The organism is Stenotrophomonas maltophilia group sp. Smal13 (assembly GCF_030236855.1).
GTDB classification, from domain to species: Bacteria; Pseudomonadota; Gammaproteobacteria; order Xanthomonadales; family Xanthomonadaceae; genus Stenotrophomonas; species Stenotrophomonas maltophilia_A.
Genome location: NZ_JASJSQ010000001.1, coordinates 99,324 through 155,354 on the forward strand (window position 1 = coordinate 99,324; position 56,031 = coordinate 155,354).

The following is a 56,031-nucleotide window of genomic DNA, read 5'->3' on the forward strand; positions in this document are numbered from 1 at the left end:
ATATAACCCAAGGCAACTTGCGGTTATATGGTCAAGCGAATAAGCGCACACGGTGGATGCCTTGGCGGTCAGAGGCGATGAAGGACGTGGCAGCCTGCGAAAAGTATCGGGGAGCTGGCAACAAGCTTTGATCCGGTAATGTCCGAATGGGGAAACCCACCCGCTTGCGGGTATCCTGCAGTGAATACATAGCTGCTGGAAGCGAACCTGGTGAACTGAAATATCTAAGTAACCAGAGGAAAAGAAATCAACCGAGATTCCGTAAGTAGCGACGAGCGAACGCGGACTAGCCCTTAAGCTGATTTGGTTCTAGGAAAATGCTCTGGAAAGAGCAGCCATAGAAGGTGATAGCCCTGTATCTGAAAGGGCCATTTCAGTGAAGACGAGTAGGGCGGGGCACGTGAAACCCTGTCTGAACATGGGGGGACCATCCTCCAAGGCTAAATACTACTGACCGACCGATAGTGAACCAGTACCGTGAGGGAAAGGCGAAAAGAACCCCGGAGAGGGGAGTGAAATAGAACCTGAAACCGTGTGCGTACAAGCAGTAGGAGCTCCGCAAGGAGTGACTGCGTACCTTTTGTATAATGGGTCAGCGACTTACTGTTCGTGGCAAGCTTAACCGTATAGGGGAGGCGAAGGGAAACCGAGTCTGATAAGGGCGCATAGTCGCGGGCAGTAGACCCGAAACCGGGTGATCTAGTCATGCCCAGGGTGAAGGTGCGGTAACACGCACTGGAGGCCCGAACCCACTCCCGTTGCAAAGGTAGGGGATGAGGTGTGATTAGGAGTGAAAAGCTAATCGAACCCGGAGATAGCTGGTTCTCCTCGAAAGCTATTTAGGTAGCGCCTCATATGTATCCTCTCGGGGGTAGAGCACTGTTATGGCTAGGGGGTCATCGCGACTTACCAAACCATTGCAAACTCCGAATACCGAGACGGACTGTATGGGAGACACACGGCGGGTGCTAACGTCCGTCGTGAAAAGGGAAACAACCCAGACCCACAGCTAAGGTCCCAAATTCACTGCTAAGTGGAAAACCATGTGGAAAGGCACAGACAGCCAGGAGGTTGGCTTAGAAGCAGCCACCCTTTAAAGAAAGCGTAATAGCTCACTGGTCGAGTCGGTCTGCGGGGAAGATTTAACGGGGCTAAGCAGTGAACCGAAGCTTGGGGTGCATAACTTTGTTATGCGCGGTAGAGGAGCGTTCCGTAAGCCGTTGAAGGTGGATTGAGAAGTCTGCTGGAGGTATCGGAAGTGCGAATGCTGACATGAGTAACGATAATGCGGGTGAAAAACCCGCACGCCGAAAGCCCAAGGTTTCCTTGCGCAACGTTAATCGGCGCAGGGTGAGTCGGCCCCTAAGGCGAGGACGAAAGTCGTAGTCGATGGGAAGCAGGTTAATATTCCTGCACCTCGCGTAAGTGCGATGGAGGGACGGAGAAGGTTAGGTGTACCAGGCGTTGGTTGTCCTGGGGAAAGGCGGTAGGTTTGGATCTTTGGCAAATCCGGGATCCTTTAAGACCGAGCACCGAGACGAGCCTTTATGGCGAAGTCACTGATACCACGCTTCCAGGAAAAGCTCCTAAGCTTCAGCTTACGCAGACCGTACCGTAAACCGACACAGGTGGGTAGGATGAGAATTCTCAGGCGCTTGAGAGAACTCGGGTGAAGGAACTAGGCAACATGGCACCGTAACTTCGGGAGAAGGTGCACCCTTTTTGGTGGCTCGTGCGAGCTATAGCTGAAGAGGGTCGCAGTAACCAGGCCGCTGCGACTGTTTATCAAAAACACAGCACTCTGCAAACACGAAAGTGGACGTATAGGGTGTGACGCCTGCCCGGTGCTGGAAGGTTAATTGATGGGGTCAGCCGCAAGGCGAAGCTCTTGATCGAAGCCCCAGTAAACGGCGGCCGTAACTATAACGGTCCTAAGGTAGCGAAATTCCTTGTCGGGTAAGTTCCGACCTGCACGAATGGCGTAACGACAGCGGCGCTGTCTCCACCCGAGACTCAGTGAAATTGAAATCGCTGTGAAGATGCAGCGTTCCCGTGGCAAGACGGAAAGACCCCGTGAACCTTTACTATAGCTTTACACTGAACGTTGAGTTCGTCTGTGTAGGATAGGTGGGAGGCTATGAAACTGTGGCGCTAGCTGCAGTGGAGCCATCCTTGAAATACCACCCTGTCGTGCTTGACGTTCTAACCTGGGCCCATTATCTGGGTCGGGGACCGTGTATGGTGGGTAGTTTGACTGGGGCGGTCTCCTCCTAAAGAGTAACGGAGGAGCTCGAAGGTACGCTCAGCGCGGTCGGACATCGCGCACTGTGTGCAAAGGCATAAGCGTGCTTGACTGCAAGATCGACGGATCAAGCAGGTAGGAAACTAGGACTTAGTGATCCGGTGGTTCTGTATGGAAGGGCCATCGCTCAACGGATAAAAGGTACTCCGGGGATAACAGGCTGATACCGCCCAAGAGTTCATATCGACGGCGGTGTTTGGCACCTCGATGTCGGCTCATCACATCCTGGGGCTGTAGTCGGTCCCAAGGGTATGGCTGTTCGCCATTTAAAGTGGTACGCGAGCTGGGTTCAGAACGTCGTGAGACAGTTCGGTCCCTATCTGCCATGGGCGTTGGAGATTTGAGAGGGGCTGCTCCTAGTACGAGAGGACCGGAGTGGACGAACCTCTGGTGTTCCGGTTGTCACGCCAGTGGCATTGCCGGGTAGCTATGTTCGGAAGCGATAACCGCTGAAAGCATCTAAGCGGGAAGCGCGCCTCAAGATGAGATCTCCCGGGGCACAAGCCCCCTGAAGGAACCATGTAGACTACGTGGTTGATAGGTCAGGTGTGTAAGTACAGCAATGTATTGAGCTAACTGATACTAATGATCCGAGAGGCTTGACCATATAACCTCAAGTTGCCTTGGCTTTACGACAGCGTCGTAAGAGCATCCAAGTGCACGCTACGTCACAAGAACTACGAGAGGCAGGCGCCTTATCCAGTTGTATCGGATGGCGACGCTCCAACCGCCTCCCTGGTGAAATTAGCGCTGTGGAACCACCCGATCCCATCCCGAACTCGGAAGTGAAACGCAGCTGCGCCGATGGTAGTGTGGCTCAAGCCATGCGAGAGTAGGTCATCGCCAGGGTTTACACCCAAAACCCCGCTGCTTACGCAGCGGGGTTTTTCTTTTTGCGCGCGAAATGCGGGTAGTGCCGGCCGCTGGCCGGCAACCCGATGGCGTTACATCGCCCGTTAGATCCAGGCCATACGCGGATATTCTCCGCGGGTAGCCACAGCGCCAACCAAGGTTGGCGTCTACCGAGGGCATGCGGACCCACAGTAGATCCGCGCCGTGCGTGGATGGGCTGTCCCTGCAAAGATCGGGCCAACCCCGGCAGCAGGCCCAGACAGTGCGCGTGGCTGTGATTGCCGGCCAGCGGCCGGCACTACCAGTAGATCCACGCCATGCGTGGATGCCCTCCGTGAGGAACCACGGCGCCAACCAAGGTTGGCAGCTACTGGCAGCAAGGCCTACGCAACAAAAAGACGGCGCCCTGCGGGCGCCGTCTTGATCAGGATCGAACTGAAGGCCCGGATCAGGCGGCCTGCGAGACCTCGTGCGGTTCCTGCTGGCGGAACACCGACACCGCCTCGGTAAGCGTACCCGCCTGCGATTGCAGCTCGCGTGCGGCCGCGGTGGCTTCCTCCACCAGCGCCGCATTCTGCTGCGTGGCCTGATCCATCTGCACTACGGTCTGGTTGATCTGCTCAATGCCGATCGACTGCTCCTGCGACGCCGCGGAAATCTCGCGCATCAGGTGGCTGACATCCTCCACGCCGCCAACAATGCCCTGCATGCGTTGGCCGGCATCAGCTACCAGCTGGGCACCCTCACCCACCTGGCGGCCGGCTTCGTCGATCAGCTTCTTGATCTCCTGGGCCGCCGCCGCAGAGCGCTGCGCCAGTACCCGCACCTCGCTGGCCACGACCGCGAAGCCTCGGCCCTGTTCGCCGGCGCGTGCCGCCTCCACGGCTGCGTTCAAGGCCAGGATATTGGTCTGGAAGGCAATGCCGTCGATGACGCCGGTGATGTCGCCGATCCGCTTCGAGGCACCTTCGATGGCCTGCATGGTATTCACCACCCGCTGCATGGCCGTGTTGCCGTCACTGGCAGCGCTCTGCGTGGAAGCTGCCAACGCACTGGCCTCACGCGCATGGGCGGCGTTCTGGCGCACGGTGGCGGTGAGTTCCTCCATCGATGCTGCGGTCTCCTGCAGGTGCGCGGCCTGGCGCTCGCTGCGCTCGGACAACGCGCCGTTGCCGGCGGCAATCTCGCTGGCGGCGGTACTGATCGACGCCGCACATTCCTGGATGCGACCGACCATGCGTGCCAACTGACCGGCCGTGGCATTCGCATCGCGCTGGATGGCAGCGAAAGCGCCGTGATACTCGCCGTGCATGCGCCGGTCCAGATCGCCATTGGCCAGTGCCGAGAGCATCTGCCGCACTTCGTTGACGGTGCTGCCGAGCGTATCGAGCAGCTGGTTGATGCCACCGGTCAGCCCATCGAGGAAACTGGCACCTTCAGTGGCCTGCAGGCGCTGGTCGAGATCACCGGCCGCAGCCGCCGCGACGATGCCGGCCACGGAGTTTTCCAGCGCGAGTTCATGGGTGCGGTCATGCCATTCCACAGCGAAGCCCAGGCGCACGCCCTGCGCATCGAACACCGGGGTGACCACCTGCGCGAAGTGCACCGGGCCGATCTGGACCTTGCCGTTGTGCGTGACCTGCAGGCCATTGAGGATCGCGCGGATGCGGTCCGGGTTGGCGTGGAAGCGGTGGATGCTGCTGCCGACCAGGCGCTCGGCATCGAAGTCGGGGAAGGCCTGGCGCAGTGTTGCCTGCTGGTTGCGCAGCAGGGCCACCACCGAGCGGTTCACGTAACGGATCACGTGGTCGTTGTCGGCAATCATCATCGCGGTGCGCGAGGCATCGAGCGCCTGGCGGATCTGCGCATTCTCGGCATGCGCTTCAGCCTCGCGCCCACGCTGCGCCTGTACGTGGCGGGCGGTATCGGCCAGCGCATGGGCCAGCGAACCTGGTGCATAGGCCGCAGTATCTGCATGTGCGCTCAGATCGGTGCCCGTCGCGATATCGCGCGCCAGTGCCGCCAGGCGGCGCGGGCCGTGGCCAAGCGCCTCGGTCTGCTGGCGCAGGCGCAGCGCGACCTGGCCGAGGAACACGGTCAGGCTGGCGAACAGGCCCGCCTGCAGCAACGTCGGTCCCACGGCTGCGCCGTGCAGCAGCGGTACCAGCAGGGCGAGGGTGCCAACACCACCGGCCAGCCATACCGGCAGGCGATCGCGGTGGCTGAGCAGCACGCCCAGCAACAGCGCAATCGGCAATGCTGGTGACAGGCTGACGATCGCGCACAACAAGGCCAGCTGCAGCGACAACAGCAATGCCAGGCCCTTGCGGGCGACGGCCCGGCCCGCCTGTGGACCGGCCAGCCAGAGGGCGGGCAGTACGGCGGCCGCGGCCAACGCAGCGCCCGGTACGTGGGGCCCACGCAGGGCCAGCACGAGGCCAGCCACAGCCAACGCCGCGCTACCGATCAGCAGTCGACGGTCAGCGCGGTGCGCGAGCTGCTGCAGATGCGGCATGCGGGCGGTATCGGGGGGACGGGTGGATGCAACGGACATCGGCGACTCCTGGATCAGCAAACGACAACAGCCACGCCGCGGCACACGCAGGAGTGCGTGAGCAGGGCGCGAGCCGGGAATTCGGGGAACGCGGCGCGATCAGCGACGCGGAGACGGGACACCGTGGCCACATCCTGTGGGTGACGGTGCAGCAGAGCGGGCATGCGGACTTCCTTGCAGAACCAGACACACGCCGCAGGCCCGACCGGACCTGCGTGCTGCGGACGCAGGGGCCCGCAACTGATGTATCGGCCGCAAACGCGCGGAGTGAAGCGCGCGGATACGTTTGCTCAGCCGGCGTTGCCGTTGCTGAAGAAGTGCAGGATCACGCCCGCGATCTGTTCCGGGTCTTCCATGTGCAGGTGATGGTTGCCGGCAAACACCGCCAGACGGCCATCGCGCAGGTGCTGCAGGCGATCGCTGCGCATCGGCTCGGGATAGTACGACTGCGCCGGTGTGGCGTAGATCACCTGCGTCGGGCAGGCGATGGCCTGCAGCAGGTTGTCGATCTGGCCTTCGCTGAGGCGGATCGCAGTGGGCAGCATCAGGCGCGGGTCGCTGCACCAGCGGTAACCACCTTCGACCGGCTCCACGCCGCGCTCGACCAGCAGCCGTGCACAGCGCTCGCTGAGCTGGTTGGTCATCATCCGCGCGCGGATCGGCGCGGCGAGGTCGGGGAACACGCGCAGCTGCTTGCGTGCCAGTGCGCGTGTGGCATTCACATGCTCGCGCAGGCGGTTGGCGGTTTCTTCCTCAGGACCACGCAGGCCGCCGAGTGCTTCGATCGCCACCAGCCGTTCGACACGGTCGCTGACCGAGGCGGTGAGGCTGGCGATGCCGGCGCCCATCGAATGGCCGAGCAGGCTGAAACGGTCCCAGCCCAGCGCGTCGGCGACGTCGAGTACGTGACAGATGGCGGCGGCCGTGGTGTAGCTGGCACCGGCCGGCAGATGCGCGCTGTGGCCGTGGCCGGGCAGGTCGATGGCCACCAGCTGCAACGACGACAGGTGCGGCGCCAGCGGCACGAAGCTGGCCGCGTTGTCGAGCCAGCCATGCAGGGCCAGCACGCGCGGGCCATCACCGTAGTTGCGCAGGCCGGCGACGCGCGCGCCACCGACCTCGAGTTCAAACGGCTGCAGGCTCATGCCAGTGAGGCCACGGCCAGCCGCGCAAGCGCACGCGCGTGCTCCGGTTCGGCGTTGAGGCAGGGGATGTAGCGCATCGTCGCGCCGCGCTCGGCCAGTGTTTCGGTGAAGCCCAGTGCCACTTCTTCCAGCGTCTCCAGACAGTCGGTGGCGAAGCCCGGACACACCACGTCGATCTGCTTCACGCCGGATTCGGCCAGCGCCCACAGGCTCGGCTCGGCATACGGCTGCAGCCAGCGCTCGCGGCCGAAGCGCGACTGATAGCCCATCTGCCAGTCGTCCCTGCCCAGGCCCAGCGCGTTGGCGATGGCCTGCGCACTGGCCTCGCAGCGCTGCGGATACGGATCGCCGGCGTCGGCCAGGCGCTGCGGAATGCCGTGGAAGGAGAACATCAGTTTCTGGCCACGACCGTGCTGTTCCCAGTAGCGGCGGATCGAGCCGGCAACGGCGTCGACCCAGCCCGGATCGACCGAATAGTCGCGCACCAGGCTGACGGTCACGCCCGGATTGCGGCGCTGCCAGGCATCGACGCGGTCTTCGACCGAGGCGGTGGTGGTGGTGGAGTACTGCGGGTACAGCGGCAGCACCACGATGCGGCGCGCACCGTCGGCCGCCAGCCGGTCGAGTTCGCTGGCCAGCGCCGGTTCGCCATAGCGCATTGCATGGCGCACCGTCAGGGTCGGCAACAGCGCTTGCATGGCCTGCGCCAGCTGGCGCGTATGCACCATCAGCGGAGAGCCCTCCGGCAGCCAGACCTGGGCGTACTTGGCCGCTGAACGGCTGCTGCGCAGCGGCAGGATCAGTCCGCGCAGCAACGGCTGCCACAGCAGTGCCGGGATCGAGACCACGCGGGGGTCGGACAGGAATTCGGCCAGGTAACGGCGTACGGCGGGGGCCGTCGGCGTCTCGGGCGTGCCTAGGTTGACCGCCAGCACGGCGGTATCGGGTGCGTCGAGCATGAGCGGTATTGTCGCCGATCCGGTGCCGCGCCGGGATGCAGGGTTCGGATTGCAGGCATAGCGCGCATCAATGTGAGCAGGGAACGCTCATTGGGGATTCATGACAACACTACTAATTTCAGTCACTTGCTATATCTTCCTATGGACTGACTTCTGGAGCCTGCCATGCGTCGCCCGATCCAAGCCCTGCTGATCGCCGCCAGCCTGCTGTCCAGCCAGGCCATGGCCGGACCGCAGGAAGACCAGCGTGCCCGCAATGCCGTGCGCGTGCTGGCTGAAATCCAGGAAATCCCTGAACAGGGCATTCCGGACAAATTGCTCGACGAAGGCCGCGCGGTCATCGTCATTCCCGACACGATCAAGGCCGGTCTGGTCATTGGCGGTCGTCGTGGCCACGGCCTGATGTCCGTGCGCATGCCCAACGGTGCCTGGTCCAACCCGGTGTTCGTGAAGCTCACCGGCGGCAGTATCGGCTTCCAGGCCGGCGTGCAGTCCTCCGATGTGGTGCTGGTGTTCCGCAACGACCGGAGCCTGGACAACCTGGTCAACGGCAAGTTCACGCTGGGCGCCGATGCGGGTGTCGCCGCCGGCCCGGTCGGCCGCAATGCCGCCGCCGCCACCGACGGTCAGCTGAAGGCCGAGATCTGGTCCTGGTCGCGCGCCCGCGGCCTGTTCGCCGGTGTCGCCCTGGATGGTGCGGTGCTGCAGATCGACGATGCCGCCAATCTGGACGCCTACGGCAGCAACACCACGCCGCGCATGATCTTCGAAGGCCGTGCGGCCGGTTCGCCGTCGATGGATGTGGTCACGTTCCGCGACCGCCTGGAAGAGGCCACCTACGCCGCGCGTAACAACCGCAGCGGCAACGGCGGTAACGCGCCGCGTCCGGCAGCGGCCCCGGCGGTTGCTCCGGCGCCTGTTCAGGCAGCGCCGGCCGCCCCGGCCGAAGCCACCACCGCACCGCTGCAGAACGTGCCGCAGAACCCGCCGCCGCAGCAGCAGGGCTTCCAGCCGGTCAACGACGGCGAAATCCGCACGGAAACGCTGGGCGGAAACTGACTTTCGTCACGCGCGCCGGCTAACACCCGGTGCGCTATGCTCGACAGCCTGATCACTAACGTAACGAGCGTCTTTATGGGCAGTTTCAGCATCTGGCATTGGTTGGTCGTGCTGGCCATCGTCCTGCTGGTGTTCGGCACCAAGCGCCTGACCAGCGGCGCCAAGGATCTCGGTTCGGCGGTCAAGGAATTCAAGAAGGGCATGCGCGACGAGGACAAGCCGAACGCGCAGCTGGGCGATGAATCGCGCAGCCAGGACGCCTCGCGCGCCGCGCAGGACGAGCACGACCGTAACGCTCGCTGATCCGGAGCGGTCGCGGTGTTTGATATCGGCTTCAGCGAGCTGCTGGTGATTGCAGTGGTCGCCCTGGTGGTGCTCGGTCCCGAGCGCCTGCCCAAGGCGGCCCGCTTCGCCGGCCTGTGGGTGCGACGTGCCCGTAATCAGTGGGATTCGGTGAAACAGGAACTGGAGCGCGAACTGCAGGCCGAGGACATCAAGCGGCAGATGCAGGACGTGCGCCAGGGCATGCAGGACACCGAGAACCAGCTGCGCGCCAGCGGTGAAGCGATCCGTCGCGAAGCGCAGGAGGCCCAGCAGCAGGGCGATACGTTGGCGCAGGAAGTACGCGCGCCGGCGCCCGCAGATCTTCCGCCGCACATGAGCGCCGTGCCCGACACCGATGCGCCGGCACAGGAGAGCGTTGCTCCCGAGCCGACGCCGGCGACACCCCCTGAAGCCGGTGCGCCGCCGCCGCAGAGCAGCCCGGAGCGCCAGCCATGAGTGAACAGGATTTCGGCGAAAGCTCGCTGGTCGAACATCTGGTGGAACTGCGCGGCCGCCTGGTGCGCGCATTGCTGGGCCTGGGCGTGGTGCTGCTGGCGCTGCTGCCGTTCACCCAGAAGCTGTACAACGCGCTGGCCGAACCGCTGGTCTCGCAGCTGCCGAACGGGCAGACGATGATCGCCACCAACCCCGCCGGCGCCTTCTTCGCCCCGCTGAAGCTGACCTTCTTCGTCGCCCTGTTCGTGGCGGTGCCGTGGCTGCTGTACCAGCTGTGGGCGTTCGTCGCCCCGGGCCTGTATGCGCGCGAGAAGCGCCTGGCGGTGCCGTTGCTGGTGTCGTCGGTGCTGCTGTTCTACGCCGGCTGTGCCTTCGCCTACTTCCTGGTGCTGCCGGCGGTATTCCACTTCCTCACCACCTTCAGCCCGGACGTGATCGCGATCACTCCGGATGCGAACGCCTACCTGGACTTCGTGCTGGCGATCTTCTTCGCTTTCGGCGGCAGTTTCGAACTGCCGGTGGCGATGGTGATCCTGGTGCTGCTGGGCTGGGTGACGCCGCAGCAGTTCAAGGAAGGCCGCGGTTACGCGATCGTCGGCATCTTCGTGGTGGCCGCAGTGCTGACCCCGCCGGACGTGGTCTCGCAGCTGATGTTGGCGATTCCGATGTGCCTGCTCTACGAACTGGGCATCCACGCCGCACGCTGGCTGGTGCCGTCGTCGGTAGTGAAGAAACCCGCCGCCTGAAAGAAAAAAAGGGGACGGAGGGGATTAAGTCGTTAGCTGCACACACTGGGCATAAACGACTTAATCCCCTCCGTCCCCTTTTTCCGTCAGGCGTGGAACACGTCGCTTGAGGTCGGCGTGGTCGGGATCGGTGGGGCCGCGCGGCTGCCGCGATGCACGAACATCTGCTTCCACGCGGCGTAGACCGCGCCGACATACAGCGGCATCAGCACCGTGGTCAGCACCAGCTGGGCGATGAAGGCCGCAGCCAGCGGGCCACCGATCAGCATCGCGATCTGGATCACGATCACGAACAGGATGTACATGCAGAACGCGGCGATCAGGCCGAGCGCGGCGAACACGAACATCGCGCCGATGTTCTCGATGCAGCCCTGCAGGCTCAGGCGCAGCGCGTGCATGCCGCTCTGCTTGTCGAACACCACCAGCGCCGGCTGGGTGAACATCGCCAGCGACAGCGCCACCGCGCTCAGGAACACCAGCAGCATCCACAGCGCGATGCGCTTGGCCGGCAGGTTGGCGACCAGCGCGGCCGCATCATCCGGCTTGATCTGCTGGCCACTGCGGCTGATCTCTTCCATCTTGGTCATGACCTCGCTGAAGGCGGTGAAGCCCTCGCGGCCGATCATCATGAACAACAGCGCGCCCAGCAGCAGGACCGCCAGCACCTGGATCGCCAGCGGCACCAGCAGGTGGCTGACGCGGTGGTCGCGGATCGGCTGCAGCAGGTGCGAGGCCAGGCCCGGGCGGCCTTTGTCGATCTCGCCCACGGCATACAGCATGCCGCCGAACATGATCGGCGAAATGGCCAGGGTCATGAGCTGTACTGCCATGCCGGCGGCGCCGGGAATCAAGGTCGACAGCAGGGTCACCACCCAGCTCACCAGCAGCCAGGTCAGGCCGATCCGGGCCAGCTGCAGCGGCGCACGCCGGTACAGGGAGAACGTATCCAGCAACCACTGGGCGCCCGCCGAGGCCGGCAGCTTGCGAATCTCTTTCATGGACATCCGGGAAGGACAGGAGGGGGCCGGGCGGCTGCCCGTGCCGCCGATTATCCCTGTTTTGCCACCGGCTGGGCTGAAGACAGCCGCGCCTGGCGGACGAAGCGGCGCAACAGCTGGCGGGCCAGCGGTGCGGCGCTGACCGCGCGCTCGATGCTGCGGGCGCAGCCGCCGTGGCGGCCGATGCAGTCGGCGCGGGCGCGCACGTAGCCGCGCATGTGGTGGGTGGCGAATTCCGGATGGAACTGCACGCCCCACGCCTGGCGGCCCCAGCGGAAGGCGTGGCAGCCGTCCAGCGGCGAGCGTGCCAGCACTTCGGCACCTTCCGGCGCGCGCAGCACCGTCTGCAGGTGGGTGGCGTGGGCGGCGAAATGCTGCGGCAGGCCCTGGAACAGCGGGTCCTGCGCGGCCTGCGGCTGCAGTTCCAGCTCGATCGTGCCGGACTCGCGCCCGGCCGGGTTGTAGGCCACCTCGCCACCCAGCGCGTGCGCCAGCAGCTGGTGGCCATAGCAGATGCCGAATACCGGCAGGTCGTCGTGGGCGGTCTGGCGCAGCCATGCGGCGCTGCGCTCGCTCCACTCGGCGTGGTCGGTGACGAAGGCGGCCGAGCCGGTCACCAGCACGCCGGCGAAGGCATGTGGGTCGGGCAGGGCGCCACCGTGTTCGACATCGACCACCACCGTCTCGTGCTCTTCCAGCCCGGCGGCGACGCGGATCCAGTGCGGAAAGCGCCCGTAGCGGCGCAGCGACGGTACCGGGCGGCCGGTTTCAAGGATCAGGAACGGGGCTGGGTTCATCCGGGGGCGGCAGGACTGACAGGACTTCCTCGATTGTAGTCAGCCCCTGCGCCACCTTTTCAAGCCCGGCCTGGCGCAGGGTTCGCAGCCCTTCAGCCCGTGCGGCACGGCTGAAACCGGCCAGATCCATGTCGGCACGGATCTGCCCGCGCAGCCGCGAACCCAATGGCAGCAACTCATACAGGCCGATGCGGCCGAGGAATCCGGTGCGCCGGCACTCCAGGCAACCGACCGGCCGACAGGGCGTGGCGGCATCTGGATATGCGGCATGGCTATCAGCCAGCACCGCCCAGTCGGCGGCGCCGAGGCTGTGCGGCTGCTTGCAGTGCGGGCACAGCGTGCGCACCAGGCGCTGGGCGAGGATGCCGTTGAGGGTGCTGGCCAGCAGGTAGTGCGGCACGCCCAGGTCGAGCAGGCGGGTGACCGCCGAGGGCGCGTCGTTGGTATGCAGGGTGGACAGCACCAGATGGCCGGTCAGCGAGGCCTGCACCGCCATCTGCGCGGTTTCCAGGTCGCGGATCTCGCCGATCATGATGATGTCCGGGTCCTGCCGCAGCAGCGTGCGCACGCCGCTGGCGAAATCCAGGTCGATGTTGGTCTGCACCTGCATCTGGTTGAACTCGGGCGCGATCATCTCGATCGGGTCCTCCACCGTGCACACGTTCACGTCCGGCGTGGCCAGGCGCTTCAGCGTGGAATACAGGGTGGTGGTCTTGCCCGAGCCGGTCGGGCCGGTGACCAGCACGATGCCGTGCGGGCGTTCGACCAGTGCATTCCAGCCCGCCGCCTCCTGCGGGCTGAAACCGAGCTGGTCGATGCTCTTGAAGGCGGCATCCGGGTCGAAGATGCGCATCACGCACTTCTCGCCGAAGGCGGTGGGCATGGTCGACAGACGCATCTCGACCTCGCGGCTGCCCGGCGAACGGGTCTTGATGCGGCCATCCTGCGGGCGCCGGCGTTCGGCCAGGTCCATGCGGCCGAGCACCTTGATGCGGCTGACCACCGCGGTCATCACCGCCGGCGGTACCTCGAACACCTTGTGCAGCACGCCGTCGATGCGGAAGCGCATGCGCCCCATTTCGCGGCGCGGCTCCAGGTGAATGTCCGAGGCGCGCTGCTCGTAGGCGTACTGCAGCAGCCAGTCCACGATATGCACGATGTGCTGGTCGTCGGCATTGACGTCGCCGGTGCGGCCCAGCTCCACCAGCTGTTCGAAGCTGGGCAGGGTGGTGCTGGCCTCGCCGCGCACGTCGCCACGGGCGCCGCGCACCGAGCGGGTCACCCCGTAGAACTCCATGGTGTAGCGGTGCAGGTCCAGCGGGTTGACCACCGCCAGCTCGATGCGGCGGCGGGTCAGGTGCTGCAGGTCACGGCGCCACTCCTGCACCAGCGGCTCGCTGGTGGCCACCAGCACGCGCTCGGCATCCACCGCCAGCGGCAGGAAGCGGTGGCGGCGGGCGTAGGCGTGGGAGACCAGCGCGGTGACGGCGGCAACGTCGACCCGGGTCGGGTCGATGCGCAGGTAGCGGCTGCCGGTGCGCTGCGCCAGCCACTCGGTGAGGCGCTCCAGGGTCAGTTCGCCACCGCCGTTGGCGGCCAGCTTGAGGTTGGACAGCAGCACCAGCGGGTGCACTTCACTGGCGTTGCGTGCGCCCTGCGCGGAAAAGCGCATGCGCTCGCGGTCCTGCTCGGCCACCAGGCCATCGGCGATCAGGGCCGCGGCAATCTGCTCGAACTGCAGGCGACCCCACGGCAGCGGTACGCGGCCAGCCTCGCCGGGCGTGCCCACCGGCAGCCGATGTTCCATCTGCCTGCTCCTCCCGGGTACGGAATGCCCCGCAGGTCGGCCGTTATACTAGCGCACCCCCTTGCCGGCCAAGACTCGTACGCATGTCCGCGACCCCGACCGTTCCGATCACCTTCCAGGGCCTCATCCAGACCCTGAACCAGTTCTGGGCCCAGCAGGGCTGCGTGCTCATCCAGCCGCTCGACCTGGAGGTGGGCGCCGGTACCTTCCACCCGGCCACCTTCCTGCGTGCGATCGGTCCGGAGAGCTGGAACGCGGCCTACGTGCAGCCCTCGCGCCGCCCGACCGACGGCCGCTACGGCGAGAACCCGAACCGTCTGCAGCGCTACTACCAGTACCAGGTGGCGATGAAGCCGGCGCCGGACAACATCCAGCAGCTGTACCTGGATTCGCTGAAGGCACTGGGCATCGATCCGCTGGTGCACGACCTGCGTTTCGTCGAGGACAACTGGGAATCGCCGACGCTGGGCGCCTGGGGCCTGGGCTGGGAAGTCTGGCTCAACGGCATGGAGGTGACCCAGTTCACCTACTTCCAGCAGGCCGGTGGCCTGGAGTGCCGCCCGGTGCTGGGCGAGATCACCTATGGTCTCGAACGCCTGTGCATGTACCTGCAGAACTGCGACAACGTCTACGACCTGGTCTGGACCTACGGCCCGGACGGCCAGCCGGTGACCTACGGCGACGTCTACCACCAGAACGAGGTGGAGCAGAGCACCTACAACTTCGAATACGCCGACGTGGAAGAGATGTTCCACCGTTTCGATGCCTGCGAACGCGAAGCGCAGAAGCTGGTGGAAGTGAACCTGCCGTTGCCGGCCTACGAGCAGGTGATGAAGGCCAGCCACACCTTCAACCTGCTGGATGCGCGCCGCGCGATCAGCGTGACCGAGCGCCAGCGCTACATCCTGCGCGTGCGCGCGCTGGCCCAGGCGGTGGCCAAGGCGTACTACGAGCAGCGCGAGAAGCTGGGCTTCCCGGGTGCGAAGAAGGCCTGACCGCCTTCCTGCACCGACCCGCTTTTCACCCACTACCCGGGGCGCCGGACGCGTTGCGCGCTGCGCCCCCACCACAGGATCGAACCGATGAGCCAACTGTCCCCCCTGCTGATCGAACTGGGCACCGAGGAGCTGCCGGTCAAGGCGCTGCCGGGCCTGGCCCAGGCGTTCTTCGACGGTGTCGTCGAAGGCCTGCGCAAGCGCGGCGTCGCGCTGGAACTGGGCGATGCGCGCCCGCTGTCGACCCCGCGCCGCCTGGCCGTGCTGCTGCCGGGCGTCGGCCTGGAGCAGCCGGAACAGCACAGCGAAGTGCTGGGCCCGTACCTGAACATCGCGCTGGACGCCGAAGGCCAGCCGACCAAGGCCCTGCAGGGCTTCGCCGCCAAGGCCGGGATCGACTGGACCGCGCTGGAGAAGACCACCGACAACAAGGGTGAGCGTTTCGTGCACCGCGCGGTGACCCCGGGTGCGAGCACTGCCAGCCTGCTGCCGGAGATCCTGCGCGAGGCGATCGCGGCGATGCCGATTCCCAAGCCGATGCGCTGGGGTGACCACGCCTGGGGCTTCGCGCGCCCGGCCCACTGGCTGGTGCTGCTGCACGGTGCCAACGTGGTTGAAGCCGAGCTGTTCGGCCTGCAGGCCGGTCGCGTCAGCCGTGGCCATCGTTTCCACCACGACCAGGCGGTGTCGCTGGCCCAGCCGCAGGATTATGTTGAAGCCCTGCGTGCCGCGTTCGTGCTGGTCGACCCGAGCGAACGCCGTGCGCGCATCGTTGCCGAGGTCGAGGCCGCTGCGGCCAAGGCCGGTGGCAGCGCCCGCATCACCGACGACAACCTGGAGCAGGTGGTGAACCTGGTCGAATGGCCGTCGGCAGTGCTGTGCAGCTTCGAACGCGCGTTCCTGGCGGTGCCGCAGGAAGCGCTGATCGAGACGATGGAGATCAACCAGAAGTTCTTCCCGGTGCTGGATGCCGCTGGCACCCTGACCGAGAAGTTCATCGGCATCGCCAACATCGAATCGAAGGACGTGGCCGAAGTGGCCAAGGGCTACGAGCGCGTGATCCGCCCGCGCTTCGCTGATGCCAAGTTCTTCTTCGACGAGGACCTGAAGCAGGGCCTGGTGTCGATGGGCGACGGCCTGAAAACGGTGACCTACCAGGCCAAGCTGGGCAGCGTGGCCGACAAGGTGGCGCGCGTGGCCGCTCTGGCCGAAGTGATCGCCCCCCAGGTCGGCGCCGACGCCGCGCAGGCCAAGCGGGCCGCGCAGTTGGCCAAGAACGACCTGCAGTCGCGCATGGTCAACGAATTCCCGGAACTGCAGGGCATCGCCGGCCGCCACTACGCCGTGGCCGGTGGTGAATCGCAGGAGGTGGCGCTGGCCATCGACGAGGCCTACCAGCCGCGCTTCGGTGGTGACGACATCGCGCTGTCGCCGCTGGGCAAGGTGCTGGCGATTGCTGAACGTGTCGACACGCTGGCCGGTGGCTTCGCCGCTGGCCTGAAGCCGACCGGCAACAAGGACCCGTTCGCCCTGCGCCGCAACGCGCTGGGCCTGGCCCGCACGATCATCGAAAGCGGCTTCGAGCTGGACCTGCGCGCGCTGCTGGCCAGCGCCAACGCCGGCCTGGCCGCACGCAACGTGCAGGCCGATGTCGGCGAGCTGTACGACTTCATCCTCGACCGCCTGAAGGGCTACTACGCCGACAAGGGCGTGCCGGCCACGCACTTCAACGCCGTCGCCGAGCTGAAGCCGGCCTCGCTGTACGACTTCGACCGCCGCCTGGATGCGATCGGCACCTTCGCCGCGCTGCCGGAAGCCGAGGCGCTGGCTGCGGCCAACAAGCGCATCCGCAACATCCTCCGCAAGGCCGAAGGCGACATTCCGGCCCAGATCGACCCGGCGCTGCTGCAGGAAGACGCCGAGCGCGCGCTGGCTGAAGCGGTCACCGCGGCCATCGACGACACCGGCGCCAGCCTGCAGCACAAGGACTATGTGGCTGTGCTGGCACGCCTGGCCCGCCTGCGCCCGCAGGTCGACGCGTTCTTCGATGGCGTGATGGTCAATGCCGAGGATCCGGCGCTGCGTGGCAACCGCCTGGCGCTGCTGACGATGCTGGGCGAGCGCCTGGGCAAGGTGGCAGCGATCGAGCATCTGTCGAGCTGACGCCCGTATCGGTAGTGCCGGCCGCTGGCCGGCGTTGCCACCGCGCATCGGATCGATCTGCGGGTTGCCGGCCAGCGGCCGGCACTACCGGATCACCGCTGGCGGATGTCCATCGGGGTCATTGCCGGCATCGCGCACGATGCCGGCATCCTCGGCTGCGATCACGACGATCGCCACAAAGGCGCGTATTTTGACCGCCACTTAACAACCGATCCCCAATGACGTGATGCATTTCGCATCGTCACCTTCGGTCGGTATGCTGTGCCGTATGCAGCCAAAGAAATACGCCCTGCCGCTGATGGTCCTGTCGCTGGCCGCCACCTCCGTGGCCCACGCGCGCGGCACCATCGACAAGGTGGACATCAAGGGATTGGACAAGGGCGACGACGCCGCAATCATCGAGAACATCCAGGAATCGCTGTCGCTGTACGACACGATCGGCAAGGAACAGGGCGAATCGCGCCTGGAGTACCTGCTGTCACAGGCCGAGCGGCAGACCCGCCAGGCACTGGAACCGTTCGGGTACTACAACCCGGTGATCAAGGTCGAGGCGCCGCGCGAGGACGAGCATGTGCGCGTGCTGATCCATGTCGACAAGGGCACCCCGGTGACCGTCCGCCGCGAGCACATCGACATCACCGGGCCGGCGATGTACGACCAGTACCTGCAGGACGATCTGGCCGCGTTCAAGCCGCGCAAGGGCCAGCGTTTCGAACATACGCAGTACGAAGCCAGCAAGATCACCGTCACCCGTCGCCTGGCCGAACGTGGCTATTTCGATGCCGACTACACCCAGCGTCAGGTGCAGATCACCCGTGCCGACAACGCCGCCGACATCGACCTGACCTGGGACAGCGGCCGTCGCTACAACATGGGACCGGTGCGTTTCGAGCAGGACTACTTCGTCGACAAGCTGTTCGATCCGCTGGTGTACTGGGAACAGGGCAGCTACTTCCACGAGGGCAAGCTGGACCGGCTGCGCGAGTCGCTGACCAAGCTGGACTACTTCAGCGTGATCGACATCCAGCCGCGGCCCGACCAGGCCGATGCGAACGGCGAAGTGCCGGTGGATGTGAAGCTGACCCGTGCCAAGCGCACCATCTACACCGCGGGTCTGAGCTACGGCAGCGAAAGTGGCCCGGGTGTGCGCGGTGGCATCGAACGGCGGTGGCTGAACAACCGCGGCCACAAGATGAACACGCAGCTGGACTATGCGCAGAAGCGCAAGAGCCTGGTCACCAGCTACCGCATTCCGGCCCTCAACTGGCTTGATGGCTGGTACACCTTCGCTGCCAGCGCCTACGACGAGCAGACCGACTACATCGACCTGCGCAACTTCAAGCTGATCGCCAGCCGCAGCGGCGAGATCAACGAACACTGGACCGCGATCGCCTCCATCAACGCGCTGCGCGAGCGCTGGCGCTATGCCTCCGGCACCGAATTCACCGACGCGGTCTACAACACGTCGACGCTGGTGTACCCGCAGATGGTCGCCGACTACGTCAACGTCGATGACGAACTGTTCCCGCGCAAGGGCATCAGCGGTACTGCGACGATGCGTGCCGGCGTTGAAGGTGCCGGTTCGGACACCAGCTTCGTGCAGGCCAATGCCGTGCTGCGCTGGTACATCCCGGTAGGCGAAAGCAACCGCCTGATCCTGCGCGGCGAAGGTGGCACCACCTGGACCAGTGATCTGGTGGCGATGCCGCCCAGCCTGCGCTACTTCGCCGGTGGTGACCGCAGCATCCGCGGCTATGCCTATCGCGAGGTGGGCCCGCGGACCCCGGCACCGGACAAGTACGCGCTGGGCGCCAAGAACCTGGTGATCGGCTCGGCCGAGTACGAGCACTATTTCAATGGTGGCCCCTGGGGTGCGGCGGTGTTCGTCGATACCGGCAGCGCCTTCGACAACACCATCGATCTGCATACCGGCGTCGGCTTCGGCGTGCGCTGGAAATCGCCGGTGGGCCCGGTGCGCGTGGATATCGCGCATGGCTTGAACAACCCGGATTCGCAGTTCCAGCTGTACCTCAACATCGGAGCGGACCTGTGAGTACGCCCGCACCCACTCCGAACCCGACCACGCCGCCGCGCGTGCGCTTCTACCGCCGCCGCCGCTTCTGGGCCTGGTCCGGTGTGGGCGTGCTGGGCCTGGTGCTGCTGGCCCTGCTGGCGGTGTACTGGTTGCTGCAGACCGTGGCCGGGCGTGACGTGCTGCTGGCGCAGGTGGTGGCACGGCTGCCGGTGGGCGCCAGCTTCACCTGGGACAAGGTGGACGGCCCGGTGGCCGGTCCGCTGACCCTGTACAACGTCGACTTCCGCTACGACGACATCCATTTCCACGCCGAGCGCGCCCATCTGGAGCCGGACCTGCGCCCGCTGCTGGGCCGCAAGCTGCTGCTGGACAAGCTGGAGCTGACCAACGCAACGTTGAACCTGGCCAAGAGTGACGAGCCGTTCAAGCTGCCGTCGTGGCCCGATTCGCTGCCGCAGATCGAAATGCCGTTGGCGATCCAGGCCGATGCCATCGCCATCGACGGCTTCCGCATCAGCCAGGCCAACGAGCCGGTGATCGACATCAGTCGCGTGCGCGGCGGCATCGAGATCGCCAATGGCGAGTTCCAGGCACACAAACTGGTGGTGGACAGCGACATGGGCAATTTCACCGCCCAGGGTCGTTACATCCCGGCCAAGGACTACGACACCGATGTGACCGTCACCGCGGTGCTGCCGGCGCCGCGTGGCCGCACGGCCGCCACCGTCGGCCTGGTCGCCCGCGGTGACCTGTCGCACATGGAAGTGGCCGTAGCCGGGCGCGCGCCGAAGCCGCTGCACGCGATGCTGGTGTTCGATGGCCGCACCGATCCGAGCTGGAGCGCCAGCATCCGCAGTGACGAGCTGGATCTGGCGCTGCTGTCGCCGGCACTGGCCAGCTCGGCGATCGCGCCGCTGGCACTGGATTTCACCGCCGCCGGCAAGGGCGGCAACGCCAACCTGCGTGGCAAGGTGAAACAGGGCGATCAGGAACTGGAACTGGCACCGTCGGTGGTGTCGCTGCAGGACCAGGTGCTGAAAGTCTCACCGCTGCTGGTGAAGGGTCTTGGCGGTGAGGCGCGGCTGGAAGGCACCGCCGATTTCAGCCAGGAAGACCAGCAGAAGCTCAACTTCTCGGTGGTCGCACATGACCTGACCTACGTGCCAGCGGCGGACCCGAACACCGCCGGCAGCGCCCCGGTGCCGGTCACCTTGAAGGAAGCGCGCTTCGGCCTGGCCGGTACCCTGAAGGCCTGGGCGGCGATCGGCCGCGCCGAGGTCGAGCGCGACGCGCAGAAGGCACAGCTGCACTTCGATGTGCGCGGCAACGATCAGGCCGCGTCGATCCACCAGCTGCAGGCGCAGACCCCGGGTGGCCAGCTGCAGGTGGAAGGCCAGGTGGCGTGGGCACCGCAGCTGGACTGGGATGCCAAGGCCACACTGAAGGACTTCGACCCCGGCTATTTCGTGCCGGGCTGGAATGGCCGCCTGTCCGGCAACCTGGCCTCCAAGGGCCGCCAGCTGCCGCCGCCGGCAAACGCACCGCCGGGTACCGCCGGCACGTTGGAAGCCACGGTCGATCTGCCGTCGCTGAAGGGCGTGCTGCGTCAGCGCAACCTGGACGCCCAGGGCAAGTTCGCGCTGCAGGGCGCGCAGGGCCAGGGTGACCTGAAGCTGTCGCTGGGCAGCAGCCGGGTGACCGCTTCGGGCAAGGTCGGTGACCGCCTCGACATCGATGCGCGTTTCGAACCGCTGCAGCTGAGTGACCTGCTGCCGGGCGCCGATGGCGGCCTGCGTGGCCAGGTACAGGTGAAGGGCCCGCGCGATGCGCCGGACATCACCGCCGACCTGGTCGGCAACAACCTCAACTGGGACGGCTACGGCGCCGAGAGCGTGAGCATCAAGGGCCACCTGCCGTGGCGCGGCGACAGCGGCACGCTGGCGATCCAGGGCCAGCAGGTCAATGCCGGCATGCTGCTGGAACGCTTGAACGTGGATGCGCAGGGCAGTGTCTCCAACCTGCGCCTGGCCGCGCAGACCCGCAACGAGATGGGCGCGATCGAGCTGCAGGGCAGCGTGCGCCAGCAGGGCGCGCAGTGGCGCGGCGAGCTGGCCGCGCTGCGCATCGCACCGGTGAAGGGCGATGCCTGGTCGCTGCGTGCACCGGCGGCGTTCGCGATCAACGGCAGCAACTACACGCTGGGCGAAGCCTGCCTGGCCGCTGCCAGCAGCGGCACACTGTGCGCACAGGCCAACTGGCCGCGCGAGGGCCTGGTGGTGCGCAGTGATGCGCTGCCACTGGCGCTGGTGCAGCCGTGGTTGCCGCCGCAGTCCGGCCGTCGCATCTACCTGCGTGGCGATGTCAGCCTGGATGCGCAGATCCGCCCGCGCGGCAACGCCTGGGAAGGCCATGTGGAAGTGCGCTCGAAGGAAGGCGGCGTGCGCCTGGGTGAGAACCGCAATGCCGTGGGGGACACCACCCGTGGCGAGCTGGTGCGCTACGACCAGTTCTCGCTCAAGCTCGACATGACCCCGGCCAGCATCAAGGGCTACCTGGGCATGGGCTTCCAGGGCAACGGCTTCGTCGATGCCAGGATGCAGACCGGTTGGGAAGCCAGCGCGCCGTTGAACGGCGAGCTCTATCTCAACATGTCGCGGCTGTACTGGCTGGAGCTGTTCTCGCCGGACATCGTGCGACCGACCGGCCTGATCGAAGGTCACGTCAGCCTGCGCGGTACGCGTGGCCAGCCCTCGCTGGGCGGTGACGCGCAGCTGAGCAACTTCAAGGGTGAATTCCCGGCGCTGGGCCTGACCTTCGACCAGGGCAAGGGCAGCTTCGTGGCCCAGCCCGATGGTTCAGCCAAGATCACCGCGCAGGCCAACTCCGGCCAGGGCACGCTGTACGTGGATGGTGGCCTGTCGTGGTTCGGCGATGCACAGCCGCTGCAGTTGAAGATCCACGGCGACAACGTGCTGCTGTCCAACACCAGCGAGCTGCGCATCGTCGCCAATCCCAACCTCGACTTCACCTTGGCCAAGGCCGCGATGGAGCTGCGTGGCACCGTGCACGTGCCCGAGGCCGACATCGATCTGGAGCGCCTGGACCGCGGCACCTCGGTGTCCGAAGACGTGGTGGTGCTCGACCCGGCCGATCCGGAAGAGTCGCGTACCTCGCCGCTGGACATGGAGCTGACCGTCAGCCTCGGTGACAAGGTGAAGATGACCGGCTTCGGCCTGAAGGGCGCGCTGACCGGCAAGATGCAGGTCTGGGCCAAGCCTGGCCGCGAAATGACCGCCAATGGTGGGCTGGAAGTGAGTGGCCGCTACAAGGCGTACGGGCAGGACCTGACCATCACCCGCGGCAACCTCACCTGGAACTACAACGCGGTGTCCGACCCGCGCATCAACATCCGTGCCGAGCGCCGGATCGGTGATGTCACTGCTGGTATCGACGTGACCGGGCGTGCGCAGCAGCCGCGTGCGGACGTGTGGTCCGATCCGGCGATGTCGCAGTCCGAAGCCCTGGCTTATCTGGTGCTGGGACGCAGCCTGACCGGCGCCAGCAGCGACCAGACGCAGCAGGTCAATGCGGCCTCGGCGGCATTGTCGGCCGGCAGCGGCCTGCTGGCCTCGCAGCTGGGTGCCAAGCTGGGCCTGGACGATGCCGGCGTGAGCCAGTCGCGCGCGCTGGGTGGCTCGGTGATCGGCGTCGGCAAGTACATCTCGCCCAAGCTGTACGTCGGTTACGGCGTGTCGCTGGTCGGTGCCGGTTCGGTGATCACGCTGAAGTACCTGCTGCGCCGCGGCTTCGACGTGGAAGTGGAATCGAGCACGGTGGAAAACCGTGGGTCGATCAACTGGCGGCGGGAGAAGTAACGATGCGGTAGTGCCGGCCGCTGGCCGGCAACTGCACCGTATCTCCCGAGTTGCGTGGGTTGCCGGCCAGCGGCCGGCACTACCGTGCACGACGCCCCCAACCATCGGCCGTTGCCCCTTCCGGCCCCAGCGGCTATGGTCCCGGGCTGTTCTGTCGTACCGGATTGCCTCATGTCACCACGCAAAGCCCTTCCCACCGCCCTGGCCCTGGGCCTGACCCTCGCCGCCGGTGCCCACGCCGATGAAGGCATGTGGATGCCGACCCAGCTGCCGGAACTGGCCAAGCCGCTGCAGGCCGCAGGCTTCAAGGGCAATCCGGCCGACCTGGCCAACGTCACTGCGCCGCCGCTGAGCGCGGTGGTGCGTGCCGGTGGTGGCACCGGCTCGTTCGTGTCCAGCGACGGCCTGCTGCTGACCAACCACCACGTGGCGATGGGCGTGATCCAGTACAACAGCTCGCCCGAGCACGACCTGATCAACGGTGGCTTCATTGCCAGGGACCGCGCCGACGAGCGCCCGGCCAACCCGGACTTCCGCGTACTGGTCACCGTCGGCTTCGACAAGGTGACCGACCAGGTGCTGGCGCAGGCGCGTGGCAAGACCGGCCGTGCCTACTTCGATGCCGTGGATGCGGCCAGCAAGCAGATCGTGGCCGAGTGCGAGAAGGACGGCAGCGTGCGCTGCTCGGTGGCCAACATGTACTACGGCACCGATTTCTACCGCATCGCCCAGCTGGAACTGAGCGACGTGCGCCTGGTGTACGCGCCGCCGCGTGCGATCGGCAACTATGGCGATGAAATCGACAACTTCATGTGGCCGCGCCACACCGGCGACTTCACCCTGCTGCGCGCCTATGTCGGCAAGGACGGCAAGCCCGCCGCCTACAGCAAGGACAACGTGCCCTACCAGGCGCCGGCGCACCTGCAGATGTCGGTGGAAGGTCCGAAGGAAGGTGACTACGCGATGCTGGCCGGTTACCCGGGCATCACCTACCGCCACCGTACCGCGGCCGAATTCGCTGGCCAGATCGATACCGTGCTGCCGCGCCGCGTATCGGTGTTCCAGCAGATGATCGACACCATCGAGGCCGCCAGCGCCAAGGACGCGCAGGCGCGCACCCGCTACGCCTCGCAGCTGCAGTCGCTGAAGAACAACCGCAAGCGCGCCGCCGGTGAGCTGGAAGGCCTGTTGCGCAGCGACGCCAAGGCCCAGCGTGCCGCCGACGAGACGGCGATGCTGGCTGCCACCGACCGCAGGTACCAGGGCGATATCAAGGCGCTGCTGACCAACCTGTCGCAGGGTGCGGCGGTGGGCGAGCGTGACCTGCTGCTGGACCAGATGGCGATGCAGAGCCAGCTGCTGCGCTCGGCCTTGCTGTTGGAACGCCTGCGCATCGAATCGGCCAAGCCGGACGCGCAGCGCGAGAGTGGTTTCCAGCAGCGCGACCAGGCGATGATCGAAGGCGTGCTCAAGCAGGTCCAGCGCCGTTACGCACCGGAAGTCGAGAAGGCGCTGCTGACCGCCCTGCTGACCCGCTACCAGCAGCTGCCGGACGCGCAGCGCGTGGCCGAGTTCGATACGGCCTTCGGCCGTACCCCGGAGCAGCTGGCGAAGGCACTGGACACCCTGTACGCCGGCACCCAGCTGGGTGAAGAGGCACAGCGCCTGTCCCGTTTCGCTGCTGCGCGCGAAGGCAAGGCGCTGGCTGCCGATCCGCTGATCACCGTGGCTGGCCCGCTGGTGGCCGCGCAGCTGCGCATCGAGAACGAAAGCAAGACCCGCGAAGGCGAGCAGCTGCGCCTGCGCCCGGCCTACATGCAGGCGCTGTTCGCCTGGCGTGCCAAGCAGGGCCGCGCGGTGTATCCGGATGCCAACCGCACCCTGCGCATCAGCTACGGCAAGGTCGAGGCGCTGCATCCGCGCGACGGCGTGACCTACTCGCCGGTGACCACCGTGGCCGGCATCGTCGAGAAGAACACCAACGCCTATCCGTTCGATGCGCCGAAGCCGCTGCTGGCCGCGATCGCCAAGGGTGACTTCGGCAGCACCGCCGACCCGGCGCTGAAGACCCAGACGGTCAACTTCCTGACCAACCTGGATACCACCGGCGGCAACTCCGGCTCGCCGGTGCTCAACGCCAAGGGCGAACTGATCGGCCTGAACTTCGACAGCAACTGGGAATCGGTCAGCGCCAGCTGGTGGTTCGACCCGCGCTACAAGCGCGCCGTGCACGTGGACATGCGCTACCTGCGCTGGCTGCTGGCCAAGGTCTACCCGGCGCCGGAACTGCTGAAGGAAATGGGCGTGCCGGCGGAATAAGGCCGGTTCCTGGTGGGTGCGCACCTCCTTTGGTGGGTGCCCACCGTTGGTGGGCATGGATGCCTCCGTCACGACCAACGGTCGTGACCCACCGCCATGACCCACCGCCGTGACCTACCCTCACGACCAACGGTCGTGATCTACTGGCCCCTGTCCTGACGGAAACGCGCGCGTGGTCTCCAGCTGGATCCTGCTGCTGGTCTCGGTTGCCTATGCCGCGCTGCTGTTCGGCGTGGCGTGGTGGGGTGACCGTCGGCCGATGTACCCCGACCGGCCGTGGCTGCGGCCGGTGGTCTACAGCCTGGCACTGGCCGTGTACTGCTCGTCGTGGACGTTCTACGGCGCGGTCGGCACCGCCGTGCGCAACGGCGTGGGCTACCTGCCGATCTACATCGGCCCGCTGCTGCTGCTGTTGTTAGGCTGGCGCATCATCGAGCGCCTGGCGCTGATCGCGCGCAGCCAGAACGTGGTGTCCATCGCCGACTTCATCTCTTCGCGCTTCGGCCGCTCGCGGCGGCTGGCGGCGCTGGTGGCGATCATCGCGCTGATCGGCATCATTCCGTACCTGGCCCTGCAGTACAAAGCAGTGGCGATGAGCCTGCAGGTGCTGACCGGCAACACCGGCCCGACCGGCTTCTTCACCGATCCCGCGCTGTACGTGGCGCTGCTGATGGCGTTGTTCGCCACCCTGTTCGGTACCCGCCAGGTCGATGCCACCGAACACCACCACGGCATGATGCTGGCGATCGCCTTCGAATCGGTGATCAAGCTGTTGGCGATGCTGGCCGTGGGCGTGTTCGCCTACCTGTGGCTGAGCAACCGCACCGACGCGGTGGTCGAATCGGTGCATACGCTGTTCACCGGCCTGCCGCCGGTGGGCTTCATCTCGCAGACCCTGCTCAGCTTCCTCGCCATCATCTGCCTGCCGCGCCAGTTCCACGTGGCCGTGGTCGAGTGCGGCGATGTGCGCGATGTGCGCCGCGCGCGCTGGATGTTCGGCGGCTACCTGGTGCTGATCTCGGGCATGGTGCTGCCGATCGCCACCGCCGGCGTGACCCTGTTCGGCACCGGTGGCAGCGTCGCCGACGACTCGATGGTGCTGGCCCTGCCGCTGGCCGAGGGCCGCAACGCGCTGGCGCTGATCGCCTATGTGGGCGGCTTCTCGGCGGCCACCGGCATGGTGATCGTGTCGTCCATCGCGCTGGCCACCATGGTCAGCAACGATCTGGTGATGCCGGTGCTGCTGCGCCGGAGCGGTGACCACCAGGAGGCCGCCGACGTCGCCTCGCGCGTGCTGTGGATCCGCCGCCTGGCGATCCTGCTGCTGGCGCTGATGGCCTACAGCTACTACCGCACCAGCAGCAACGACAGCACGCTGGCCTCGTATGGCCTGATGGCGTTCGCAGCGGTGGCGCAGTTTGCGCCGGGCCTGATCGGCGGCCTGTACTGGCGCGGTGCCAGCCGGCGCGGCGTCGAGGTGGGCATGCTGCTCGGCTTTGCCACCTGGCTGTACACCCTGCTGCTGCCGGCGATGACGATGGCCGGCTGGGTCGATGCTGGCTGGGTGCAGCACGGCCCGTTCGGCATCGAGTGGCTGCGCCCGCAGCAGCTGTTCGGCATGACCGGCTGGGACCCGCTGACCCACGGCACCTTCTGGTCGCTGCTGGTCAACGCGGCGACGATGATGCTGGTGTCCGCGCGCTGGCGGCCCGGTGTGGACGAGCGGCTGCGTGCCGCGCCGTTCCTCGATCCATATGCCGAGCGCCCGTCGGTGGCGGGTGGTTGGCCGGGTCACGTGCATGTGGGCGATCTGCTGGCGCTGGCTTCGCGCGTAGTGGGTGAACGCCATGCGCGACGTTCGTTCTTCGAACAGGCGCAGTCACTGGGCCGTGAGCTGCAATCCTCGGCACCTGCCGACCGTCCGTGGGTGCAGTTCACTGAGCGCCTGCTGGCCGCCTCGATCGGTGCGGCATCGGCGCGCCTGCTGCTGACCAGCCTGCTGCGTGGCTCGGGCATGGACCTGGGCGAAGTGGTGGCGGTGCTGGACGAAGCGGGGCAGGAGCTGCGCTTCAACCGCGAGATCCTGTCGACCACGCTGGAGAACATCAGCGCCGGGGTCAGCGTGGTTGATCCGGACATGCGGCTGACCGCATGGAATCGCCGCTACCAGGACATGTTCGGCTACCCCGACGGCATGCTCTACGTGGGCCGCCCGGTGGCCGACCTGATCCGCTACAACGCCGAGCGCGGCGAGCTGGGCGAGGGTGATATCGAAGTGCAGATCAACCGCCGCATCGGCTACATGCGTGCCGGTTCACCGCATGTGTTCGAGCGCACCCGCAGCGATGGCAAGGTGATCGAGATGCGTGGGCAGGCGCTGCCCGGCGGCGGTTACGTGACCAGCTACAACGACATCACCGACTACAAGCACGCGGAAAAAGCACTGCTGGAAGCCAACGAGACGCTGGAACAGCGCGTGGCCGAGCGCTCGCATGAGGCCGAGGTCGCGCAGCAGTCGAAGACCCGTTTCCTGGCGGCGATCAGCCACGACGTGCTGCAGCCGTTGAACGCTGCGCGCCTGTTCGCCTCGGCACTGCGCGACAGTGATCACGTGAGTGACGAGCAGAAGCACCTGGCCGAGCGTGTGGACGCTTCGTTGCGTGCGGCCGAAGAGCTGCTCGATGGCCTGCTGGATGTGTCGCGGCTGGATGCCGGCGGCCTGCATCCGGTGATCGGCGAGTTCGACGTGAGCGCGTTGATGCGTGAGCTGGCCGCGCAGTACACCCCGGTCGCGGCTGGCCGCGGCCTGCGCCTGGACCTGTTCGCACGCCCTGCGTGGGTGCGCAGTGACCGCCGCCTGCTGCGCCGCGTGCTGCAGAACTTCCTGGCCAATGCGCTGCGCTACACCCGCCAGGGCCGCATCGTGCTGGCAGTGCGCCAACGCGGCGATGAAGTGGAACTGCAGGTGTGGGATACCGGCCCCGGCATTCCCGAGCACCATATGCGGCAGATCTTCGACGAGTTCCACCGCTACCAGCAACCATTCGACTGGGGCGAACAGGGATTGGGCCTGGGCCTGTCGATCTGCCAACGCATCTCGCGCCTGCTCGACCATCGGTTGAACGCACGCAGCCGGGTCGGCAAGGGCTCGATGTTCTCGATCATCCTGCCGCGGGTGGCACCGCTGCCGGGCTACACCGAGCTGGCCACACCCGCACAGACCGTCGCCGCGCCAGTACGCAGCGATTCGCTGGCGGGCCTGCGCGTGCTGTGCGTGGACAACGACGAGGAGATCCTCGACGGCATGCGCGCACTTCTCGGCCGTTGGCAGGTGCAGGTGATCACTGCGGCCACCGTCGACCAGGCGCTGGAGAAGATCGCCGAGCACCCACAGGTGATGCTGGTGGATTACCACCTGCACGACCGCATGGACGGCCTGGATGCGCTGGTAGCGCTGCGCGAGGCGGCCGGTTACCCGCTGCCGGGCGCACTGCTTACCGCCGATGGTCGCGACGAGCTGAAGCGGATGGCGCGCGAACGCGGCTACCGCGTGCTGACCAAGCCGATCAAGCCGGCCTCGCTGCGCGCCTTCCTGGGCGCGCTGCGCGATGCGCAGTAGATCCACGCCATGCGTGGATGTGACGTCAGGTAGTGCCGGCCGCTGGCCGGCAACCACGTAATCGCGGAAGCGTTACCCCAGGCCGTGCAGGTGTTCGTACAGGATCGTCGCGCCGATGATCACCAGGATCACGCCGCCGATGATCTCGGCACGCTTGCCGACCATGCTGCCCAGCACGCGGCCGAGCATGATGCCGACGGTGACCATGGTCAGCGTGCACAGGCCGATCACTGCAGCCATCACGCCGATATGCACGTCCATGAAAGCCAGGCCGATACCCACCGCCATCGCGTCGATGCTGGTGGCGAAACCGGTCAGCGCCAGCTTCCAGAAGCCGTGGTGCTGCGAGGGGTCTTCGTCTTCGTCGGCACTGTCCGGACGCAGGCCGTTGTAGATCATGTGGATGCCCAGTGCGCCGAGCAAGCCGAAGGCGATCCAGTGGTCGAAGGCTTCGACGTACTGCAGGGCGGCACGGCCGAGCAGCCAGCCGATGATGGGCGTGATCGCCTCGATGACGCCGAAGATGATGCCGGCACGCAGTGCGTCGCGGAATACCGGCTTGCGCATGGCCGCACCCTTGCCGATTGCAGCGGCGAAGGCATCGGTGGACATGGCAAAGCCGATCAGGAGGATCGAAATGGGGGACATGGGCGGCGGCTGAGGTCGGGCTAGGACGGACGCACGGCCTGCGCTCGCGCCCAACCTGACGTTGCGCGCGCGGGCCGCTGGTCTCGCCAACCATCATGGTTGTCCACGCCACGGCGCACTGGCCGAGTATGTTGACGTGGACGATTCCTGCGTAGGAATCCGGCTACTCCCCAAGGGGACGCGCAGCTTAGCATCGCGATTCACGCGCGGCGCATTTCCAGCGAAACGCGCAGGCAGGGCTGGTTTGTATAGCGATGGCTATATCGAGAGCGCAGCCGTACCTGGTAGTGCCGGCCGCTGGCCGGCAGGTGCACCATCAAAAGCGTGCCAAGCAAGCTTGGCACCTACCAATGCGGTATCAGATGATGTCGCGCGTTTCAGGCCAATGCCGGCCAGCGGCCGGCACTACCTTCAGTCTTCTTCCGGCGGCAGCACGATGGCGTCGTCGTCGATCGCCAGCTTGCCGGCCATCAGCACGGCCTGGGTGCGGTTGGTGACGCCCAGCTTGCGCAGGATGGCGGTGACGTGGGCCTTGATCGTCGCTTCGGAGACGTTGAGGTCGTAGGCGATCTGCTTGTTCAAGCGGCCGGCGCCCAGCATCTGCAGCACGCGGAACTGCTGCGGGGTCAGCTCACGCAGGCGCTGGCCGACTTCGCGTTCCTCGCTGCCGGTGGGCGGCACGTTGTGCGCTTCCGGCGGTGCCCAGGTCTCACCATCGAGGATGGTGCCCAGTGCGTGGCCGATGGTGTCCGAATCCGCAGACTTCGGAATGAAGCCCAGCGCGCCGTGGTCGAGCGCTCGGCGCATCACCGTGGCTTCTTCGCGCGCGGACACCACGACCACCGGCAGCTGTGGATGCAGCGAGCGCATGTGCACCAGTGCGTTGAAACCCTGCGCACCGGGCATGTTGAGGTCCATCAGGACCAGGTCGGCGTCGTTGTGCTGGTCGGCCAGCGCGTACAGCGCTTCCACGCTGTCGGCTTCGAACAGCTGCACGCCGGGGATGACCCGCTGTACCGCCCCACGCAGGGCTTCGCGGAACAGCGGGTGGTCATCGGCAATCAGGAGGGTGGTCATGGGTCGAGCTTATCGATCAGGAAAAAGAGCGACGTGATGGCAGGTGCAGGACGGGTCGGACACGGCCGGGTCCCTCCTCCCGGCCACGTCCCTGGCGCGTCCTGCGCCTGCGGTCACGCCATCAGCGCACCTTGCGCTCGTCCACCAGCGACGCCACCACCGACGGATCGGCCAGGGTCGAGGTGTCGCCAAGCTGGTCCGGTGCGTTCTCGGCGATCTTGCGCAGGATGCGGCGCATGATCTTGCCCGAGCGAGTCTTCGGCAGGCCCGGCGCCCACTGCAGGTGGTCCGGCGTGGCGATCGGGCCGATCTCCTTGCGTACCCAGGCGACCAGTTCCTTCTGCAGCTCGTCGCTCGGAGCCTCTTCGGCCACCAGGGTGACGTAGGCGTAGATGCCCTGGCCCTTCACGTCGTGCGGGAAGCCGACCACGGCCGCTTCGGCCACCTTCGGGTGCGAGACCAGAGCGCTTTCCACTTCGGCGGTGCCGATGCGGTGGCCGGACACGTTGATCACATCGTCCACGCGGCCGGTGATCCAGTAGTAGCCATCTTCGTCGCGGCGGCAACCGTCGCCGGTGAAATAGCTGCCCGGGTAGGTGCGGAAATACGTATCGATGAAGCGCTGATGGTCGCCGTACACCGTGCGCATCTGGCCCGGCCAGGAATCGCGGATGATCAGGTTGCCCTCGGTCGGGCCGTCCTGGATCTCGCCATCGGCGTTGACCAGCGCCGGCTGCACGCCGAAGAAGGGCAGGGTGGCCGAGCCCGGCTTGAGGTCCATCGCGCCGGCCAGCGGCGAGATCAGGATGCCGCCGGTCTCGGTCTGCCACCAGGTATCGACGATCGGGCAGCGGCTGTCGCCGACCACCTCGTAGTACCAGCGCCAGGCTTCCGGATTGATCGGTTCGCCGACGCTGCCGAGCAGGCGCAGCGACGCGCGCGAGGTCTTCTTCACCGGCTCCTCGCCTTCGCGCATCAGTGCGCGGATTGCGGTCGGGGCGGTGTAGAAGATGCTCACCTTGTGCTTGTCGATGACGTTCCAGAAGCGCGAGGTGTCCGGATAGTTCGGCACGCCTTCGAACATCAGCGAGGTCGCGCCGTTGGCCAGCGGGCCGTACACGATGTAGCTGTGGCCGGTGACCCAGCCGACGTCGGCGGTGCACCAGTAGATGTCGTCCTCGCGCAGATCGAACACCGCTTCATGGGTGTAGGCCGCGTACAGCAGGTAGCCGCCGGTGGTGTGCAGCACGCCCTTCGGCTTGCCGGTGGAACCGGAGGTGTAGAGGATGAACAGCGGGTCTTCCGCGTTCATGCGTTCCGGTTCGCAGGTAGCCGGCTGGCTGTCCACCACATCGTGGAACCAGCGATCGCGCGGCGCCTGCATGTCCACCGCGCCACCGGTGTGGCGCACTACCAGCACGGTTTCAACCGTGTTCGTGCCGGGCAGCTTCAGCGCTGCATCGACGTTGGCCTTCAGCGGAATCTTCCGACCACCGCGCAGACCCTCGTCTGCGGTGATGATCAGCTTGCTCTGGCAGTCGCTGACGCGGTCGGCGATCGAGTTCGGTGCGAAGCCACCGAACACCACCGAGTGGATCGCACCGATGCGTGCGCAGGCCAGCATGGCCACGGCGGCGTCGACGATCATCGGCAGGTAGATGGTGACCCGGTCGCCCTTCTTGACCCCGAGGTTGCGCAGAGCATTGCCGAGGCGGCAGGTGCGCTCGTACAGCTCGCGATAGGTCACGTGCTGCGCCGGTGCATCCGGGCCATCCGGCTCGAACAGCAGGGCGGTCTTGTCGCCACGCTTCTCCAGCTGGCGGTCCAGGCAGTTCACACTGGCATTGAGCTCGCCATCTTCGAACCACTTGATGTGGAAATCGGACAGGTCGTAGCTGACGTTCTTGATCTTCGTCGGCTTGCGCATCCACTCCAGGCGCTCGGCGGCCTTGCCCCAGAAACCATCCGGGTCGGTCACCGAAGCCTGGTACTGCTGTTCGTACGACGTCTTGTCGATGCGTGCCTTGGCGGCGAATTGCGGATCGACGGGGTAGATATCAGCCATGGCACCCTCACTTGCACGTTGACTTTGTATGTGCGGTCGCAGCATCGCAGCGACCGATCCCCTTCAGTTTGCCCCATCCACCCCCGGCCGCGTCACCACTCTGGTTAGACCATGGTCGAAAGTGAGCGCCCAGCAGGGCCGGGTTCGACCAATGGCGAATAGCCGCTATACATAATCGCCCCGCAGTCTCGGCTCGACCGTGCCCCACGCGCGGCATCACCTTGCCACTTGGGAGAGAGGGCAACATGAGCCACCGTACGTTGAAAGCCGTGCGCAAACCTTTGGCGGCCTGCCTGTTGGTCGCCCTGGTCGCACCGGGCATGGCGTTCGCTGAGACCGCCAAAGAGAAAGCGCTGGAAGCACGCGTTGCCGAACTGGAACGCCAGGTCCAGCTGCTGCTGTCTTCGCAGCAACAACAACAGACCCAGATCAGCCAGACCCAGCAGGCGGTGACCGAAGTCCGCACGGTGCAGGCCGAGCAGAAGCCGGTCGCCTCGGTGCCGGCGGGCAAGCAGCCGATCCAGGTCACCACCATCACCCCGGGCGCCGCGCCGGGCACCACGGTCAAGATCGGCGGCTTCATCAAGGCCGACTTCCTCGCCACCCAGACCAGCGATGGCCAGTTGGCCGACGACGCCACCGGCCGCTCGCTGTACCTGCCGGGCCAGACCCCGGTGGAAGGCGCCGGCGGCAGCGGCAAGCGTTCGGGCACCGACTTCAACGCCCACGCCAAGTTCTCGCGCTTCAACCTGGGCATCGACAACGTGAGCGAATCGGGCAACAAGGCCGGTGCGTTCTTCGAGATGGACTTCTTCGGCAACTCGCTGGGCAACCAGACCGCGACCAATACCTACGGTGTGACCCTGCGCCACGCCTACATGTACTGGAACAACTGGATGGCCGGCCAGACCTGGTCCAACTTCATGGACGCGGCCGCACTGCCGGAAGCGGTCGACTTCGTCGGCCCCACCGACGGCGTGATCTTCGTGCGCCAGGCCCAGGTGCGCTACACCCAGGGCGGCTTCAGCGTCGCGCTGGAAAACCCGGAAACCACCACGCTCACCGGTACCCGCAACCCGGTCACCGGCGCCTGGACCAACGCCAGCGCCAACTCCGATCGTGGCAGCCTGCCTGATCTGACCATGCGCTATGGCTGGAAGGGCGACTGGGGCACCTTCGGTGTCGGCGGCATCGTCCGCCAGCTGAAGGTCGACAACCAGGCCACCGGCGCCAAGGCCGACAAGGTGGCCGGCGGCCTGACACTGGGCGGCAAGTGGGTGATGGGCGACAGCGATTCGCTGCACTACCAGCTGACCGGCGGCGAAGGCATCGCCCGCTACATCGGCCTGGGCATCACCGCCGATAGTGCCTACGACGTTGCCCGCGACGAGCTCAACCCGACCGGCGTGCTTGCCGGCTACGTGGGCTGGCGGCATGCGTTCTCGCCGAAGCTGCGCACCAACCTGATCTACGCGCGCAGCGACTACGACAACGACAGCATCCTCGGCCCGCTGGTGACCAAGAGCGTGCAGAGCATCCGCGGCAACATCTTCTACTCGCCGCTGCCCAAGGTCGATATCGGTGCGGAGCTGATGTACGGCCGTCGCGAAGTGGAGAACGGCAACAAGGGTGACATCACCCGGTTGCAGTTCACCACCAAGTACAGCTTCTAAGAGCGTGCCGGCCAGCGGCCGGCACCTACCGAGATTGAGTGCTGACCAAGGTCGGCACCCACCGAGATTGAATGCCGGCCAAGGCCAGCATCTACAGAGGGAAAACGTCCCATGTCCAGCACTGCATCCAGCCCGCACAATGCGGCGGGCACCCTGACCAAGGGCCACAAGAAGGTCATCTTCGCCTCGAGCCTCGGTACGGTCTTCGAGTGGTATGACTTCTTCCTGTACGGCTCGCTCGCCGCCATCATCGCCAAGCAGTTCTTCAGTGGCGTCAATGAAACCACGGGCATGATCTTCGCCCTGCTGGCGTTCGCCGCCGGCTTCTTCGTGCGTCCGTTCGGTGCGGCCTTCTTCGGCAGCCTCGGCGACCGCATCGGCCGCAAGTACACCTTCCTGGTCACCATCCTGATCATGGGCATCTCGACCTTCCTGGTCGGCGTGCTGCCCAACTACGCCTCGATCGGCTTCGCCGCACCGGTGATCCTGATCATCCTGCGCCTGGCCCAGGGCCTGGCGATGGGCGGTGAGTACGGCGGTGCCGCCACCTACGTGGCCGAGCATGCGCCGGACGACAAGCGCGGCCTGTACACCAGCTTCATCCAGTGCACCGCCACGCTCGGCCTGTTCATGTCGCTGCTGATCATCCTGGCCTGCCGCTACTTCCTCGGCAACGAAGCTTTCGAAGCCTGGGGCTGGCGTATTCCGTTCCTGGTCTCGATCCTGCTGCTGGGTGTGTCCGTGTGGATCCGCCTGCAGCTGAGCGAGTCGCCGCTGTTCCAGCAGATGAAGTCCGAGGGCAAGGGTTCCAAGACGCCGTTCCGTGACAGCCTGAAGGGCGGCAACCTGAAGCTGATGCTGCTGGTTCTGCTGGGTGCCGCGGCCGGCCAGGCCGTGGTCTGGTACGGCGGCCAGTTCTACGCGCTGTTCTTCCTCAGCAGCATGCTGAAGGTCGATGCCACCACCTCCTACCTGCTGATCGCGGCCGCGCTGGCGCTGGGCGTGCCGTTCTTCATCTTCTTCGGCTGGCTGTCCGACCGCATCGGCCGCAAGAAGATCATCCTGGCCGGCTGCCTGCTGGCGGCCGTCACCTACATCCCGATCTTCAAGGGCCTGACCCACTTCGCCAACCCGGCCATCGAAGAAGCCCGCAGCAGCTCGCCGGCCCTGGTCGTGGCCGATCCGGCCACCTGCTCGTTCCAGTTCGATCCGGTCGGCCTGCGCAAGTTCACCAGCTCCTGCGACGTGGCCACCGCCGCGCTGACCAAGGCCGGTGTGCCGTACGACGTGCAGCCCGCCGCCGCCGGTTCGCTGGCGATGGTGAACGTGGGCAGTGCCAGCGTCACCTCGTATGAGGCCGCCGGCCTGACCAAGGAAGACGGCAAGGCCAAGGCCGATGCGTTCGGTGCGGAACTGAAGACCGCCCTGACCACCGCCGGCTACCCGGCCAAGGCGGATGGCGCCCGCATCAACATCGCCGGCACCATCTTCATGCTGTGGCTGCTGGTGCTGTACGTGACCATGGTCTACGGCCCGATCGCCGCCTACCTGGTCGAACTGTTCCCGACCCGCATCCGCTACACCTCGATGTCGCTGCCGTACCACATCGGCAACGGCTGGTTCGGTGGCTTCCTGCCGGCGATTTCGTTCGCGCTGGTGGCCGGTACCGGCAATCTGTACTACGGCCTGTGGTACCCCATCATCATCGCGCTGATGTCGGTGGTGATCGGTGGCCTGTTCCTGCGCGAGACCAAGGACGTGGATATCACCAAGTAGGAATGATGTTCATCGGATGAAGGAGAGGCCGCGGTGCAGACCGCGGCCTTTCTGTTTATGTGCCGGCGATCGGAGTCGGATCCCTTTCGCATGCGAAAGGGCTCTGACCCCGACCGCAGGACGTGCTACTCCGGGCATCCATCGCTCTGCTCAAACTGCCGCCTTGAAAACGCTTCGATGCAGAACCGACGCTGCGCGCTCTCATCGCCTGCCTGGCGGATCTGCCTGCGCAACTGGTCGGCTTCCGGGCAGCGCGCAGCGCGGGCGACAACGAGGTTGCACACAGGAACAAATGGGAAGTGCACGTCATGGCGTGGAATGTTCAGCTTCTCGTCCCAGGCCGCGAACGGAAAGAGCACATGTAACAACCCATCTGCAGCCTCGTCTTCGCTCGGTCGCGTGAGGGCGACATCCGGTGCATCCCTGAGCAAGGTGGCATAGGCTTCCAGAAAGCGACGGCCCCGACTATCGTGCTCTGCAGGTGTCTTCGCCTGCCGCAATGCTGTGTAATACGGGAAGAGGCTGTCTACATCGGGTCCGCTGCAGATCACGCCGGACGACCGTGAGCTGTCATTGACAGGGGTCTGTACACGGCAGGTCGAACGCTCAAGCCTCTCTGCAAGCGCCTCGAGCACCCTGCCAATACTGGCACCGTGTGAGGCATCGCCCTCGAGCTCGCCGACGACGGCGGCCAGGGTGTCGCCCAGCAATGGGATGTGTTCGTGCTCGGCGTTCAGGTCGATTGCCGCGACATCAATGGACTGCTCGCTGGCATCGGAAACTCCGGGCATGAGAAGACATCCGGTCAGAAATGCAAATACGCGTCGCATCTACGCATGCTATTGGAGGTGGGACACCACCTTCAGCACGCTGACGTCGTGAAGCAATGAAACAAGTACGAATCTACATATCAGCCCAGTACTCAATCGTACCGATGCGAGGTGACGTATCCAGCCACACGGAACACTGGGACTTCTAGCAAGAACTGCCAACTTATGACGCAAATGACCCGAATTCCCTTTGTTCGCCAGTGCGTCCCATAGCATGGGTGATTCATCGAATCGGATCGGGGCATGCGCAGCGTACTTCTGGCAGCGATCATCACTGTCTCAGCGTCATCGCCCGACGCAGAAACGCATGTAGCTGCCGACGGTGCGGCACCGCAGGGAAGCCTGCGAGTCGAGGAAAGATCGCCCGTGATCAAACAACTATGCAAGACAGAGGAGGTCTGGCTGTCCTGGAACAACGCCGTACCAAGCGCAACATTGGTGACCTGCGACTGCAGTTGCACATCGCATGACAACTCAGGATGGCTTGTCGAGGCGCAACCGGAAGTCGGCACCTATCGGGTGCATCGAGTCTCTCTCGGCAAGGTTTTCAGTCCCACGGAGTTCTGTCGGGCTGGTGCGCGGATTCAGGACATCGTCTCGTCGCATCCGTGGTGTCCAGGCGCCAAGCCGAGCATGCCGACGAATGCCGTGTTTGCGACGTTGGTGAAGCAGCCCACGGAATCGGGCGATGAGCCTTACTGCTTTATGCCCCACTTCTTCGTAGGTGATCGGAATGTCCCCCTGAAGAGGATTCCAATGTCGGGCGAACAGTTCTCCGACGCGCCCGCAGCAGAGTCAGCACTGATCGCGCGGGAGGTCGAGATGCTGCGTGACTGGAGACGGGAGTTTGCGCCTGAGTAGGGCATTGGTGCCCTCGGACAAGAAATGAGGGCTATACATCATGGAGTTTCAGTGATGTTTGTTTTGAAGCGCGTGGTACTGGCATTTCTTGCTGGCCCACCTCTGCTCTTATCTGCCTACGCCGTGGATGCCAGTGCGATCTATGGCGTCAACCACACTCATTGGGCGATCAACCGGTTCAGTGTCGATGGCCGTTCAGCCGTTGACATCATTGGGCCGTACCAAGGTGGCGGTGGAGGGTGCTGCTACGGCGCACCAGAGCACTGGTATCCGGGGCTGAAGGTGCGGGTTGACTGGGAAACGGGTGCCGGAAGCTCGGGAGATTTTCCTGGGACAGAGGATTGGTCAAAAGTTCTGGAGTGGGAGAAGAAAATCCTGGCGCAAAAGCGCAGGCACAGTAAAGTCGTCCCCGTCCCGGATTACACCGGCCAGGACGTCTGCGGCATCACCGTGCATTTCCTGCCCTGCGATGAGATTCAGGTCACCACCTCCTGTTACGCCTACGACAGCCCTGAGTATCCGATCAAGATTCCGCTTGAGTTGCCAGAACCGCCGTCATGCCCGGCAGAGCGTACCGAGCAGCAGAAGGCGTAGTGAGGGACGGGATTGCATGCGAGGGTGAGCGCATGCACGTTGGTGGCGAGGTTCCCGAATGAGACCCCGTGCGAAGGCGTGAAGGTTGGCATGCGAGTCGAGCACGGCTCGACTCTACAATCGGCCCATGACCACCACCACGCCGACCGACCTGCCCGCCATCCTGCACACCCTGCGCAGTGCCTGGCGGTCGCAGCGCCCTTCGCTCGACCAGCGCGAAGCCGACCTGCGCCGCCTGCGCGAGGCGCTGAAGCTGCGCCTGGACGAAATGGCCCAAGCCATCGCCGAGGACTTCGGCCACCGTGCCCACACCGAATCGAAGCTGGCCGACGGCATGAGCGTGCTGTCGGCCATCGACCACCTGCGCCGTCACCTGCGCCGCTGGTCGAAGCCGCAGCGCGTCGGTGCCGGCTGGCGGCTGTGGCCGGCGCGCGCGCAGCTGCGGCCGACGCCGCTGGGCGTGGTCGGGGTGATCTCGCCCTGGAACTACCCGGTCACGCTGGCATTGGTGCCGCTGGTCACCGCCATTGCCGCCGGCAATCACGTGTTGCTCAAGCCCTCCGAACACACGCCGTGCACCAGCGCGTTCCTGGCCGATCTGCTGGCCAGCGTGTTCCCGCCCGATCGCGTGGCGGTGGTGCAGGGTGGGGCGGATGTGGCCGCGGCGGTGTCGTCGCTGCCGCTGGACCATCTGCTGTTCACCGGCTCGACGGCCGTTGGCCGCAAGGTGATGGCCGCCGCCGCCGAGCATCTGGTGCCGGTCACGCTTGAACTGGGCGGCAAGTCGCCGGCCATCGTCTGTCGCGATTTCCCGCTGGACAAGGCCGCCGCACGGCTGGCCACCGGCAAGTGGTTCAACGCCGGGCAGACCTGCATCGCGCCGGATTACGTGCTGATCGACACCGCGCGCCAGCGCGAGTTCGTGCAGGCGCTGCAGCAGCAGGTGCGCGAGCGCTATGGCGATTTCGGCAGCGCCGACGATTACACGCGCATCATCAACGAAGGCCAGTACCGGCGCCTGCAGGGTTATCTGGCGCAGGCGCGCGAACGCGGTGTGCCGGTGATTCCGTTGGCGCAGGTGGATGATGCGCGGGCTGATCGTGAGCGGCTGCTGGTGCCCACTGTGGTGCTGGACCCGCCGGACGACCTGGACCTGATGCGCGAGGAGATCTTCGGGCCGATCCTGCCGGTGCGGGCGTACCCGGATCTGGATGCGGCGCTGGCCAACGTGCTGTCGCGCGACCGGCCGCTGGCGCTGTATCCCTTCAGCCATGACCGGGCCACGGTGGAGCGCATGCTCGGCCAGGTGGTGGCCGGCGGGGTGACAGTGAATGACACGCTGCTGCACTTCGCCGCCGATGGCCTGCCGTTTGGCGGGGTGGGGGCCAGCGGCATGGGTGCGTACCACGGCCGGGCCGGGTTCGATGCGATGAGCAAGCGGTTGCCGGTGCTGTGGCAGTCGCGCTGGGCTGCCAGTGACCGGCTGCGGCCGCCGTATTCGAAGATTGCGGGGTTGTTGAAGTTCCTTTTGCGGTGATCGGGTTCCGGTAGTTGCCAACCTTGGTTGGCACACGGTGATTGCTGGCGCCAACCAAGGTTGGCGTCTACCGGGGTATAGGGGCGCCCATCAGGGCCCACCCGGGTAGAATGCCCCCATGAAGATCGCCTCGTGGAACGTCAATTCGCTCAATGTCCGCCTGCCGCACCTGGAGCAGTGGCTCAAGGCGTTCGGCCCGGACATCGTCGGTATCCAGGAAACCAAGCTGGAGGACCACAAGTTCCCCGATTCGGCGCTGATCGCCGCGGGCTACCGCAGCGTGTTCGCCGGCCAGAAGACCTACAACGGCGTGGCGCTGCTGTCGCGTGAGCCGGCGCAGGACGTGCAGATCGGCATTCCCGGCTTCGAGGACGAGCAGAAGCGCGTCATCGCCGGTACCTTCGGCGACCTGCGGGTGATCAACCTGTACGTGGTCAACGGCCAGGACATCGGCACCGACAAGTACGACTACAAGCTGCGCTGGCTGGAAGCGGTCCATGCCTGGATCGCCGAAGAACTGCAGCGGCACCCGAAGCTGATCGTGATGGGCGACTTCAACATCGCCCCGGACGCGCGCGATGTGCACGACCCGGAGGTGTGGAACGAGAACCACATCCTGACCTCCACCGCCGAGCGCGGCGCGCTCAACAAGCTGCTGCAGCTGGGCCTGCACGATGGCTTCCGCCTGCACAACGACGAGGCGGGCACCTTCAGCTGGTGGGATTACCGTGCCGCGGGCTTCCGCCGCAACCTGGGCCTGCGCATCGATCTGACCCTGGTGTCCGATGCGCTGAAGGGCAGTGCGGTGGCCTCGGGCATCGACCGCGAGCCGCGTACCTGGGAACGGCCGAGTGACCATGCGCCGGCGTGGGTGGAAGTAGAGTCGAGCTTGCTCGACTGATCTCCCATGCAGTCGAGCAAGCTCGACTCTACAGAACGGGGCCCGACGATTGCCGGGCCCGTTCTGAAACGTCTGCCGGCCAGCGGCCGGCACTACCCTCAGATCACCGTATGCTTTTGCGGGTGAACAGGTTGACGATTGCCAGCAGGATCACCGCACCGATCAGCGAGAACAGGAAGGTGCGGATGGTGATCGCTTCGTTGATGCCGCCGCCGAACAGCCAGCCGGAAATCAGCGCGCCGACGATGCCGACCACGATGTTGAGGATGATGCCCTGCTGGGCATCGCGCTTCATGATGATGCTGGCCAGCCAGCCTACGATGCCGCCGACGATCAGCCAGATGATGATGCCCATGATCGAACCTCCGGTGGGGAACTGTGACCAGTTGACGCGCACGGCCGTGAACCCGTCGTGGAATTGCGTGATGGGCGCGTGCGGATGAGCCTGCCAGCCACCCTCGACGGCCCGTGGCGCTTCGGCCCGGTGACGGTCTGGCGGTGCCCGCACGTGCCGGGCCACCGCGGCGAACCGCAGGCGCGGCAGGTGCTGGCGCAGGCGCTGGGCGCCGACCCGGAGACGCTGCCACTGGTCCGTGATGACAAGGGCCGGCCGGAGCTGAGCGGTGCGCTGGCCCACTACGGCACCGGCTGGAGCCACAGCGGCGAGGTGCTGCTGGTGGCGCTGGGCGAAGGCGTGCGGCTGGGCGTGGACCTGGAGCTGCTGCGGCCGCGGGCCCGCCTGCTGGAGATCGTGCAGCGCTTCTTCCACCCCGAGGAGGTGGCTTGGCTGGAAAGCCTGGACGAGGCCGGGCGCGAGCACTGGTTCTTCCGCGTGTGGTGCGCCAAGGAAGCGATGCTGAAGGCGCACGGGCAGGGCATCTCGTTCGGCCTGCATCGCCTGCAGCTGGCGCCGGGGGCCGATGGCGCCCTGCACCTGCGCTGGTGCGACCCGGAACTGGGCGAGGCCGCGCGCTGGCACCTGCACGAATGGCAGGCCACCGGCCAGTTCCGCGCCGCATTGGCCTGGTATCCACACTGAAGCGGGGAATCAGCGCGCAAAACCGGCGATAATGGCGGCATGAGCGAACACCCACTTCCCGCCAGCGTGGCTGCCACGCTGGAACAGGGCCTGGCCAGCATGGGCCTGGACGCCGCGCTGGCGCCGCCGCTGCTGCGCTACCTGGCCCTGCTGCACCGCTGGAACGGCACCTACAACCTCACCGCCATCCGCGACCCGCAGGAGATGGTTACCCGCCACCTGCTCGATTCACTGGCGATGCAGCCGTTCGTGGCTGATGGCAGCCTGGCCGACCTCGGCACCGGCCCCGGCTTGCCCGGCATCCCGCTGGCAATCGCCTGCCCGGGCCTGCAGGTCACCCTGGTGGAGAGCAACGGCAAGAAGGCGCGCTTCATGCGCGAGGCCGTGCGCCAGCTCGGTCTGGGCAATGCCCGCGTGGCCGAATCGCGCGCCGAGGCGCTGGACGAAGCTGGCCACTACGACCAGCTGACCGCGCGTGCGATGGACACCCTGGCCGGCATCGTCCGCGTTGGTGGCCACCTGCTGCGCCCCGGTGGCGTGCTGCTGGCCATGAAGGGCGTCTACCCGCATGAAGAGATCGCGGAGCTGCCGGTTGGCTGGCAGGTGCGCGAGGTGACCCCGCTGAGCGTGCCCGGCCTGGCCGGCGAACGCCACCTGGTCACTGTTACAGGTCCCTGATTCCCGTCGCCAGCCCCTTGTGGAACAAGAGGTTGGCGATCCACGATTTCCGCAAGGGCCCGGTTGTACGCATAATGACCGGTCCCAGCACACGTCGACGAGGCACACCCGCATGGCCCGCATCATCGCCATCGCCAACCAGAAGGGTGGCGTCGGCAAGACCACGACCGCCGTCAACCTGGCCGCTTCCCTGGCCAACGCACCCAAGCGCGTGCTGTTGGTCGACCTGGATTCGCAGGGCAACGCGACCATGGGCAGTGGCGTGGACAAGCGCGAGCTGGTCTCCTCCACCTACGATCTGCTGCTGGGCGAGTCCAGCGCCGCCGATGTGCGCGTGCAGACGGCCGAAGGCTACGACCTGCTGCCGGGTAACATCGACCTGACTGCGGCCGAGATCCAGCTGATGGCGCAGAGCGAGCGCGAGCAGCGCCTGAAGCGCGCGCTGGCACCGATCCGCGACGAGTACGACTACATCCTGATCGACTGCCCGCCGGCGCTGTCGCTGCTGACGCTCAACGCGCTGGCCGCCGCCGATTCGGTGATCGTACCGATGCAGTGCGAGTACTACGCACTGGAAGGCCTGAGCGCGCTGGTGGAAACCATCGAAGCGCTGCGTGCCAACCTCAACCCGGCGCTGGAGATCGAAGGCGTGCTGCGCACCATGTTCGACGTGCGCAACAACCTGGCCAACGCGGTCTCGGCCGAGCTCACCGAGCACTTCGGCGACCGCGTGTTCCGCACCATCGTGCCGCGCAACGTGCGCCTGGCCGAGGCACCCAGCCATGGCCAGAGCATCGTCGGCTACGACCGTGCCTCGCGCGGTGGCGTGGCCTACCTGGGCCTGGCCGGCGAGATCATCCGCCGCAACAACGAACGCAACAAGGCCGCCAAGGCCGTGGAGACCGTCTGATGACCAGCAGCAAGCCGGCAGCCAAGAAGCGAGGCCTCGGCCGTGGCCTGGATGCCCTGCTCGGTCCCAAGGGGGCGGTCAGCCAGGTGCAGGCCACCACCGCGGTGATCGAGCCGCTGCCGGGTGAAGTGCTGCGCAAGCTGGCCGTGGGCCAGCTGCAGCCGGGCAAGTACCAGCCGCGCCGCGAGATGGACGAGGGCAAGCTCTCCGAGCTGGCTGATTCGATCAAGTCGCAGGGCGTGATCCAGCCGATCCTGGTGCGCCAGCTGCCGGCAGGCAACTACGAGATCGTCGCCGGTGAACGCCGTTGGCGCGCATCGCAGCTGGCCGGCCTGGACGAAGTGCCGGTGGTGGTGCGCGAGCTGGAAGACCGCACCGTCATCGCGATGGCGCTGATCGAGAACATCCAGCGCGAAGACCTCAACCCGCTGGAAGAAGCCGAAGCGCTGCAGCGCCTGATCAGCGAATTCACCCTGACCCATGCCGAGGCTGCCGAGGCCGTCGGCCGCTCGCGTGCGGCGGTGTCCAACCTGCTGCGCCTGCTGGAGCTGCCGGTGGCAATCCGCCTGCTGCTGGAAACCCGCCGCCTGGAAATGGGCCATGCCCGCGCGCTGCTGACCCTGGCCCCCGAGCTGGCCGGCAAGCTGGCGCAGGAAGCGGCCGATGAAGGCTGGTCGGTGCGCGAGGTCGAGCGCCGTGCGCAGGCCTTCGCCGCCGGCAAGGTGCCCAGCAATCGCCCGGTGGCCGCGCCGAAGGTGCAGCAGGCCGACATCGCCTCGCTGGAAACCGAGCTGTCCGAAGCGCTGGGGGCCAAGGTGGCGATCAGCCACGGCCGCGGTGGCAAGGGCAAGCTGATCATCCATTACACCGACCTGGATACCCTGGACGGTGTGCTGGAAAAGCTGCGTACGCGCCAGGGCTGAGCCCGGCGCAGCGCCAGGGGATGCGGCCTGTTCCTGCCGCGTCCTGTAGGTGACAGGGAACGCACCGCCGCGCGCGCCGGGGGATGCACTGCTCTCCGGTCCGTGGCCTCATCCAGGGAGCAGGACATGAGCAACGAATACGAGTACGAGGACGTCAGCCCGGACGGTACCCAGATACTGAGGCACCGGCGCGAAAAGGACTTTGTGCTCGCCATCGGCGAAGAGCAGCACATCGAAGCGATCAGCGGCCATATCGAGCGCCATCTCGGACCGATCGCCACGGTCCTGCACGAACTCATTTCCGACCTGGTGCACATTGACGTGCACGTGGTGCCGGCCAATGACCACTGCCCGTACCTGCGCCTGGTCACCTCCGGCATGAGCGACCTGCCGATGACCGTGCCCGCCGACGTGGACGCGGATGTGCCGCGCTACATGGAGCTGATGGTGACCCTGCCGGCCGACTGGCCGATGTCCCAGGACGCCTTCGAGGACGAGCGCAATTACTGGCCGGTGCGCCTGCTGAAGGGCATGGCGCGGCTGCCGCACGAGTACGACACGTGGCTGGGCTTCGGCCACACCATTCCCAACGGCCATCCCAGCGAGCCTTATGCGCCCGGAGCAGGCTTCGACGGTGCCATCGTGCTGATGCCGGTGACTGCTCCGGAGGACTTCGCCACGCTGGAGCTGGAGGATGGCAGGACCATCAGCTTCATGAGCCTGGTTCCGCTGTATCCGGAAGAGATGGACCTGAAGCTGAAGAAGGGCGCCGACGCCCTGCTCGACCGCTTCGATGCGAAGCAGATCAACGATGTGATCGAGCCGGGCCGGGTCAACGTCGCCAGGAAGCGTTTCGGTTTGTTCTGAGACCGGTAACATCAGGGGCCTGAATTTCTGCTTCCGGGCCCCTGCCATGACCATCCTGCTTACCGGCGCTGCCGGCTTCATCGGTGCCTACACCGCCCGCGCGCTGCTGGAGGCGGGCCAGCCGGTGGTCGGCATGGACAACTTCAACGACTACTACGACCCGCAGATCAAGCGCGACCGCGTGGCCGCGCTGTGCCCGGCGCTGGACCTGCGCACGCTCGACCTGACTGATCGCGAAGGCCTGGCGGCGCTGTTCGATGAAGTGAAGCCGACTGCGGTGATCCACCTGGCCGCACAGGCCGGCGTGCGCTATTCGCTGGAAAACCCGCAGGCCTACGTCGACAGCAATCTGGTCGGCTTCGTCAACATGCTCGAGCTGTGCCGCCACCGTGGCGTGCAGCATCTGGTGTATGCGTCGAGCAGCTCGGTCTACGGTGATTCGGCTACGCCGCCGTTCTCCGAGGACCAGCGCGTGGACCAGCCGCGCTCGCTGTATGCGGCCACCAAGGCGGCCAACGAGCTGATGGCCTACACCTACGCGCAGCTGTACGGCCTGCATGCCACCGGCCTGCGCTTCTTCACCGTGTATGGCCCGTGGGGCCGGCCGGACATGGCACCGTTGCTGTTCTCGCGCGCGGTGCTGGCCGGGCGGCCGATCGACGTGTTCAACGAAGGCCGCATGCAGCGCGACTTCACACATGTCTCCGACATCGTGTCCGGTATTCTCGGCGCGCTCGCGCATCCGGCCGATGGTCCGGTACCGCACCGGGTGTTCAACCTCGGCAACCATACGCCGGTCGAGCTGGAGCGCTTCATCAGCGTGATCGAGCAGGCCGCCGGTCGCCCCGCGCAGAAGGTCTACAAGCCGATGCAGCCGGGCGACATGGTGCGCACGATGGCCAATACCCGGCGCGCCCATGACGCATTCGGCTTCGACGCGGTGACCCCGATCGAAGCAGGGTTGCCCCCCGTCGTGCAGTGGTGCCGCGAGTACTTTGGCGACCGCGCCTGAGGAGGGATCCTCACACAGCCGGATTCATCTTCGGATAACCTCGGCTTCGGAGAATGCGCGGTCTTTGTCCCCCTTTGGCCGAGTGCCTTATGAGCCAACCCGAGCTTTCCGTTGTCGTCCCGGTGTTCAACGAACGCGACAATGTCGCCCCGCTGGTTGCCGAAATCACCGCCGCACTGCGTGGGCGGCTTCCGTTCGAGATCGTCTACATCGACGACCACTCGCGCGATGACACCCTGGCGGTGCTGCAGGGCCTGAAGGCGACCACCCCGGAACTGCGGGTGCTGCACCATGTGAACCAGAGCGGGCAGAGCACCGCCGTGCGCACCGGCGTCAAGCACGCACGTGCGCCGTGGATCGCGACCCTGGATGGCGACGGGCAGAATGATCCGGCCGACATTCCCAAGCTGCTGGCGGCGCGCGATGCGGCCGAGGCGCAGGTGAAGCTGTTTGCCGGGTGGCGCGTCAACCGTCAGGACAGCGGCAGCAAGCGCTGGGCCAGCAAGTGGGCCAATGCCATCCGTGCACGCATGCTGCGCGACGATACGCCCGATACCGGCTGCGGCATCAAGCTGTTCGAGCGCAGCGCGTTCCTCGACCTGCCCTACTTCGACCACATGCACCGCTACCTGCCGGCGCTGATGCAGCGCGCCGGCTGGAAGACCACCAGCGTGCCGGTCAACCACCGCCACCGTACCGCCGGTGTCTCCAAGTACAACAACCTCGGCCGCGCCCTGGTCGGCATCCGTGACCTGCGTGGCGTGGCCTGGCTGATCACCCGCAGCAAGCGCACCGCGGTGGAGGAGCGTTGATGGATCTGGAGCTGCACTGGCTCGACCAGCCGCTGACCTGGTTGTACTGGACCGGCCTGCATGTGACCGGCTGGAAGCTGATCGGCTATACCGGCGCGCTGATGTTCGGGGGCCGCTGGCTGGTTCAGTTCATCGCCTCCAAACGCGCCGGCAAGCCGGTGATTCCGCGCCTGTTCTGGTACATGAGCGTGGTCGGCAGCCTGATGACGCTGAGCTACTTCCTGTTCTCGGCCAAGCAGGACTCGGTGGGCGTGCTGCAGAACCTGTTCCCGGCGTTCACCGCGCTGTACAGCCTGCAGCTGGACATCAAGCACCGGGGCTGGAAGCGGGACAAGGCCAGCCACTAGGTCTTCGGGGCCTCATCCGGTAGCTGCCGACCTTGGTCGGCAGATCTGTATCCGGGCCCGGCCCATCCACGCATGGCGTGGATCTACTGCTTGCCTGGCTACCGTGCCTGGTAGCTGCCAACCTTGGTTGGCACACGGGGAAATCCAGCGCCAACCAAGGTTGGCCGCTACCCGGGCCCCGGTCTGCTGCGCAGGCAGGACCTTCGTCCCATGCCACGGGCCGTGGGCGGTGCCATCATCGGGGTCTGCCTTCCCGGGAACCTGTGCTCGTGAAAACCCGTCTTGCCGTTGCCCTGCTGATCGCCCTGTCCGCCCCTGCCGTAGCCCTGGCCGCGCCGCCCGCCGCCGCCGCACCGGCCAGCGTGGCCACCGAATCGCCCGCCGATGCCGCCTTCCGCGCGCTGTACGAGAAGGAATGGAAGTGGCGCCAGGAGGGCGGCGGCGAGGCCAGCGAGGACGAGGACGCGCCAGCCAACGCCACCCGCATGCCCGACGTCGGCCCGGCCGCGCAGCAGGCGCGCCTGAAGGTGTGGGACGAGACCCTGGCTGCACTGAAGAAGATCGACCCGAAGACGCTCTCGCCCGACAACCAGGTCAACTACGCGATCTACCGCGATCAGGTGTTCAACCTGGCCGAAGAAGTGCGCCTGCGTGGCTACGAGATGCCGTTCAACGCCGACTCCTCGTTCTGGTCCAACCTGTCCTTCATGGCCCGGCGCGAGATGAAGACCGTGCAGGACTACCAGAACTACATCGCACGCCTGAACGATGTACCGCGTTACTTCGGCCAGCAGACCGAAAACATGCGCGCCGGCCTGAAGCGCGGCTTCAGCGTGCCGCGCGCGGTGCTCGATGGCCGCGAAGTGTCCATCGCCACCGTCGCCGAGCTGATGGATCCCACCGAGTCGCCGCTGTACGCACCGTTCAAGAAGCTGCCCAACAGCATCCCGGCCGCCGAGCAGGCCAGGCTGCAGGCGCAGGCGCGTGAAGCGATCAGCGGCAAGGTGGTGCCGGCGTTCCAGCAGCTGCGCACCTTCTTCGTCAACGAGTACGTGCCGCAGGCGCGCACCACGCTGGCCGCCGAAGCGATGCCGGACGGCAAGGCGTACTACAAGCAGCAGATCCACGAATACACTACGCTGGACCTGTCGCCGGACGAGATCCATCGCATCGGTCTGGATGAAGTCGCACGCATCCAGAAGGAAATGAACGACATCATCAAGCAGGTGAAGTTCAAGGGCAGCTTCGCCGAGTTCCTGACCTTCCTGCGTACCGATCCGCAGTTCTATGCCAAGACGCCGGAAGAGCTGCTGTCGCGCGCCGCATGGATCTCCAAGCGGGCCGATGGCCAGCTGGGCAAGTACATGACGTTGCCGCGCGCGCGCTTCACCATCGTGCCGGTGCCGCCGGACATCGCGCCGTTCTGGACCGCCGGCCGCGGTGGCATGGGCACCTACTGGCTCAACACCTACAACCTGCCGTCGCGCCCGCTGTACAACCTGCCGGCGCTGACCCTGCATGAGTCCGATCCGGGTCACGCGCTGCAGGGTGCCATTGCCGCCGAGCAGAAGAACCTGCCCGAGTTCCGCCGCAACGCCTACATTTCCGCCTACGGCGAAGGCTGGGCGCTGTACTGCGAGAAGCTGGGCGTGGAAATGGGCATCTACGAAACCCCGTATGAGGATTTCGGCCGCCTGACCTACGAGATGTGGCGCGCCACGCGCCTGGTGATCGACACCGGCGTGCACAGCAAGGGCTGGAGCCGCGAGCAGGCCTTGGCCTACCTGCGTGACCACACCGCGCTGAGCGAGCATGAAGTGACCACCGAAGTGGACCGCTACATTTCCTGGCCGGGCCAGGCCCTGAGCTACAAGCTGGGGGAGATCGCCATCGTGCGCCTGCGTGCGCAGGCAGAGAAGGAGCTGGGCGACAAGTTCGACATCAAGGGCTTCCACGACACCCTGCTCAAGCAGGGCTCGGTGCCCCTGCCGGTGCTGGAACAGCAGATCCAGGCCTACATCGCCGAACGCAAGAAGGCCTGACCGTGCAAGGGTAGTGCCGGCCGCTGGCCGGCAACCCGCATGCACCGCAAACGTTCGACATTGCCGGCCAGCGGCCGGCACTACCAGGGATCGGAAAACGGGGTCGGATCGCACGATCCGACCCCGTGGTCTTTCAGCCCACCGCCCTTGGCTTGGCCACGCGTGCTGCAAAGGTCGGCAGCACCAGCAGGGTCAGCACGGTGGCGGTGATCAGGCCACCGATCACCACCGTCGCCAGCGGCTTCTGCACCTCCGCACCGGAACCGCTGGCGATCGCCATCGGAATGAAGCCGACGATCGCCACCAGCGCCGTGGTCAGCACCGCACGGATACGGCTCGATGCACCGTTGATCGCCGCCTGCAGCGGCAGGTCACCGGCATCCAGGCGCTCGCGGATCGCCTGCATCAGCACCAGGCCGTTCAAGGTGGCCACGCCGGACACGGCGATGAAACCAACCGCCGCCGACACCGAGAACGGCATGCCACGCAGCAGCAGCGCGAGGATGCCGCCGACCAGCGCCAACGGCACGCAGCTGAACACCAGAATGGCTTCCTTGCCGCTGCGCAGGGCCATGAACAGCAGGCTGCCGATCAGCAGGAACACCACCGGCACCACCGTTGCCAGCCGCTTCTCGGCGCGCTGCAGGTTCTCGAACTGGCCACCCCAGGTCAGGTAGGCACCCGGCGGCAGTGCCACGTCGGCCACCGCTGCCTGCGCTTCGCCGACGAAGCCGCCCAGGTCGCGGCCACGCACGTTGGCCTGCACCACCACGCGGCGGCTGCCGTTGTTGCGGCTGATCTGGTTGGGCCCTTCGCTCACCGTGATGCGCGCCACCGACGACAGCGGAATCACCAGCCCCGATGGCGTAGCAATCGGCAACGACGCCAACTGGTCCGGATCGTTGCGCGAGGCATCGTCCAGGCGCACCACCACGTTGAAGCGGCGATCACCTTCGAAGATCTTGCCGGCCGCCGTGCCACCAATGCCGGTGGACAGCGCATCACTCACGTCCGCGGCAGTCAGGCCGTACTGCGCCGCCGCCACGTGGTCGATGGCCACATTGAGCGTGGGCAGGCCGGAGATCTGTTCCACCCGCACGTCGGCCGCACCGTTCACCGCACGCAGCTTCAACGCCACCTGGTCGGCCACCTTCTGCAGCTGGCTGAAGTCATCGCCGAAGATCATTACCGCCAGGTCGGTACGCACGCCGGAAATCAGCTCGTTGAAGCGCAGCTCGATCGGCTGGCTGAATTCGAAGCTGTTGCCCAGCTGCTGCCCGGCCAGCTTTTCGAAGCGTGCTACCAGTGCATCCTTGCCCAGTTTCGGATCCGGCCAGTCCTTGCGTGGCTTGAGCACGATCACGCTGTCGGAGATGTTGGTCGGCATCGGGTCGATCGCCGCCTCTGCGGTACCGGTGCGCGAGAACACGGTTTCCACTTCCGGCTGTTTGGCAATCGCCTTTTCCAGTGCCAGCTGCATTGCCAGCGACTGCTCCAGTGAGGTCGACGGCACGCGCAGGGCCTGCATCGCCACGTTGCCTTCGTCCAGCGTCGGCATGAACTCGCGGCCCAGCAGCGAGAACGAACCGATGCCCACCACCACCATCATCACCGCACCGGCCAGCACCGTGCGCGGATGCGCCACGGCCCTGCGCACCACCGGCTCGATGCGCGCACGCAGCACGCGGATCAGCTTGGTTTCGTGCTCGCCATCGTCAGCATGTGTATCGCCGTCCTTCACCTTGGGCTCGCGCACCAGCAGTGCGGCCATCGCCGGCACGAAGGTGAAGGAGAATATGAAGGCACCGACCAGGGCCAGCATGAACGTGGCCGCCATCGGGTGGAACGTCTTGCCCTCCACGCCTTCCAGGGTAAGGATCGGCGCGAACACCAGCAGGATGATCAGCTGCCCGAAGGCCGCAGGGCGCGCCATCTTCATCGCCGAATCAGCGGCCACGCGCAGGCGTTCCATCGCGGTCAATGCACGGCCCAGTTCGGCGCGGCGCTGGCCCAGCATCAGCAGCGTCGATTCGATCACGATCACCGCACCGTCCACCAGGATGCCGAAGTCCAGCGCACCCAGGCTCATCAGGTTGCCGCTGATGCCGAAGCGGTTCATGCCGATCACTGCAAACAGGAACGACAGCGGAATCACCAGCGCGGTGATCGTTGCTGCACGCAGGTTGCCCAGCAGCAGGAACAGCACCACCACCACCAGCAGCGCACCCTCGGTGAGGTTCTTGGCCACGGTCTTGATGGTCGAATTGACCAGCACGCTGCGGTCCAGCACCGGTGCCGCCACGATGTCGGCCGGCAGCGATTTGTTCACCTGTTCCAGGCGCGCCGCAGCTGCCTGCGCCACGGTGCGGCTGTTGCCGCCGGCGATCATCAGCGCGGTACCCAGCACGGCTTCATGGCCGTTGCGGCTGGCCGCACCCAGGCGCGGTGCGCGGCTCAGGTCGACGTCGGCCACATCGGCCACGCGTACCACCACGCCATTGCGGGTGGCTACCGGGGCCTGTGCCAGATCGTCGGTGGTCAGCGCCAGGCCGTCGGCACGTACCACCAGGCCTTCGCCCGCACGCTGCACGAAACCGGCACCGGCCTGCACGTTGGAACGCTGCAGGGCAGTGACCAGGTCGGCCAGGCCGAGGCCGTGCGCGGCCAGCTTGGCGCTGTCCGGATGCACGCCGTATTCCTTGACGTAGCCGCCGACCGTATCGACGCCGGCCAGCCCCGGGCTGGAACGCATCTGCGGCGCGATGATCCAGTCCTGCACGGTGCGCAGGTAGGTGGCACGTTCTTCCGGCGTGCGAAGCAGGTTGCCTTCCGGCGTGCGGTAGACCTCGCCGGCCTGCCAACCCGCTTCACCGGGCTTGGCCAGCCTGGCCGGATCGAACGCCGTGAAGTCCACCGTCCACATCAGTACCTCGCCGAGGCCGGTGGTGACCGGCGACAGCATCGGCGACGCGCCATCGGGCAGGTCTTCCGATGCCTCGCGCATGCGTTCGGCCACCTGCTGGCGGGCGAAGTAGATGTCGGTCGCATCAGTGAAGATCGCGGTGACCTGCGAGAAGCCATTGCGCGACAGCGAACGCGTGGTGGTCAGGCCGGGAATGCCGGCCAGCGCGGTTTCCAGCGGGTAAGTCACCTGCCGTTCGATCTGCTCCGGGGTCAGTGCAGGTGCCACCGTGTTGATCTGCACCTGGCGGTTGGTGATGTCCGGCACCGCGTCGATCGGCAGCTTGCCCAGCTGGAACAGGCCCACGGCGGCGATCAGCGCCGCCATGAACACCACCAGCCAGCGGTGGCGTACCGCTGTTTCAATGATCAGCTTGAACATGGTCGCCTCCTCAGTGGCCGTGCTCGGCTTCGCCCTTGGCAAGTTCGGCCTTGAGCAGGAAGGCGTTGGCACCGACGATGCGCTCGTTGCCGGTCAGCCCACCGAGGATCTCGATACGGTCACCAGCACGACGGCCAGCCAGCACCGGCTGCGCCTTGAAGCCGCCTTCGACGGCGACGAACACCGCGCTGCTGCCATCGACGTTCTGCACCGCATCGGCGGGCACGCTGAGCGAGCCATCCTGGCCTTCGGTGACGACCACCGCCGATACCGGCGAACCGGCGGGCGGCAGCGCGGCATCCACCGGCGTGGCACGGATCACCGCGACGCCGCCCTGCTGGCGGACATCGGCGGCCGACCCGGTGACGGTGGCGGTGAAGCTGCCACCCGGCACGCTCACTTCCAGCTTCATGCCCGGCGTGACCTGCGCGGCCAGCGCCGGCGGTGCGGTGAACACCAGCTCGTTCATCGTCGGGTCGGCGACGTCGGCCACCGCGCTGCCGGCGGCGACCACGCCGCCCGGGGTGACCTGCACGTTGCCGACGATGCCGGCCACCGGGCTGGTGATGCGCACGCGACCGCTGCTGTCCGGCGAACCGTTGGCGGCGGCTTGGGCCTGCGCGGCGGCGGCCTGGGCCTGTGCCGCCAGCGAACGTGCGCGCGAGGTTTCCATTTCCTGGCGGGCGACCACGCCCTGGTCGACCAGCGCCTTGTCGCGGCCATAGGCCAGGCGCGCGGCTTCTGCTTCGGCCGAGGCGGCCAGCGCATTGGCGCGGAACACCGCGGCCTCGCCACTGACCACGATGGCCAGTGCCTGGTTCTGCTTCACCGCCGTGCCCGGCGCGACCAGCACGCGCTCGACGCGGCCGGTCACCGTGGAGGCAACCGAAGCGCGGGCGCCCACGGTGGGCTCGACCCTGCCGGACAGCCGGGTCGAGCCACCGCCACCGCGACCGATCGCGACCACTTCGATACCGGAGGCCTTGATCTGTTCCTGGGTCAGCTGCACCACGCCTTCATCGGCGTCGGCGGGGGCTTTGGCGGTTTCCGCCTTGGCCTCCTTGCTGTCGGCGGCATGGCCGTGGCCATCGTCGGTGCCGGCCTTGGCCGCAGCGGGGTCTTCATTGGCAGGCGTCTGCGCGTTGCCGGCGCAGCCGGCAAGCAGGACGGTCAGCAGCACGCCGCCGATCAGCGGGAAAGTACGGGAGAGAGTCATTTGGCCTCCACAAAAGGTGCGCGCCCCTCAAGGCGGGCAAGATCGATTTCGGCGCCGACGCGCGACAGGCGCGCATCCACGGCGGTGCCGCGGGCGGCGATGAGGGCGCTGCGCGTGCTGCGCAGTTCCAGCTGCGAGATGCGTCCGGCGTCGAAGCCGACGCGGGCCAGGCGATACGCCTCTTCGGCGGCGACCACGCTTTCATCGGCGGCGCGGGTCCGGCTTCCGGCGGCTTTCAGTCCGGCTACGGCGGAGAGACGTGCCGCCTCGCTGTCGCGGCGCTGCTGGTCCAGGCGGGCCTCGGCCGCGCGCTGGTCGGCATTGGCGGCGCGGATGCCCCCGCGGTTGCGGTCGAACAGCGGGATGCTGAGGCTGACCCCGAGGTTGTAGGCACGCTCGCCGCCTTCGCGGAAGCGGGTCTGTGCGGCGGTGACACTGAGGTCGGGCAGGGCGCGCTTGCGCTCCACGTCGACCAGCTTGCCGGCCGCATCGGCTTCGGCTTCGGCGATGCGCACCGCCAGTGCCACGTCGGTGGCGCCACGCGGCAGCGGCGGGGCCCGGTCGAGCAGGCTGTCGTCGATCGACTGCACCGGCGCATCCAGCAGCGCGGCACCGGCCAGGCGGGCCAGCGCGGCATCGCGGAAGGCCTGTGCCTCATCCAGTGAAGCACTGGCGTTGGCCACTTCGCTCTGCGCCTGCACCGCACGGAGCTGCGGTTCGCGGCCCTGCTTGACCATCGCGTTGACGGCGTTGGCGTCATCGCGGGTGAGGGTCAGTGCTTCTTCGGCCAGGGTGTAGCGGCGCAGTGCGCTTTCCGCCTGTGCGTAGACCACCGCCAGCTGGCTGGCCACGTCGCTGCGGCTTTGGGCACCACGCAGGTTGGCGGCCTGTGCCTCGGCGCGGGCGGCACGGACACGCGCGCCACGCTGGCCCCAGACCTCCAGCGGCTGGGACAGGGTGAGCACGGTATCGGCCTTGCCCATGCCGCCATAGGAGCCGGTGCCCCAGGCGTTTTCGGCGGAGTAGGAGAGGGAAGGATTGGGCAACGCACGGGCCTGGTCGGCACGCGCATCGGCGGCCTCGGCCAGTGCCGTACCCACACGGGTACCGGGCAGCTGGTCCAGGCGTTCAAGCAGGGTGTCGTAGGAGGGGGCGGCTTGCGCCGACGCCTGCATTGCCGGGGCAAGGCCCAGCAGTACAGCGACGACCAGCCCGGTCGCGCGCGGCGACCGAGGTGTCAGGATCGACATAGGGGGATTCCGGTTGTGAGTGAAACGGGAGCCCGCGATTGCGGGACGCGCTCAACTCACGCCCGGGGGGGACGCGTCAATTCATCCTGGGCGACCGCATAGGTCGCCACGTCGCCGGCATTCATCCAGCGCGCTGGCAGTGGCGTACCGAAGGCCGCGAAATCGTTCGCCGGCAGGCTCAGCGTGGAGTGGTGGCAGTGGTTATGCGTGCAGGCACCCGTGTGCTTGCTGTCGCTGTCGCTGTCACCGCCTGCGTCGTCCGCGAGGGATTCGACATGGGCGCTGCTGGCATGCGGTTCCACCGCACACACCAGTGCGTCGGCCACCGGCACGACCACGAATGCCGCCATCAGCAGCATCATCAGGTACGTACGCAGTTGGCGGGTGATGCGGCGCATGGAGGGGAGGCTAGCAAGCGGTTTTCGCCGGATACAATATCAATGGCCACCTCGGGAATTCGTCGGAACCTCCCGTTCAGGTGCGCCGGGCACGCCAGCTCTGGCAGGTGCCGACCTCCTGCCCTGGTGGGTGTCGACCTTGGTCGACACGCTTTTCGAACCCGACACGTTGTTGCCGGCCAGCGGCCGGCACTACCGGTCTGCAGGCAGCTTCGCGATCACCTTGA

The 56,031-nt window shown here is 66.3% G+C and carries 40 protein-coding genes, 2 rRNA genes and 1 riboswitch; of the genes, 27 read left to right on the top strand and 15 right to left on the bottom strand.

Annotated features, from left to right (window positions below; genetic code table 11):
• Window positions 1-29 precede the first annotated feature (29 nt).
• Window positions 30-2,909: ribosomal RNA gene (locus QRO95_RS00500) — 23S ribosomal RNA — on the top strand.
• 127 nt (window positions 2,910-3,036) lie between these two features.
• Window positions 3,037-3,151, top strand: a 5S ribosomal RNA gene (gene rrf / locus QRO95_RS00505).
• Window positions 3,152-3,602: 451 nt separating this feature from the next.
• On the opposite strand, the gene QRO95_RS00510 is transcribed toward rrf, so the two are convergent.
• The 3 genes from QRO95_RS00510 to hemH all read right to left on the bottom strand — a co-directional run bounded on the left by QRO95_RS00510 (window position 3,603) and on the right by hemH (window position 7,812).
• Window positions 3,603-5,708, bottom strand: coding sequence for a methyl-accepting chemotaxis protein (locus QRO95_RS00510; protein WP_285301471.1), 2,106 nt, complete (start codon window positions 5,706-5,708; stop codon window positions 3,603-3,605).
• A gap of 290 nt (window positions 5,709-5,998) precedes the next feature.
• Window positions 5,999-6,853, bottom strand: coding sequence for an alpha/beta fold hydrolase (locus QRO95_RS00515; RefSeq protein ID WP_032128450.1), 855 nt, complete (start codon window positions 6,851-6,853; stop codon window positions 5,999-6,001).
• Window positions 6,850-7,812 carry a ferrochelatase gene (hemH, locus tag QRO95_RS00520; protein ID WP_201117687.1) on the bottom strand — a complete coding sequence of 321 codons (963 nt, stop codon included), beginning with the start codon at window positions 7,810-7,812 and terminating at the stop codon, window positions 6,850-6,852. Before hemH ends, QRO95_RS00515 begins: the two co-directional genes overlap by 4 nt.
• Before the next feature lie 165 nt (window positions 7,813-7,977).
• On the opposite strand from hemH, the gene QRO95_RS00525 reads away from it, so the two are divergent.
• The 4 genes from QRO95_RS00525 to tatC all read left to right on the top strand — a co-directional run bounded on the left by QRO95_RS00525 (window position 7,978) and on the right by tatC (window position 10,397).
• A complete protein-coding gene (locus QRO95_RS00525; RefSeq protein WP_253145855.1) occupies window positions 7,978-8,871 on the top strand; it encodes a YSC84-related protein in 894 nt (297 codons plus the stop codon).
• Between the two features lie 75 nt (window positions 8,872-8,946).
• On the top strand, window positions 8,947-9,174 hold the full coding sequence (gene tatA, locus QRO95_RS00530) for a Sec-independent protein translocase subunit TatA (RefSeq protein ID WP_032128453.1): 228 nt from the start codon (window positions 8,947-8,949) through the stop codon (window positions 9,172-9,174).
• A gap of 15 nt (window positions 9,175-9,189) precedes the next feature.
• Window positions 9,190-9,651, top strand: coding sequence for a Sec-independent protein translocase protein TatB (gene tatB / locus QRO95_RS00535; RefSeq protein ID WP_121504097.1), 462 nt, complete (start codon window positions 9,190-9,192; stop codon window positions 9,649-9,651).
• Window positions 9,648-10,397: a twin-arginine translocase subunit TatC gene (tatC, locus tag QRO95_RS00540; RefSeq protein WP_032128455.1), complete on the top strand. Its 750-nt coding sequence runs from the start codon at window positions 9,648-9,650 to the stop codon at window positions 10,395-10,397. Before tatB ends, tatC begins: the two co-directional genes overlap by 4 nt.
• 86 nt (window positions 10,398-10,483) lie before the next feature.
• On the opposite strand, the gene QRO95_RS00545 is transcribed toward tatC, so the two are convergent.
• The 3 genes from QRO95_RS00545 to QRO95_RS00555 are packed head-to-tail and all read right to left on the bottom strand — an operon-like array spanning window position 10,484 to window position 13,999.
• The gene (locus QRO95_RS00545; protein WP_285301472.1) at window positions 10,484-11,395 is read right to left on the bottom strand and encodes a BPSS1780 family membrane protein; all 912 of its coding nucleotides are present in this window, start codon (window positions 11,393-11,395) and stop codon (window positions 10,484-10,486) included.
• A 50-nt stretch (window positions 11,396-11,445) separates the two neighbouring features.
• A complete protein-coding gene (locus tag QRO95_RS00550; protein ID WP_032128456.1) occupies window positions 11,446-12,192 on the bottom strand; it encodes a glutamine amidotransferase in 747 nt (248 codons plus the stop codon).
• Complete coding sequence (locus tag QRO95_RS00555; protein ID WP_285301473.1) at window positions 12,164-13,999, bottom strand: GspE/PulE family protein; 1,836 nt, start codon at window positions 13,997-13,999, stop codon at window positions 12,164-12,166. Before QRO95_RS00555 ends, QRO95_RS00550 begins: the two co-directional genes overlap by 29 nt.
• Window positions 14,000-14,082: 83 nt before the next feature.
• On the opposite strand from QRO95_RS00555, the gene glyQ reads away from it, so the two are divergent.
• From glyQ to QRO95_RS00585, 6 genes are all read left to right on the top strand, one after another.
• Window positions 14,083-14,994: a glycine--tRNA ligase subunit alpha gene (gene glyQ / locus QRO95_RS00560; protein ID WP_006403404.1), complete on the top strand. Its 912-nt coding sequence runs from the start codon at window positions 14,083-14,085 to the stop codon at window positions 14,992-14,994.
• 87 nt (window positions 14,995-15,081) lie between these two features.
• Window positions 15,082-17,157 carry a glycine--tRNA ligase subunit beta gene (gene glyS / locus QRO95_RS00565; RefSeq protein WP_049399153.1) on the top strand — a complete coding sequence of 692 codons (2,076 nt, stop codon included), beginning with the start codon at window positions 15,082-15,084 and terminating at the stop codon, window positions 17,155-17,157.
• A gap of 256 nt (window positions 17,158-17,413) precedes the next feature.
• A complete protein-coding gene (locus QRO95_RS00570; protein ID WP_285301522.1) occupies window positions 17,414-19,210 on the top strand; it encodes an autotransporter assembly complex family protein in 1,797 nt (598 codons plus the stop codon).
• Entirely contained in the window at window positions 19,207-23,067 is a 3,861-nt protein-coding gene (locus QRO95_RS00575; RefSeq protein WP_049424283.1) for a translocation/assembly module TamB domain-containing protein, read from the top strand. Before QRO95_RS00570 ends, QRO95_RS00575 begins: the two co-directional genes overlap by 4 nt.
• A gap of 171 nt (window positions 23,068-23,238) precedes the next feature.
• Window positions 23,239-25,386 (top strand): S46 family peptidase, encoded by a 2,148-nt coding sequence (locus tag QRO95_RS00580; RefSeq protein WP_285301474.1) that lies wholly within the window; start codon window positions 23,239-23,241, stop codon window positions 25,384-25,386.
• A 172-nt stretch (window positions 25,387-25,558) separates the two neighbouring features.
• A complete protein-coding gene (locus tag QRO95_RS00585; protein WP_285301475.1) occupies window positions 25,559-29,005 on the top strand; it encodes a PAS domain-containing hybrid sensor histidine kinase/response regulator in 3,447 nt (1,148 codons plus the stop codon).
• A gap of 72 nt (window positions 29,006-29,077) precedes the next feature.
• On the opposite strand, the gene QRO95_RS00590 is transcribed toward QRO95_RS00585, so the two are convergent.
• From QRO95_RS00590 to acs, 3 genes are all read right to left on the bottom strand, one after another.
• Window positions 29,078-29,653: a manganese efflux pump MntP family protein gene (locus QRO95_RS00590; RefSeq protein WP_032128462.1), complete on the bottom strand. Its 576-nt coding sequence runs from the start codon at window positions 29,651-29,653 to the stop codon at window positions 29,078-29,080.
• A gap of 88 nt (window positions 29,654-29,741) precedes the next feature.
• Window positions 29,742-29,831, bottom strand: a riboswitch (yybP-ykoY riboswitch).
• Between the two features lie 233 nt (window positions 29,832-30,064).
• Window positions 30,065-30,730 carry a response regulator transcription factor gene (locus QRO95_RS00595; protein WP_005420420.1) on the bottom strand — a complete coding sequence of 222 codons (666 nt, stop codon included), beginning with the start codon at window positions 30,728-30,730 and terminating at the stop codon, window positions 30,065-30,067.
• Window positions 30,731-30,851: 121 nt separating this feature from the next.
• A complete protein-coding gene (gene acs, locus QRO95_RS00600) occupies window positions 30,852-32,795 on the bottom strand; it encodes an acetate--CoA ligase (RefSeq protein ID WP_032128463.1) in 1,944 nt (647 codons plus the stop codon).
• Window positions 32,796-33,040: 245 nt separating this feature from the next.
• On the opposite strand from acs, the gene QRO95_RS00605 reads away from it, so the two are divergent.
• Both QRO95_RS00605 and QRO95_RS00610 read left to right on the top strand, forming a co-directional pair.
• Window positions 33,041-34,468: a DcaP family trimeric outer membrane transporter gene (locus tag QRO95_RS00605; protein WP_049399159.1), complete on the top strand. Its 1,428-nt coding sequence runs from the start codon at window positions 33,041-33,043 to the stop codon at window positions 34,466-34,468.
• Between the two features lie 111 nt (window positions 34,469-34,579).
• On the top strand, window positions 34,580-36,244 hold the full coding sequence (locus tag QRO95_RS00610; protein WP_049399160.1) for an MFS transporter: 1,665 nt from the start codon (window positions 34,580-34,582) through the stop codon (window positions 36,242-36,244).
• Window positions 36,245-36,369: 125 nt separating this feature from the next.
• Here the strand turns inward: QRO95_RS00610 and QRO95_RS00615 are convergent, their stop codons facing one another.
• Window positions 36,370-37,035, bottom strand: a complete 666-nt coding sequence (locus QRO95_RS00615; protein WP_285301476.1) for a hypothetical protein — start codon at window positions 37,033-37,035, stop codon at window positions 36,370-36,372.
• A 282-nt stretch (window positions 37,036-37,317) separates the two neighbouring features.
• On the opposite strand from QRO95_RS00615, the gene QRO95_RS00620 reads away from it, so the two are divergent.
• The 4 genes from QRO95_RS00620 (at window position 37,318) to xth (ending at window position 40,967) form a co-directional block, all read left to right on the top strand.
• Entirely contained in the window at window positions 37,318-37,935 is a 618-nt protein-coding gene (locus tag QRO95_RS00620; protein WP_285301477.1) for a hypothetical protein, read from the top strand.
• 54 nt (window positions 37,936-37,989) lie between these two features.
• A complete protein-coding gene (locus tag QRO95_RS00625) occupies window positions 37,990-38,529 on the top strand; it encodes a DUF3304 domain-containing protein (protein ID WP_285301478.1) in 540 nt (179 codons plus the stop codon).
• A gap of 127 nt (window positions 38,530-38,656) precedes the next feature.
• Window positions 38,657-40,066 carry a coniferyl aldehyde dehydrogenase gene (locus QRO95_RS00630; RefSeq protein ID WP_285301479.1) on the top strand — a complete coding sequence of 470 codons (1,410 nt, stop codon included), beginning with the start codon at window positions 38,657-38,659 and terminating at the stop codon, window positions 40,064-40,066.
• A 118-nt stretch (window positions 40,067-40,184) separates the two neighbouring features.
• Window positions 40,185-40,967, top strand: coding sequence for an exodeoxyribonuclease III (xth, locus tag QRO95_RS00635; protein ID WP_008266625.1), 783 nt, complete (start codon window positions 40,185-40,187; stop codon window positions 40,965-40,967).
• Between the two features lie 103 nt (window positions 40,968-41,070).
• Here the strand turns inward: xth and QRO95_RS00640 are convergent, their stop codons facing one another.
• A complete protein-coding gene (locus QRO95_RS00640; protein ID WP_005411656.1) occupies window positions 41,071-41,322 on the bottom strand; it encodes a GlsB/YeaQ/YmgE family stress response membrane protein in 252 nt (83 codons plus the stop codon).
• Window positions 41,323-41,406: 84 nt separating this feature from the next.
• Here QRO95_RS00640 and QRO95_RS00645 point away from each other — a divergent pair, with 84 nt between their 5' ends.
• From QRO95_RS00645 to QRO95_RS00685, 9 genes are all read left to right on the top strand, one after another.
• Window positions 41,407-42,006 (top strand): 4'-phosphopantetheinyl transferase superfamily protein, encoded by a 600-nt coding sequence (locus tag QRO95_RS00645; RefSeq protein ID WP_121504107.1) that lies wholly within the window; start codon window positions 41,407-41,409, stop codon window positions 42,004-42,006.
• A 39-nt stretch (window positions 42,007-42,045) separates the two neighbouring features.
• Window positions 42,046-42,684 carry a 16S rRNA (guanine(527)-N(7))-methyltransferase RsmG gene (rsmG, locus tag QRO95_RS00650; RefSeq protein ID WP_121504108.1) on the top strand — a complete coding sequence of 213 codons (639 nt, stop codon included), beginning with the start codon at window positions 42,046-42,048 and terminating at the stop codon, window positions 42,682-42,684.
• 112 nt (window positions 42,685-42,796) lie between these two features.
• Window positions 42,797-43,594, top strand: a complete 798-nt coding sequence (locus QRO95_RS00655; protein WP_032128472.1) for a ParA family protein — start codon at window positions 42,797-42,799, stop codon at window positions 43,592-43,594.
• Window positions 43,594-44,517, top strand: coding sequence for a ParB/RepB/Spo0J family partition protein (locus QRO95_RS00660; protein ID WP_285301480.1), 924 nt, complete (start codon window positions 43,594-43,596; stop codon window positions 44,515-44,517). Before QRO95_RS00655 ends, QRO95_RS00660 begins: the two co-directional genes overlap by 1 nt.
• 126 nt (window positions 44,518-44,643) lie before the next feature.
• On the top strand, window positions 44,644-45,384 hold the full coding sequence (locus QRO95_RS00665; protein WP_032128474.1) for a suppressor of fused domain protein: 741 nt from the start codon (window positions 44,644-44,646) through the stop codon (window positions 45,382-45,384).
• Window positions 45,385-45,430: 46 nt separating this feature from the next.
• On the top strand, window positions 45,431-46,396 hold the full coding sequence (locus tag QRO95_RS00670; RefSeq protein ID WP_285301481.1) for an NAD-dependent epimerase/dehydratase family protein: 966 nt from the start codon (window positions 45,431-45,433) through the stop codon (window positions 46,394-46,396).
• 89 nt (window positions 46,397-46,485) lie between these two features.
• Window positions 46,486-47,208, top strand: a complete 723-nt coding sequence (locus QRO95_RS00675) for a glycosyltransferase family 2 protein (RefSeq protein WP_005420380.1) — start codon at window positions 46,486-46,488, stop codon at window positions 47,206-47,208.
• Window positions 47,208-47,555, top strand: coding sequence for a lipid-A-disaccharide synthase N-terminal domain-containing protein (locus tag QRO95_RS00680; RefSeq protein ID WP_005414908.1), 348 nt, complete (start codon window positions 47,208-47,210; stop codon window positions 47,553-47,555). The genes QRO95_RS00675 and QRO95_RS00680 overlap by 1 nt, the downstream gene beginning before the upstream one ends.
• 269 nt (window positions 47,556-47,824) lie before the next feature.
• On the top strand, window positions 47,825-49,597 hold the full coding sequence (locus QRO95_RS00685; protein ID WP_285301482.1) for a DUF885 family protein: 1,773 nt from the start codon (window positions 47,825-47,827) through the stop codon (window positions 49,595-49,597).
• 133 nt (window positions 49,598-49,730) lie between these two features.
• Here the strand turns inward: QRO95_RS00685 and QRO95_RS00690 are convergent, their stop codons facing one another.
• Genes QRO95_RS00690 through QRO95_RS00705 form a run of 4 tightly spaced genes read right to left on the bottom strand, consistent with a single transcriptional unit; the run spans window position 49,731 to window position 55,804 of the window.
• Entirely contained in the window at window positions 49,731-52,940 is a 3,210-nt protein-coding gene (locus QRO95_RS00690; protein WP_285301483.1) for an efflux RND transporter permease subunit, read from the bottom strand.
• A gap of 10 nt (window positions 52,941-52,950) precedes the next feature.
• A complete protein-coding gene (locus QRO95_RS00695; protein ID WP_049399168.1) occupies window positions 52,951-54,156 on the bottom strand; it encodes an efflux RND transporter periplasmic adaptor subunit in 1,206 nt (401 codons plus the stop codon).
• A complete protein-coding gene (locus QRO95_RS00700; RefSeq protein ID WP_285301484.1) occupies window positions 54,153-55,406 on the bottom strand; it encodes a TolC family protein in 1,254 nt (417 codons plus the stop codon). The genes QRO95_RS00695 and QRO95_RS00700 overlap by 4 nt, the downstream gene beginning before the upstream one ends.
• 56 nt (window positions 55,407-55,462) lie before the next feature.
• The gene (locus tag QRO95_RS00705) at window positions 55,463-55,804 is read right to left on the bottom strand and encodes a hypothetical protein (RefSeq protein ID WP_049399170.1); all 342 of its coding nucleotides are present in this window, start codon (window positions 55,802-55,804) and stop codon (window positions 55,463-55,465) included.
• Between the last annotated feature and the right edge of the window lie 227 nt (window positions 55,805-56,031).

Excerpts from the sequence above, each read along its gene's own strand:
- QRO95_RS00510 (WP_285301471.1), bottom strand. The coding sequence starts at position 5,708 with ATGTCCGTTGCATCCACCCGTCCCCCCGATACCGCCCGCATGCCGCAT.
- QRO95_RS00515 (WP_032128450.1), bottom strand. The coding sequence starts at position 6,853 with ATGAGCCTGCAGCCGTTTGAACTCGAGGTCGGTGGCGCGCGCGTCGCC.
- hemH (WP_201117687.1), bottom strand. The coding sequence starts at position 7,812 with ATGCTCGACGCACCCGATACCGCCGTGCTGGCGGTCAACCTAGGCACG.
- QRO95_RS00525 (WP_253145855.1), top strand. The coding sequence starts at position 7,978 with ATGCGTCGCCCGATCCAAGCCCTGCTGATCGCCGCCAGCCTGCTGTCC.
- tatA (WP_032128453.1), top strand. The coding sequence starts at position 8,947 with ATGGGCAGTTTCAGCATCTGGCATTGGTTGGTCGTGCTGGCCATCGTC.
- tatC (WP_032128455.1), top strand. The coding sequence starts at position 9,648 with ATGAGTGAACAGGATTTCGGCGAAAGCTCGCTGGTCGAACATCTGGTG.
- QRO95_RS00545 (WP_285301472.1), bottom strand. The coding sequence starts at position 11,395 with ATGAAAGAGATTCGCAAGCTGCCGGCCTCGGCGGGCGCCCAGTGGTTG.
- QRO95_RS00550 (WP_032128456.1), bottom strand. The coding sequence starts at position 12,192 with ATGAACCCAGCCCCGTTCCTGATCCTTGAAACCGGCCGCCCGGTACCG.
- QRO95_RS00555 (WP_285301473.1), bottom strand. The coding sequence starts at position 13,999 with ATGGAACATCGGCTGCCGGTGGGCACGCCCGGCGAGGCTGGCCGCGTA.
- glyQ (WP_006403404.1), top strand. The coding sequence starts at position 14,083 with ATGTCCGCGACCCCGACCGTTCCGATCACCTTCCAGGGCCTCATCCAG.
- glyS (WP_049399153.1), top strand. The coding sequence starts at position 15,082 with ATGAGCCAACTGTCCCCCCTGCTGATCGAACTGGGCACCGAGGAGCTG.
- QRO95_RS00570 (WP_285301522.1), top strand. The coding sequence starts at position 17,414 with ATGCTGTGCCGTATGCAGCCAAAGAAATACGCCCTGCCGCTGATGGTC.
- QRO95_RS00580 (WP_285301474.1), top strand. The coding sequence starts at position 23,239 with ATGTCACCACGCAAAGCCCTTCCCACCGCCCTGGCCCTGGGCCTGACC.
- QRO95_RS00590 (WP_032128462.1), bottom strand. The coding sequence starts at position 29,653 with ATGTCCCCCATTTCGATCCTCCTGATCGGCTTTGCCATGTCCACCGAT.
- QRO95_RS00595 (WP_005420420.1), bottom strand. The coding sequence starts at position 30,730 with ATGACCACCCTCCTGATTGCCGATGACCACCCGCTGTTCCGCGAAGCC.
- acs (WP_032128463.1), bottom strand. The coding sequence starts at position 32,795 with ATGGCTGATATCTACCCCGTCGATCCGCAATTCGCCGCCAAGGCACGC.
- QRO95_RS00605 (WP_049399159.1), top strand. The coding sequence starts at position 33,041 with ATGAGCCACCGTACGTTGAAAGCCGTGCGCAAACCTTTGGCGGCCTGC.
- QRO95_RS00610 (WP_049399160.1), top strand. The coding sequence starts at position 34,580 with ATGTCCAGCACTGCATCCAGCCCGCACAATGCGGCGGGCACCCTGACC.
- QRO95_RS00615 (WP_285301476.1), bottom strand. The coding sequence starts at position 37,035 with ATGCCCGGAGTTTCCGATGCCAGCGAGCAGTCCATTGATGTCGCGGCA.
- QRO95_RS00620 (WP_285301477.1), top strand. The coding sequence starts at position 37,318 with ATGCGCAGCGTACTTCTGGCAGCGATCATCACTGTCTCAGCGTCATCG.
- QRO95_RS00625 (WP_285301478.1), top strand. The coding sequence starts at position 37,990 with ATGTTTGTTTTGAAGCGCGTGGTACTGGCATTTCTTGCTGGCCCACCT.
- QRO95_RS00630 (WP_285301479.1), top strand. The coding sequence starts at position 38,657 with ATGACCACCACCACGCCGACCGACCTGCCCGCCATCCTGCACACCCTG.
- xth (WP_008266625.1), top strand. The coding sequence starts at position 40,185 with ATGAAGATCGCCTCGTGGAACGTCAATTCGCTCAATGTCCGCCTGCCG.
- QRO95_RS00640 (WP_005411656.1), bottom strand. The coding sequence starts at position 41,322 with ATGGGCATCATCATCTGGCTGATCGTCGGCGGCATCGTAGGCTGGCTG.
- QRO95_RS00645 (WP_121504107.1), top strand. The coding sequence starts at position 41,407 with ATGAGCCTGCCAGCCACCCTCGACGGCCCGTGGCGCTTCGGCCCGGTG.
- rsmG (WP_121504108.1), top strand. The coding sequence starts at position 42,046 with ATGAGCGAACACCCACTTCCCGCCAGCGTGGCTGCCACGCTGGAACAG.
- QRO95_RS00655 (WP_032128472.1), top strand. The coding sequence starts at position 42,797 with ATGGCCCGCATCATCGCCATCGCCAACCAGAAGGGTGGCGTCGGCAAG.
- QRO95_RS00660 (WP_285301480.1), top strand. The coding sequence starts at position 43,594 with ATGACCAGCAGCAAGCCGGCAGCCAAGAAGCGAGGCCTCGGCCGTGGC.
- QRO95_RS00665 (WP_032128474.1), top strand. The coding sequence starts at position 44,644 with ATGAGCAACGAATACGAGTACGAGGACGTCAGCCCGGACGGTACCCAG.
- QRO95_RS00670 (WP_285301481.1), top strand. The coding sequence starts at position 45,431 with ATGACCATCCTGCTTACCGGCGCTGCCGGCTTCATCGGTGCCTACACC.
- QRO95_RS00675 (WP_005420380.1), top strand. The coding sequence starts at position 46,486 with ATGAGCCAACCCGAGCTTTCCGTTGTCGTCCCGGTGTTCAACGAACGC.
- QRO95_RS00680 (WP_005414908.1), top strand. The coding sequence starts at position 47,208 with ATGGATCTGGAGCTGCACTGGCTCGACCAGCCGCTGACCTGGTTGTAC.
- QRO95_RS00690 (WP_285301483.1), bottom strand. The coding sequence starts at position 52,940 with ATGTTCAAGCTGATCATTGAAACAGCGGTACGCCACCGCTGGCTGGTG.
- QRO95_RS00695 (WP_049399168.1), bottom strand. The coding sequence starts at position 54,156 with ATGACTCTCTCCCGTACTTTCCCGCTGATCGGCGGCGTGCTGCTGACC.
- QRO95_RS00700 (WP_285301484.1), bottom strand. The coding sequence starts at position 55,406 with ATGTCGATCCTGACACCTCGGTCGCCGCGCGCGACCGGGCTGGTCGTC.
- QRO95_RS00705 (WP_049399170.1), bottom strand. The coding sequence starts at position 55,804 with ATGCGCCGCATCACCCGCCAACTGCGTACGTACCTGATGATGCTGCTG.